This is a genomic window from Halalkalibacter sp. AB-rgal2, from assembly GCF_041821005.1.
GTDB lineage: Bacteria > Bacillota > Bacilli > Bacillales > Bacillaceae_D > Halalkalibacter.
On the sequence record NZ_JBGUAV010000028.1, the window covers coordinates 1 to 57,671 of the forward strand.

General features: G+C 38.8%; 41 protein-coding genes. 37 read left to right on the forward strand and 4 right to left on the reverse strand.

Annotation, left to right across the window (positions count from 1 at the left end; all coding sequences use genetic code 11):
* Nucleotides 1-245 precede the first annotated feature (245 nt).
* From ACERJO_RS17455 to ACERJO_RS17490, 8 genes are all read left to right on the forward strand, one after another.
* Nucleotides 246-1,676 (forward strand): ATP-grasp fold amidoligase family protein, encoded by a 1,431-nt coding sequence (locus ACERJO_RS17455; RefSeq protein WP_373648310.1) that lies wholly within the window; start codon nt 246-248, stop codon nt 1,674-1,676.
* A 19-nt stretch (nt 1,677-1,695) separates the two neighbouring features.
* Complete coding sequence (locus tag ACERJO_RS17460; RefSeq protein ID WP_373648311.1) at nt 1,696-3,330, forward strand: acylphosphatase; 1,635 nt, start codon at nt 1,696-1,698, stop codon at nt 3,328-3,330.
* Between the two features lie 19 nt (nt 3,331-3,349).
* Complete coding sequence (locus ACERJO_RS17465) at nt 3,350-5,011, forward strand: acylphosphatase (RefSeq protein ID WP_373648312.1); 1,662 nt, start codon at nt 3,350-3,352, stop codon at nt 5,009-5,011.
* Between the two features lie 8 nt (nt 5,012-5,019).
* Entirely contained in the window at nt 5,020-5,850 is an 831-nt protein-coding gene (racE, locus tag ACERJO_RS17470; RefSeq protein ID WP_373648313.1) for a glutamate racemase, read from the forward strand.
* A gap of 33 nt (nt 5,851-5,883) precedes the next feature.
* The gene (locus ACERJO_RS17475; protein WP_373648314.1) at nt 5,884-7,326 is read left to right on the forward strand and encodes an ATP-binding protein; all 1,443 of its coding nucleotides are present in this window, start codon (nt 5,884-5,886) and stop codon (nt 7,324-7,326) included.
* Between the two features lie 177 nt (nt 7,327-7,503).
* A complete protein-coding gene (locus ACERJO_RS17480; protein WP_373648315.1) occupies nt 7,504-10,722 on the forward strand; it encodes a peptidoglycan-binding protein in 3,219 nt (1,072 codons plus the stop codon).
* 396 nt (nt 10,723-11,118) lie between these two features.
* The gene (locus ACERJO_RS17485) at nt 11,119-12,507 is read left to right on the forward strand and encodes a sugar transferase (RefSeq protein WP_373648316.1); all 1,389 of its coding nucleotides are present in this window, start codon (nt 11,119-11,121) and stop codon (nt 12,505-12,507) included.
* Between the two features lie 142 nt (nt 12,508-12,649).
* Nucleotides 12,650-13,717, forward strand: coding sequence for a glycosyltransferase family 4 protein (locus ACERJO_RS17490; RefSeq protein WP_373648317.1), 1,068 nt, complete (start codon nt 12,650-12,652; stop codon nt 13,715-13,717).
* A gap of 37 nt (nt 13,718-13,754) precedes the next feature.
* Here ACERJO_RS17490 and ACERJO_RS17495 read toward each other — a convergent pair whose 3' ends face one another.
* Both ACERJO_RS17495 and ACERJO_RS17500 read right to left on the reverse strand, forming a co-directional pair.
* A complete protein-coding gene (locus ACERJO_RS17495; protein WP_373648318.1) occupies nt 13,755-14,795 on the reverse strand; it encodes an LCP family glycopolymer transferase in 1,041 nt (346 codons plus the stop codon).
* A gap of 459 nt (nt 14,796-15,254) precedes the next feature.
* Entirely contained in the window at nt 15,255-15,893 is a 639-nt protein-coding gene (locus tag ACERJO_RS17500) for a YigZ family protein (RefSeq protein WP_373648319.1), read from the reverse strand.
* A 232-nt stretch (nt 15,894-16,125) separates the two neighbouring features.
* On the opposite strand from ACERJO_RS17500, the gene ACERJO_RS17505 reads away from it, so the two are divergent.
* From ACERJO_RS17505 to ACERJO_RS17525, 5 genes are all read left to right on the forward strand, one after another.
* Nucleotides 16,126-17,295, forward strand: coding sequence for a sensor histidine kinase (locus tag ACERJO_RS17505; protein WP_247102874.1), 1,170 nt, complete (start codon nt 16,126-16,128; stop codon nt 17,293-17,295).
* A gap of 100 nt (nt 17,296-17,395) precedes the next feature.
* Nucleotides 17,396-18,091, forward strand: a complete 696-nt coding sequence (locus tag ACERJO_RS17510) for a response regulator (RefSeq protein WP_247102875.1) — start codon at nt 17,396-17,398, stop codon at nt 18,089-18,091.
* A gap of 94 nt (nt 18,092-18,185) precedes the next feature.
* Complete coding sequence (locus ACERJO_RS17515) at nt 18,186-19,040, forward strand: DegV family protein (protein WP_373648320.1); 855 nt, start codon at nt 18,186-18,188, stop codon at nt 19,038-19,040.
* A gap of 252 nt (nt 19,041-19,292) precedes the next feature.
* The gene (locus ACERJO_RS17520; RefSeq protein ID WP_373648321.1) at nt 19,293-20,621 is read left to right on the forward strand and encodes an ATP-dependent helicase ComFA; all 1,329 of its coding nucleotides are present in this window, start codon (nt 19,293-19,295) and stop codon (nt 20,619-20,621) included.
* Nucleotides 20,621-21,325 (forward strand): ComF family protein, encoded by a 705-nt coding sequence (locus ACERJO_RS17525; RefSeq protein ID WP_373648322.1) that lies wholly within the window; start codon nt 20,621-20,623, stop codon nt 21,323-21,325. Before ACERJO_RS17520 ends, ACERJO_RS17525 begins: the two co-directional genes overlap by 1 nt.
* Before the next feature lie 303 nt (nt 21,326-21,628).
* Here ACERJO_RS17525 and ACERJO_RS17530 read toward each other — a convergent pair whose 3' ends face one another.
* Nucleotides 21,629-23,377, reverse strand: a complete 1,749-nt coding sequence (locus ACERJO_RS17530) for a glycoside hydrolase family 13 protein (protein ID WP_373648323.1) — start codon at nt 23,375-23,377, stop codon at nt 21,629-21,631.
* 419 nt (nt 23,378-23,796) lie between these two features.
* Between ACERJO_RS17530 and ACERJO_RS17535 the strand changes: the two genes are divergently transcribed.
* From ACERJO_RS17535 to ACERJO_RS17590, 12 genes are all read left to right on the forward strand, one after another.
* Nucleotides 23,797-25,089, forward strand: coding sequence for an extracellular solute-binding protein (locus tag ACERJO_RS17535; protein ID WP_373648324.1), 1,293 nt, complete (start codon nt 23,797-23,799; stop codon nt 25,087-25,089).
* Nucleotides 25,090-25,177: 88 nt separating this feature from the next.
* Nucleotides 25,178-26,488 carry a carbohydrate ABC transporter permease gene (locus ACERJO_RS17540; protein ID WP_373648326.1) on the forward strand — a complete coding sequence of 437 codons (1,311 nt, stop codon included), beginning with the start codon at nt 25,178-25,180 and terminating at the stop codon, nt 26,486-26,488.
* Nucleotides 26,488-27,330, forward strand: coding sequence for a sugar ABC transporter permease (locus ACERJO_RS17545; protein WP_373648328.1), 843 nt, complete (start codon nt 26,488-26,490; stop codon nt 27,328-27,330). The genes ACERJO_RS17540 and ACERJO_RS17545 overlap by 1 nt, the downstream gene beginning before the upstream one ends.
* Before the next feature lie 843 nt (nt 27,331-28,173).
* Nucleotides 28,174-29,214 carry a LacI family DNA-binding transcriptional regulator gene (locus tag ACERJO_RS17550; RefSeq protein ID WP_373648329.1) on the forward strand — a complete coding sequence of 347 codons (1,041 nt, stop codon included), beginning with the start codon at nt 28,174-28,176 and terminating at the stop codon, nt 29,212-29,214.
* Nucleotides 29,215-29,527: 313 nt separating this feature from the next.
* The gene (locus ACERJO_RS17555) at nt 29,528-33,085 is read left to right on the forward strand and encodes an alpha-amylase family glycosyl hydrolase (protein ID WP_373648330.1); all 3,558 of its coding nucleotides are present in this window, start codon (nt 29,528-29,530) and stop codon (nt 33,083-33,085) included.
* A gap of 213 nt (nt 33,086-33,298) precedes the next feature.
* The gene (locus ACERJO_RS17560) at nt 33,299-34,960 is read left to right on the forward strand and encodes a glycoside hydrolase family 13 protein (RefSeq protein ID WP_373648332.1); all 1,662 of its coding nucleotides are present in this window, start codon (nt 33,299-33,301) and stop codon (nt 34,958-34,960) included.
* A 100-nt stretch (nt 34,961-35,060) separates the two neighbouring features.
* Nucleotides 35,061-36,791: a methyl-accepting chemotaxis protein gene (locus ACERJO_RS17565; protein WP_373648334.1), complete on the forward strand. Its 1,731-nt coding sequence runs from the start codon at nt 35,061-35,063 to the stop codon at nt 36,789-36,791.
* A gap of 372 nt (nt 36,792-37,163) precedes the next feature.
* Nucleotides 37,164-38,108, forward strand: a complete 945-nt coding sequence (locus tag ACERJO_RS17570) for a carbohydrate ABC transporter permease (RefSeq protein WP_247103110.1) — start codon at nt 37,164-37,166, stop codon at nt 38,106-38,108.
* Complete coding sequence (locus ACERJO_RS17575; RefSeq protein WP_373648336.1) at nt 38,108-38,932, forward strand: carbohydrate ABC transporter permease; 825 nt, start codon at nt 38,108-38,110, stop codon at nt 38,930-38,932. The genes ACERJO_RS17570 and ACERJO_RS17575 overlap by 1 nt, the downstream gene beginning before the upstream one ends.
* Nucleotides 38,933-39,009: 77 nt before the next feature.
* The gene (locus ACERJO_RS17580) at nt 39,010-40,326 is read left to right on the forward strand and encodes an ABC transporter substrate-binding protein (protein WP_373648337.1); all 1,317 of its coding nucleotides are present in this window, start codon (nt 39,010-39,012) and stop codon (nt 40,324-40,326) included.
* Between the two features lie 285 nt (nt 40,327-40,611).
* Nucleotides 40,612-42,384: a cache domain-containing sensor histidine kinase gene (locus ACERJO_RS17585; RefSeq protein ID WP_247102953.1), complete on the forward strand. Its 1,773-nt coding sequence runs from the start codon at nt 40,612-40,614 to the stop codon at nt 42,382-42,384.
* Entirely contained in the window at nt 42,362-43,105 is a 744-nt protein-coding gene (locus ACERJO_RS17590) for a response regulator transcription factor (RefSeq protein WP_247102958.1), read from the forward strand. The genes ACERJO_RS17585 and ACERJO_RS17590 overlap by 23 nt, the downstream gene beginning before the upstream one ends.
* A gap of 210 nt (nt 43,106-43,315) precedes the next feature.
* Here the strand turns inward: ACERJO_RS17590 and ACERJO_RS17595 are convergent, their stop codons facing one another.
* On the reverse strand, nt 43,316-45,790 hold the full coding sequence (locus ACERJO_RS17595; RefSeq protein WP_373648338.1) for a CotH kinase family protein: 2,475 nt from the start codon (nt 45,788-45,790) through the stop codon (nt 43,316-43,318).
* 150 nt (nt 45,791-45,940) lie between these two features.
* On the opposite strand from ACERJO_RS17595, the gene ACERJO_RS17600 reads away from it, so the two are divergent.
* The 12 genes from ACERJO_RS17600 to ACERJO_RS17655 all read left to right on the forward strand — a co-directional run bounded on the left by ACERJO_RS17600 (nt 45,941) and on the right by ACERJO_RS17655 (nt 57,233).
* On the forward strand, nt 45,941-46,708 hold the full coding sequence (locus tag ACERJO_RS17600; protein WP_373648339.1) for a polyphosphate polymerase domain-containing protein: 768 nt from the start codon (nt 45,941-45,943) through the stop codon (nt 46,706-46,708).
* A complete protein-coding gene (locus ACERJO_RS17605; protein ID WP_247102966.1) occupies nt 46,693-47,385 on the forward strand; it encodes a DUF4956 domain-containing protein in 693 nt (230 codons plus the stop codon). The genes ACERJO_RS17600 and ACERJO_RS17605 overlap by 16 nt, the downstream gene beginning before the upstream one ends.
* Before the next feature lie 262 nt (nt 47,386-47,647).
* Complete coding sequence (locus tag ACERJO_RS17610; RefSeq protein ID WP_247102968.1) at nt 47,648-48,649, forward strand: LacI family DNA-binding transcriptional regulator; 1,002 nt, start codon at nt 47,648-47,650, stop codon at nt 48,647-48,649.
* Between the two features lie 194 nt (nt 48,650-48,843).
* The gene (locus ACERJO_RS17615; protein ID WP_373648342.1) at nt 48,844-49,569 is read left to right on the forward strand and encodes a ThuA domain-containing protein; all 726 of its coding nucleotides are present in this window, start codon (nt 48,844-48,846) and stop codon (nt 49,567-49,569) included.
* Between the two features lie 30 nt (nt 49,570-49,599).
* The gene (locus ACERJO_RS17620; RefSeq protein WP_373648343.1) at nt 49,600-50,625 is read left to right on the forward strand and encodes a Gfo/Idh/MocA family protein; all 1,026 of its coding nucleotides are present in this window, start codon (nt 49,600-49,602) and stop codon (nt 50,623-50,625) included.
* Nucleotides 50,626-51,865: 1,240 nt separating this feature from the next.
* Nucleotides 51,866-52,006: a hypothetical protein gene (locus ACERJO_RS17625; RefSeq protein ID WP_373648344.1), complete on the forward strand. Its 141-nt coding sequence runs from the start codon at nt 51,866-51,868 to the stop codon at nt 52,004-52,006.
* Nucleotides 52,007-52,149: 143 nt separating this feature from the next.
* Nucleotides 52,150-52,584, forward strand: a complete 435-nt coding sequence (locus ACERJO_RS17630; protein ID WP_247102972.1) for a TIGR03826 family flagellar region protein — start codon at nt 52,150-52,152, stop codon at nt 52,582-52,584.
* 275 nt (nt 52,585-52,859) lie between these two features.
* A complete protein-coding gene (gene flgM, locus ACERJO_RS17635) occupies nt 52,860-53,117 on the forward strand; it encodes a flagellar biosynthesis anti-sigma factor FlgM (protein ID WP_247102983.1) in 258 nt (85 codons plus the stop codon).
* A gap of 21 nt (nt 53,118-53,138) precedes the next feature.
* Nucleotides 53,139-53,633: a flagellar protein FlgN gene (locus ACERJO_RS17640; protein ID WP_373648345.1), complete on the forward strand. Its 495-nt coding sequence runs from the start codon at nt 53,139-53,141 to the stop codon at nt 53,631-53,633.
* 21 nt (nt 53,634-53,654) lie between these two features.
* Nucleotides 53,655-55,355, forward strand: coding sequence for a flagellar hook-associated protein FlgK (gene flgK / locus ACERJO_RS17645; protein WP_373648347.1), 1,701 nt, complete (start codon nt 53,655-53,657; stop codon nt 55,353-55,355).
* A gap of 99 nt (nt 55,356-55,454) precedes the next feature.
* A complete protein-coding gene (flgL, locus tag ACERJO_RS17650; RefSeq protein ID WP_373648349.1) occupies nt 55,455-56,630 on the forward strand; it encodes a flagellar hook-associated protein FlgL in 1,176 nt (391 codons plus the stop codon).
* Nucleotides 56,631-56,651: 21 nt separating this feature from the next.
* A complete protein-coding gene (locus ACERJO_RS17655) occupies nt 56,652-57,233 on the forward strand; it encodes a DUF6470 family protein (protein WP_373648351.1) in 582 nt (193 codons plus the stop codon).
* Nucleotides 57,234-57,671: the final 438 nt, after the last annotated feature.

Here is a 57,671-nt window from a genome sequence, read left to right on the forward strand (position 1 = left end):
CGCAGTTCGGGTATGGGCAGCATAAACGGAGACTGAATATATAATTTGGTCACTGTTAACTGGAGTATAAAGGGGAAGTCTGTTAAACGTTTATTTTAAAGAACGTATAGAGATTTCCTCTTGGATTTTTTACCGCGCATTTCTAATGAGATTTATGGTTTTATAAGACTAAAATGTGAAAGTTGAAGTAAAAGCATTCTTACTAGAAATTCGCGGTTTTAATAACAAAGGAGGATGTTGGTTCTTTGAGTGTTCATAAAGGTAATACACACCCTGTATCATCTGTGTTAAATCGCCTTGTTTATGTTGAGGCAAAAGTAAATAAACTAAAGGATGAAATAAGAAATGAGAAGAAAAAAATAAAGTATATAAGGAGAAGTCGTATTTGGCGATACTCTTTTTTTATAAGGAAAGCTTTTGTATTGCTTGAAAGAATTAAATTTTTTTATCGGCTGTTATGGAATGGCAACCATTATATCCATCTAGAGGAAAGTTATGATCAACTTGTTCATCAGTATAAAAAATCTAAAGAAAAAGAAGGTATACTAACAAAAGAACTTCATCAATTAATGATAAACTCAAAATTCATACAAGATGAGGTGGAAAAAAGTACGTTTAAAGATTTAGCGAAGCAAGCGAAGGATAAAGGTGAAATCATTGAGTACATAGAGGATCTCACAAAGAATAAGCAATTTAATAACCTTCGATTTGACAGAGCTATAACCAGTGCTGCAAAAGAGTATAGAGAAGAAAAAAGCGAATTAAGAGGATATATTTATGCACGAGCACTAGAAGGATTTAGAATAACGGGCATACCAGAATTTCTTATTCGTGAGGTTGAGAATAGCGGAAATGTTGAACTTCATCAAGCTGCATCTTTTAGTGCCATGCTTAGCATGAGAGCACGAACAAAGCAAGTTTTTACTAATATTCCAGAATTGGTATTAGATGATAAGGAGACGGCTTATCATTTTGTAGATAAACTAAGTGTTAGAAGACCTTGGGTGCAATCTTTTTATAATAAAAATCGAATTCCTTTATTACAAAATAGTGTTATTAAACCGCAATATGGCGCTGGATCAAGAGGTGTTTATTTACACTTTCATGAGAACCAAATTTTTGATGTGAAAAGAGAACGAACACTGTCTAGCACTCAAGAACTAAAAAACGCTATGCAACAAGACCTTAATGAAAAATGGGTTCATAGAGATAGATGGCTAGTCGAAGAGTTAATCTTTGGCAATTTTGAAAGGAATGAACCTGCTAGAGATTTTAAATTTTATTGTTTTTATGGGAAGGTCGCACTTATACTAGAGATTAAACGTTATCCAACTGTTAAATATTGTTGGTGGAATAATAAAGGAGAGCGTATTAGTACAGGCAAATATGATGAAATGCTCTATAATGGGATGGGAATTAATGCTACAGATATAGATTTGGCAGAATACATTAGCAGTGAAATACCTGCCCCTTTTATAAGAGTTGATTTTTTAAAATCAGAAAATGAATTAATATTTGGAGAGTTCACTCCTAAACCTGGAAATTATGATCAATTTAATATACAAACGGATCAATGGCTTGGTGATTGTTATTTAGAAGCTGAACAAAGGTTAATAAATGATTTATTAGACAGGAAAAAATTTCAAGCGTATAAGGGTGTTATGCAAGAGTTGTAAGTAATTAGGAGGAAATACAATGAGTGAAGATAGAAAAGCAGAATGGCTACCACATTTGCCAGTGGAAGTAGTTGAAGATGCTAGAGGTCCAGAGTTTGATGCTTACCTTATTGCATTAGAAGGTTGGCGTCGTGGACTAACGTTGAAGTGGCATGTTAAGGATTCAGAAAAATTCAAAGAAATGAAGACATGGTTTGATGATAAGCCAGGGAAATTGTTTTCATTAAGTTCTGAAAAAAAAACTCATTACTTCTTTAGAACTAGAGGAGATAAAGTTTCAAATGAAGCTGTTGAAATTGGCGCAAATAAGGAAAGAACAAAAGAAGCATTACAAAGAAGAAATATTAACTTTCCAAAAGGTAAAGTGTTTTCTTCTGAAACATCAGAGGGAATTATTTTGGAATATATTGAAGTAATTAACTTTCCTGTTGTGGTTAAGCCTTTAGATGGAAGCTTTGGCCGTGGTGTTACAACGAATATTGAAACTATCGAAGAACTACGACATGCTATCTTATATGCTAAAAAGTTTAGTGACCAATTTATTATTGAACGATTTGTAAAAGGGGATGAATATCGTCTATATGTGGTAAATCAAAAAGTTGTAGGAGCTATTAAACGAATTCCAGCTAATGTAGTAGGTGATGGTTTTCATACAGTTAAGGAACTCATTGAAATAAAAAATGAACTAAGAAGTTCAAACCCTCGATTGATTAGTTGTTTAATTAAAGTTGATCAACAAATTAATTCATATATACAAAAGCAAGGGTTTAATTTAAATGATGTTTTAGATAAAGGTCAGCAACTGTATTTAACGAATAAAAGTAATATTTCTATTGGTGGAGATCCCATTAGTGTGTTTGAACAGTTAAATGGCTGTGTACATGAAGTAGCGGTAAAAGCTATTCAAGCCATTCCAGGATTAATTCATGGAGCTGTTGATTTAATATTTGAAGATAATGAACTACTAAAAGTCGAAGATATACATGTATTAGAAATTAATCCTACTGCACAAATTGGGTCTTTAGTATTTCCGATATACGGGAAAGCTAAAGATGTACCAGCTGCAATAATTGATTTTTATTTCCCAGAAACAATTGGATCTAATACTGATAAGGATAAGTTATACTTTGATTTATCTGATGTTCTGTATCCATTAATTTCAAATACAGCTAAAGTTTCAACTGTTTCCTCTATGCCTATAGGACGAATACACGTTAAGAAATTTAAAGTCCATGGAGAAGTACAACGAATTGACTACCATCGCGGGTTGAGAAAAGCAGCTTTTGAATATAAGCTAAATGGTATGGTTGTTAAAGGTGAAAATAATTCGATTGAAGTCATTGTTGCAGGAACTGATAAGGAAAGAGTGGAGCAATTTGAGTATGAAATTAGAAATGATCCAGAACGTTCTCATGTAGAATATGTATATGAAAGTAGCTATACACATCCAGTTAAAGTGGGTTTCGAAATAAAGAATGATATTAAGACGCAGTTAGAATTATACAAGCAATATAAGAATGAATATGACCAGGCAGAACTGAAGCTTAGAAATTTACAAAAGGAAAATAAAAAAATAAGTACAAGTACTTCATGGAAGTTGACATATCCTATACGGTTAATCGGAGATTTAATTAAAAAATATAAGAGAAGTTAAAAATGGAGGAGAAAAATAAATGAAAGATGGATTTCAAATATCACTCCCTCATCTCCCAAATGACATAGTTAATAGTGCACGAAAAACAAAATTGTGTGCTTATGCAGTTGCGTTAGAAGGATGGAGAAGGGGATTGAGATTAAAGTGGTATACTAAAGATCATGATTTCTTTGAAAATGATAATATGGTTGTCTTTGGAGTGAACCCACCTGGTCGACTGTTTTCATTAAGTTCAGAGAACCGTACTCATTATTTTTTTAGAACTAGAGGTGATAAAGTTACGAACGAAGCTGTTCGAATTGGGTCTGATAAAGAATTAACTAAGGTTTGGTTGAAAGAAGCGGATGTACCTGTTCCCTCAGGTAAAGGATTCGAAGCAGAGGCCTCCGATGATGAAATTCTTCAATACGGGAATGAGATTGGCTATCCATTAGTGTTAAAGCCAACTAACGGTAGTCTCGGAAATGGAGTTATAACGAATATAAAAAATGACTCACATCTTAAAAATGCAATTGATTATGTACGTAATGAATTGGGCTATAAAGATGTGATAGTAGAAAAATTTGTATTAGGAGAAGAGTACAGGATATACGTAATAGATGCTGAGGCAGTGGCTGCTTACAATCGCGTACCTGCTAATATTGTAGGTGATGGTATCCAAACGGTAGAACAGTTAATTGAAGATAAAAACCAACAAAGAAAGAAAAATCCAAGGCTATTTAGCTGCTTAATAAATATTGATAAAGAAATTATTGAATCTTTAGGAAATGATGGTTATACATTAGAAAGTGTTCCTGAAAAGGGAAAGTTGATTTATCTTAGAGAGAAAACAAATATTTCATCAGGAGGAGATCCGATTGATGTAACGGATACATTGGCAAATGAGATTAAAGAAATTGCTGTAAAAGCTATAAAGGCAATACCTGGTTTATATCATGGTGGTGTTGATATTATCGTCAATCACCAACAACCTATGGGACAAAATGCAGTAGTTATTGAATTAAACCCGACTGCTCAAATTGGAGGTATACTGTATCCTATAAAAGGAAAGGCAAGAGATATCCCTGCTGCTATAATTGATTATTATTTTCCTGAAACTAGAGGGATGAATACTCATGATTCAAGGGTCTATTTTGATTTTAATATCGCTCTTGAACCGCTCCAAAACCGTTCAGCTGTGGAAATTGAAATACCTCAAGCGCCATTAGGCACTTTCTATGCTAAAAAATATACAGTTTCTGGTCAAGTAAACAGATACAACTTTCATCGATGGCTGAAAAACAAAGCGATAGCATCGAATTTAAATGGTTATATAAAAAAGACAATTAACGGAGAAATTGAAGTTGTCGTTGGTGGTACAAATAAAAATGTAGTGAGTACATTCAAGGATGTTATTACCAGCAATAAAAAACTAGCAAAAGTTACTAATGTAAAAGAAGAAATTTTGAAGGAACATATTAAAATTGGCTTTGAAATAAGTGAGGAATTTAATGTAAATAAGCTTAAGTCAGTGGAATCAGCGTTAAAACGTTTAGAACGTGATTTAAAGGATATAAATAAAGAAATAGATCAATTAGAAAAAGAAAACAAAAAAATGAAAAGAAGTACATCGTGGAAGTTTGCAATGCCTTTTAGAAAATTCGGAAAAATAAAAAGAAAAGTAAAAGTAAAAGTATTTTAAGTAAAATAATGGAAGAAGAGGTAAATCGTTTGAATAAGGCTATTGGGGTAATTGATTCTGGTTTAGGAGGATTAACAGTAGCGAGTGAATTAATGAGACAACTACCTAAAGAGGGGATCATATATATAGGTGATTCCCTAAGGTGTCCATATGGTCCTCGTACATCTGAAGAAGTAAGAAAATTTACATGGGAAATGATTGATCAACTGTTAATAAAAGATGTAAAGTTGTTAGTGATAGCCTGTAATACTGCTGCAGCTGTTGTATTAGAGGAAGTTAAGAGAGAACTTACTATACCTGTAATAGGAGTAGTGCAACCAGGAGCTATTAGTGCATTAAAAGTGACAAATAATAAAAAAATTTCTGTAATAGGAACTGAAGGTACTATCAGTAGTGCAGCATATGAAAAAGCATTATTGGCAATAGATAGTGAAGTGGAAGTTGCAAGTTTAGCTTGCACGCCTTTTGTTCCTTTAGTAGAGCAGGGGATTTATGATACAGAAGTAGCGTATGAAGTTGTAAGAAGCACTTTACAAGAATTACAAAACTATTTGTTTGATACGATGATATTAGGCTGCACACATTATCCGTTATTAAAAGGTGCTATTCAAGAAGTTGTAGGGGATCAAGTAGTACTTATATCATCAGGAGATGAAACAGCTCGTGAAGTGAGTAGCATACTCTATCATAAAGGGCTTAGGGAAAAGAGTGACAACCCCGTATATGAATTCTATACAACTGGTGATGAAAAGCGATTTTCAAGGTTAGCAAGTGAATGGATGGGGTTAGATGTGAGGGCTCAACAAATTAAATTAGGATCAAGTTATAAGCTTGTTTAAAATAAAATGAATTTATCAATGAGGTGAACGATCATGCTTGAAATGAAAGTAAACAACGATAATTGGCTACCACATTTACAATATTCCTTACCACCTGATGTAACTTCTTATAAATTCGATATATATGCAATTGCTTTAGAGGGTTGGAGAAGAGGGCTTTCGCTAAAATTTATCAGCAGAAAACGAGGAGCAAATGCATTTAATCATTCGCTCTCGTTTTCATTGTCTAACGGAGAAAGAGAGCATCATTTTAAGGTTAGTCGAGGAGATCTAGTATCAAAACAGGCTATTGATGATTGTCAAGATAAAGGTAAAACGTATAATATCCTAAGGGAGAATCATATACCTGTACCAGAAGGGAATGTATTTGGAAAAGATCATACAAAGGATGAAATGAAAGATTACGCTAATAAGTTAGGTTTCCCAATTGTTGTAAAACCGACAAATCTTTCTAGTGGAAGAGGCGTCGCAACAAACCTACAATCAGTGGAAGAAGTCGAACAGGCCATTGATCATATTATAAACGAGTACCAAGTTTATGACATTGTGATAGAGAGATACATAACAGGGTTGGATCATCGTGTCTACGTTGTTGGTAATAAAGTATCAGGTGTTGTGAAATTTTTATCTGCCAATGTTATTGGGGATGGGAAAAGTACAATAACAGAATTAGTAGAAAGAAAAAATCAAATTAAGAAAAGTGATCCTCGTCATGTGAGTAATGCACGAAAAATTCAAATGAATGATGATATGATTGATTTCTTGAATAAGCAAGGTTTGACATTAAAAAGTAAAATTGAAAAAGGTAAACGGATTTTTTTAAGAGCACAAGGGTCATATGTAAAAGAAAGAGAACCGGTTGATGTGACAGATACTATTAATCCAACATTTAAACAATACGCAATCAATGCGGTAAGAAGTATTGAAGGATTAAAAGTAGGTTCTGTTGATATGATTGTTGATGATGAAAAGGGGACTTGTTTTATTAATGAGGTAAATTCTAGACCGCAAATTGCTATGCACTTATACCCACTTGAAGGGAAAGCAAGAGATTTACCTAAAGATATTATTGATTACTATTTTCCTGAAACAATAGATCAACGAAATGAGAAGTTTCATTTTGACTTTAAAAGTATTTATACGATGTTAGATAGTGGCTTTGTAAAAGAGGCTTTTGTACCGAATATACCTAATTATAATATCTTCACTAAAAAATATTATCTTAATGGTAAATATGTAAAAAGATTAAAAAATAAAATTAGAAGAAAAGCTATCCAAAATAATATTTGTGGATACGTCAAAGAGGGGAAAGAAAATGATATTGTTTTACTTGCTTCTGGTAGGAAATTTGAAATCTTGAAATTCGAAGAAGCTTTAGAGCAATTAATAAATAGCAGTAGTAGAAAAATAAAAATACAAAAAGGAAATTTATTAATTCCAAAAAAATCAAAAAAAATTGGTTTTGATATAGTATAATTTAAAGCAAGGTATATTTTACTACGAATATACCTTTTTACATTTTGTGATTCTATAGACCTTTCTATGTCTAAATTTACATATTAAGTTTTTAAATAGGTATTTACTTATTGCATTATTTGTGGTTATTTATACATAGGGCTTTGAAAGTTTTTTAGATTTGAAAGGAGTTTGTACATGTTAAAACGGACAAGACACTCTTTTTTATGTGGAGTAACTGCAACTATAGTCATATTCGTACCGATTACTACCAGTCTTGCTGAAGTGACCTCAATTGAGGAAAAAGAAGTTCTTTTTTTATTGGAGCTTGGAACTGAGAGTGAAAAAGTAGTTGATCTGAAAGAAGCGTTATCAGTTTTAGGCTATAGCTTTGAGAATATGGATGAGCAATTTGATAAAGAAACAGAAGAGACTATCAAAACCCACCAACAATTACTAGATTTAGATGTGACAGGTGATGTTGATGAGCAATTGTATTTCTTCATTCTTGATGAAGCAAATACAATTGAGTCAAAAGAAGAAGTGATTAGTGAGGAAGAAGAGGAGTTACAAATTACATCCTCTAGCATTTCAGCCAGCCAACAAAATGAAGTTTATTTTCAATCAGGTATGTCTGATCCGAAAGTAATTGATATTAAAATTCATTTGCAAATAATGGGTTTTAAAGTTTCAAATAATCCTAATGAAAATTACGGTCCATTAACAACTCAAAAAGTTAGAGAATTCCAAGAGGAATTTAATCTATCTATAACCGGGATTACAGATGATGAAACATTTAACTTGCTAGAGCAGTTGGCAACAGGCCCGTTAAGAAAAGGGATGTATCGAGAAGACGTTATTAAGTTGAAAGTTGACTTAGGTAATGCTGGATTTGTTGTTCCAGGAGATACAACGACGTATTATGGCCCATTAACTGAATCGCGAGTTAAAGCATTCCAACAATCAGTTGGAATAACTGCTGATGGAATTGCTGGTTCAGAAACCCTCAGAAAGCTAGCAGACTTTTTAGATGATAGTAATACGGATAGTTTATCGACTCAAGAAGTGATAAATTTAAAGAAAAATCTGCAAATAATGGGTTTTAAAGTGTCTGATAATCCAAATGGAGCATATGGACCTATTACTACTCAAAGAGTAAGAGAGTTTCAAGAAGCTTATGGATTGCCAGCAACAGGAATTGCAAATAGTACTACTATTCAATTATTAGAGGAAGTCGCAGCAGGTCCATTAAGGAAAGGGATGTATCGAGAAGACGTTGTTCAGTTGAAAATTGACTTGGGCAAGGTTGGCTATACTGTACCGGGAGATACGACCACATATTTTGGTCCGTTAACAGAATCACGAGTAAAATCTTTTCAAGAAGCGAACGGACTGACTGTTGATGGAATTGCAGGATCAGAGACGTTAAATAAATTAATAGAGTTAATCGAAAATGATCCAATTGCATCTATGACTCGAGAAGAAGTTATTAAACTTAAGGAAAATTTAGCTATTATGGGCTTCCGTGTTTCTGACAACCCGAATGGAAACTATGGCCCTATAACAACCCGCAAAGTAAGAGGGTTTCAAGATGCGTATGGACTTAATGTAACGGGAATAGCAAATAAAGAAACTGTAGAACTGTTAGATGAACTTGCTACCCGACCGTTACAAAATGGTATGTATCATGAAAATGTAAGAGAGATTAAGATTAATCTTGGTAAGCTAGGCTTTCCGGTTCCAGGAGATACAACGACGTATTATGGTCCACTTACAGAACGTAGTGTAAGAGAGTTTCAAGAAGCATATGGGTTATCAGTCAATGGAATTGCTAATAACACAACTATCAACAAAATCAATGAGGTAATAGCAGGTGCATTTTACAATGGGACTAGGCATCGTGATGTTATTACATTAAAAGAACATTTAGCTATTATGGGTTTCACAGTATCAAATAATCCCAATCAAAATTATGGTCCGGCTACTACAGAACAAGTAAGAGAATTTCAAGCAGCGAATGATTTGCCTAAAACAGGGGTTGCCGATAAAAGAACACAAGATTTACTAAAAGACCTTGCAACACGTCCTCTACAAAAAGGAATGTACCATGAGGATGTTCGAGAAATCAAAATCCAACTTGGAAGAGCAGGTTTTACAGTACCTGGAGATACGACGACGTATTTTGGCCCTTTAACTGAAGCGCGCTTGAAAGCTTTTCAAGAAGAATATGGTTTAGAGCCAACAGGGATAGCAAATAAAGCTACTCTTGATAAATTAGAAGAAGTGGCTGGTCAAGAAATTACAACTTACTACCAAGCTAACGTAACATTAAATCAAGCACTTAACACACAAATGAATCGCAGTCCTCAATCTGATTTATATCGGAATGATACAGCTTTTGTAAGTGCGAGCTATGTTAATGTAGCCGGTACGATTACCGGAGATGGAGTGAACTTACGTACAGGTCCTAATACAACATCAAGTGTGTCAGCCACTGTATCACGTAATACAAGTGTAGAAATTAGAGGAACTGTTAATGGATCTTCCGTATCTGGGAATACTCAATGGTATGAGATTAGGTACAATGGACAAACGCTATATGTACATAGTTCTTTAGCTGGTTATACGGCTAGGACTACTGCAAATGTAAATGTGAGGGAAAGAGCTACTGCTAATAGTCATAGTTATGGAGTAGCCTCTAATGGACGTACTTTGAATGTTGTGAATCTAGGCAATTCTTGGCATGAGGTTCGCTATGACACTTGGAGAAATGCGAAACGTGAGGATGTACGACGTTTCTTAGATCCGGATCAAAACGATAAATTTCAACACCTTCTGCTATCATCTAGTGTAGGTGTATCTGCATCACAAATTAATCGGTTGCTTAGTGGTAAGGGGATTCTTGACGGTCAAGGACAAGCGTTTATAGATGCAGGTAAAGAACATAAATTAAATGAAGTTTATTTAATTTCTCATGCATTACTTGAAACAGGTCACGGTGGTTCTCCACTTGCAAATGGAGTGGAAGTCGGTTTGAATTCTTCAGGAAATGCCGTAATGGTTACTAGTTCCAATCGTGGTAGTTTAAGGAATATTCGTAAAACGTATAATATGTTTGGAATTGGTGCATATGATGGGACTGCTGTGAAGTCTGGTTCGGAATATGCTTATAGAGCAGGCTGGTTTACTCCTGAAGCCGCTATTGTAGGTGGAGCGAAGTTCATAGGAGAACGTTATGTTCATAATGGAGATCAACAGAATACTCTTTACAAGATGAGATGGAATCCAGCTCGTCCTGGGAATCATCAATACGCTACAGATATTCAATGGGCAACAAAACAAGTGTCAACAATCAAAAATATGTACAATCAATTAGAGAACCCGCGGTTACATTTTGACGTTGTGCAATATCGTTAATCTATGAAGCTAAAAGTCTAGGATCATTTCCTAGGCTTTTTTGTTCGACATATTAAATGGATTTGAGAAGAATAAGAGGATACATCTATAGTATTCAATGGATTCGAGTGTAGTGTACTAAACGAATTTTATGCATCGTAAATGCTACGCTAACTGATGTGTTTGGTTTGGCTAATAAGTTGAACTTTTGTGAACAAGTTAGGTATACGGTATTTTAGTATTCGACATAAGTTATGGCGCTGTAATGGAATGTATGTTATGATGTTACAGGTAATTTCGTAATCATTCATCTCTTTTTGTGTAAAGTTAATGAATTCTATGCATATGCCCCCACTTGATTGGGTTACATGATAAAATGAAAAAGAAATCAATCATTATTAAAAAGGGGAGAGATCGATGTCGAATATGTTTCCGAAACGCACGTCGCGTTTATTTATTATCCTGATTGATCTATCCCTTCTAATGCTTGCGTATTTAGCTGCTTTTAAGCTGGCATCTTACCATACATTAATTGAACCACGGAATATTGAGGCGCTTGTTAGTATTATGCCTTGGATATTGTTAATGGCTGTGTTGTTTATTTATATATTTGAGCTTGACCGGCTCGTGAAGCGAGACTATACAGAGATTTTTCGTAAGCTGCTTGTCGTCTCGTTAGGAATTATGGTTTTGACAATTGCGGCATCCTTTTTGTTCCGTGAGTTTTCATTACCGAGATCGGTTATCTTCCTATCACATTCATTCATGTTTGTGATGTGGTTTTTCTGGAAGAGCATGTATGTGAGAATTGCCTGTAAGGTAATGAGTCAAAACGTTCTTTTTATAGGAGACGAAAGTGAGCTAGACCTTATTAGAGAGAATCTATTAGACTCAAAGGTGATTAAGAGAAAAGATGACGTTTCATGGTTGAATAAGGATTTACTGATGAAAGATATTAAAATGAAAATGAAGCCATATGAACTCGTCTTTATTGGATCGACGATGACTGAGCGTAAGAAAAATGATATCTTATATTATGCAATGAAACAAAAGCAGCTTGCTTATATGATCCCGAATACAAATGAATTGTTTATTATGAAAACGTCATTTACGACACTTGGTGATACGATGGTGCTTGAGGTTAAGCCGTTTACTCTTTCGAGTGGACAAATGCTTGCGAAACGTTTACTTGATGTTATCGTGTCAGCGTGTTTACTACTTCTTTCAGCGCCGATTATGGTTGCAACAGCGATTGCGATTAAATTAGAGGATCGTGGACCGGTCTTTTTTAAACAGGAGCGAGTTGGGAAGCATAATAAGCCATTTCAAATATTAAAGTTTCGTTCGATGATTGTTGATGCAGAAGCGAAGACGGGGCCGGTTTTGGCAAAATCTTCAGATAGCCGTATTACAAAAGTAGGAGCATTTATTCGTAAGACTCGAATCGATGAGCTGCCTCAGCTTCTAAATGTTTTAAAGGGGAGTATGTCTTTAGTAGGGCCAAGGCCTGAACGAGAATATTTTGCGAAGAAGTTTGAAAAAGAAAACAAATGGTTCTACTATCGTGGTGCTGTTAAGCCAGGGATTACTGGTTTTGCGCAAGTGTTTGGTTATTATACGACGAGTGCTGATAGTAAATTGAAGTTTGATTTATATTACATTCGTCATTACTCCATTTGGTTAGATATTGTCTTATTGTTTAGAACGATCTTAGTTGTTCTAAATAAATCACAGGCAGAGGGACAACAGGATAAGCAGAAAACAATTGAGAAGAAGATTTCAATGATGAAAAGTGGTATACGTTAATGAATTTCATTATGAGAACGGACCTTATGCGAATGATCGTGTAAGGTCTTTTTTATAGTGATACCTGTTTACCCTCACCTCTCTTTGTAAATACTACTCATAAAGCTGTAGCTCGATGGGAGTGTTGGGAGGTTTTTAATCGTTGCTCATTTATTTATTTGCATTTTTAGTTTCTTTGTCTGTTTCGGCCTGTGCCGTTCCGGCTGTTCGGGCTTTTTCGAGGCGCTATGGGTTTGTTGATAAGGTGGGTGCGAGGAAGGTGCATCAATATGAGATGCCGCGCTTAGGTGGGGTTGCGATTGTTCTCGGGGTCATGGCAGGTTTACTTATTATAAGGCCAGAGCACGAGCATTTTTTGAGTATTGCCATAGGAGCTAGTGTGATCGTTTTAATTGGAATTATGGATGATAGATATACACTTACAGCAAAAACAAAGCTTATATGGCAGTTAGTAGCTGCTGCGATCGTTGTTTTATCTGGTTTGAATATTCCTTATATGACGCTACCATTTTTAGGGGAGGTTAAATTAGGTGTTATCGGTTATGTCCTAGCAATCGTCTGGATTGTTGGTATAACGAACTCGATTAATTTTATCGATGGATTAGACGGATTGGCTGGTGGTGTTGTCGTAATTGCGTTTATGACGATTCTTGTCATGTCTTTATTCGATCTAGGTGCGTCGTCCTTATTTGTTTTATCAATAGCGATTGTATTTATCGGAAGTATTATTGGCTTTTTATTTTTTAATGTGTATCCCGCTTCTATTTTTATGGGGGATACAGGCTCTCTATTTTTAGGATATGCCATTTCAGTTATTTCATTAGTTGGTTTTTTTAAAAGTGTGACGGTTTTTAGTTTAGTGCTACCGATTGTCATTTTAGCTGTACCGATCTCTGATACACTATTTGCTATTGTCAGAAGGATATTAAATAAACAAAGCATGATGACACCAGATAAAGGCCATTTGCACCATTGTTTATTGGCTTTGGGGTATAGTCATCGTAAAACGGTACTGATTGTCTACCTTTTTAGTCTTTTGTTTGGAGTTGTCGCGATCGTCTTTACGACGACGACATTATGGGTTTCTTATTTATTATTGGCTATTCTTATTATGGTGATTGAATTGTACGCGGAATGTATTGGTTTAATGGGAGACCGGAAACCTCTTTTGCAATTTGTGAAAAGAATTGCAAATATGAAAGGGAATTAAAAAACAAGACAGTTACGCTGCCTTGTTTTAATTTTTCTTATTGTTGAGGTTCAGTAACTTCTGTAGTATCATGTTCAATGCTCTCTACCATGAATAGATGCTGTTGCTCCTCATTTGTTAAGTCAATGTCTAAATGCTGCTTCAGTTGAATTCTGATGTCTAAAAGTGATTCGTTATCAACTTCGTAATAATAAATACCATCTAACATAAGATCGGTTCCACCTAGCTGTAGTTGCTCGATGTTATTTAAGTTTCCTGCATAAGAATGAAGGGAGACGAGGTCACCAAACGATAGGTTTGTAATTAAATTTTCACCAATCGCATCGATAACGTTATCAAATCGTGCAATCGATGAAAAGGAAGTCCCTTTTTCAATGATCGCTTCTAGCACTTGCTGTTGTCTTTGGCCTCGTCCGATGTCGCCACCACCTTGAGGGTGCTTACGCATCCTTGTATAGGCGAGTGCTTCCTCTCCATTTAAATGCTGCATTCCTTCAGTGAATTGAATCCAATCGTTATTCATATCCTTCTCTTCGAAGTTGAAAGGCACCTCTATTTCAACTCCATCAATGGCATCAACAACATCAATAAAGGCTTGGAAATTGATTCGAGCAAAATAATCAATCGGAATATCAAGCAGCTGTTCGACGGTATCAATTGTCATATCAATGCCACCAAACGCATGAGCATGGTTGATTTTGTCTAGTGCTCCTCGACCAGCGATTTCAACACGTGAATCTCGCGGAATACTTGTTAAGATAATAGATTGCTCCTCTTGGTTCAATGTAGCAATTAATATTGCATCAGTGCGTCCGTTCGATTCACCTGGACGGGTATCAACACCGAGAAGTAAAATGGACATATTGTCGTCATGTGGGTTTACAGCGTCTTCTCGAAGCTCTGATTTTTCACCGCGGATTAATTCTTGTTGAGATCCGGCTGTTACATTGTTGATTTTATGAATAAAGTAACCAGTAGTAGCTCCTAATATAGCTAGACATGCAATGCTAAATATGATAAGAGACTTCACAATCCAAGACTTCTTCTTATTCTTTTGATTTAGACTTCTATTTTCCATGAAAAGCCTCACTTTTTATATAGATTAGTAGTTTTCTAAGACATACAACGATATCTTATCTAAAAATGACGAAAGAGTAAAGGATTAATCATATGATATTCACTAAAGAGTGCAGACAATTATGGTTATTCTTGATTGACTACGTAAAGAGTTAAATGAAAGAGTGGCTTTCTTACTATTTCTGTTGCTAGAATAATGATTATGTTAGATAATAAGATAGAGAGAGAAAAAGGCAAATCTTAGCAAAATTTGTTTTATTAAAAAGATAAAAAAGTATAATATTCTTAGAAGTACTGTGGGGGAATCAAGAAGACGAAAGCAGACTCAGTAATGTGCATCGGCTCCGTTCGTTACAAGTTATTCTGAAAGAATCCCACTTCAGAATCCTTCAACCTATTGTACGACTGAGCACGACGCAGCATTTTATAAAAAGACGCTGTCGCGTTTTTCTTAGGTGAACTATTTAGTAATAACCGATTCGAGATAGGCTTGCTTACCTACTTTCGTTGTTGCTTGTCCATTTGTTAAGTTAGTGACCCATTCTTGGAAATCTGTCGTTTGCTCGATGGGTACATAGGTTTGAATATCAACTTGCTCTAGGTAATCAGTCTTTTTAAGTTCATATGGTGATTCGCGTAAAGCATGCTCAACTTTACCGAGCCAATGGTAGTCGATTTCTGTATGGATAATGGACATTAACGTTCTCTTGACAATACCTATATTGTTTAGCCCTTCACTAACTGCGCTACCATAAGCGCGGATAAGACCGCCAGCACCTAGCTTAATACCACCGAAATAGCGTGTTACAACGACGACGGTGTCCTTTAGCTCACGTTTTTTTAATACTTCTAACATCGGCACACCTGCTGTACCGCTAGGTTCACCATCATCGTTTGCTTTTTGGACTTCATTGCGTTCGCCAATTACATATGCAGAGCAATTGTGGGTCGCATTCCAATGCTCTTTCTTGATTCGGTCAATAAACTGTTGAGCTTCAGACTCGTTTTCAGAACGACTTAAATGAGCGATAAAACGAGATTTTTGAATGATGATTTCATGAGAGTTGGTTTCTTTGACCGTTTTATATGTAGATAACACAGTAATTCTCCTCTCTTTTTGATAGTTTTACAAATCTCAGTTATGCGAATGTAATGTAGTTTTGTTAAAGTAGGGTTGTCGTTCATAAACTACCCTTTAAATATGAAGAAATTCGACTCTTTTGCCGAAATTTGTTGTACTATAAGAATAGCGAAATGCTTGGATAATCGCAAACATTTCAACTAACGCTATAGTAAGTGACTAGACAATAGAACAAATGTGGTGAAATACGATGTTTGGAAACAATGTGTATGAAGAAGGGTTGATTAATTTGGCGACAGATAAGTCCCTTGACTCGATATTAGACAAGACGTTAGAAACAGTGGATGAGAGTCGGGAAAAAATTTTTGAAATTAGTGAACAATCTCGACATGAATATACGGCTTTGAAGGAAGAACTGAAGGACGTAAGACTAAAGGTAGGTTCCGTTATCGATCAAGCAGATCAGATGAGCTTACACGCTCGCTTAGCTCGAAATCGCTTAATGGAGGTTAGTAAAAATTTCTCCAAGCACTCGAGTGATGAAATTCGCTCCGCATATGAACAAGCGAATGAGTATCAAATTAAATTGGCCGTTCTTGAGCAAGAGGAAAAGCAACTCCGTGATAGACGAGACCGAATTGAACGTCGACTTATTGATTTGGAATCTACTGTAGAACGGGCGGAACAGCTTACAAGTCAGATGTCTGTCGTGTATAACTTTCTTTCCAACGATTTAAAAAATATTAACGATGTCCTAGAAGATGCGAAGGAGAAGCAGCAATTTGGGCTAAAAATTATTGAAGCACAAGAGGCTGAGCGTAAGAAGTTATCGCGAGAAATTCATGATGGGCCGGCACAAATGATGGCAAACGTGCTTTTACGATCTGATCTAATAGACCGAATTTATCGAGAGCAAGGAATTGATCAAGCACTTAATGAGATAAAAGACCTAAGGATGATGGTAAAATCTTCCCTTGCGGAAGTGAGGAGAATTATCTATGATTTAAGGCCGATGGCGCTTGATGATCTTGGTTTAATTCCAACTTTAAAGAAATATCTTAAAACCTTTCAAGATCATCACCTTATAAACACTGACTTTTATCAAATGGGACATATCATTAGACTTCCTCAAAAAATGGAAATCGCAGCGTTTCGTCTTGTACAAGAAGCAGTCCAAAATGCCTATAAACATGCAGAGCCGACAAATATTGAGGTAAAAATTGAATATAAGCCGACTAAAGTTATAATAGTTATAAAGGACGATGGCAAAGGGTTTGATCCTTCAGAGAAAAAAGTGGGGTCATTCGGCTTAATGGGCATGAAAGAAAGAGTTAACATGTTATCGGGGCAATTAACAATCCATTCAAAGCCTAAGTATGGAACAGCGATTGTAATTGGGATTCCTTTAAGTAATGTTTGATAAGAAAGGATCAATTCCTTTTGATGAAAAGTATGAAACATTAACCGGTATTTTGAAAATGAAAGAGTTATAGACAAAGTAAAACGATGAGGTGAGAGGATTGAACGAAAAAATAAGATTAGTCATAATTGATGATCATCAGTTGTTTCGTGAAGGTGTAAAGAGAATACTAGCAATGGAGAACGACATCGAGATTGTTGCAGATGGACAAGATGGATCGCAAGCGGTTCATTTAGTTGAGACATTTGAGCCTGATGTGATCTTGATGGATATTAACATGCCAAATATGAATGGTGTTGAAGCGACAAAAGAGTTAATTGAACGCTTCCCTGATGTAAAAGTATTAATTCTATCGATTCATGACGATGAATCATATGTGAATCATGTATTGAAAACAGGAGCGACAGGCTATTTATTAAAAGAAATGGATTCGGATGCTTTGGTCGAAGCGGTAAAAGTCGTTGCTTCTGGTGGAGCTTATATTCATCCGAAGGTGACGCATAATCTAATTAATGAGTATCGCCGTCTTGCTAATGAGGATGAAGAACAATTAGGTGCGGTTGGCTTCCGTGAAGTGGAATATCAAAAGCCACTCCATCTCTTAACACGTCGTGAATGTGAAGTTCTTCAGTTAATGACAGATGGAAAGAGTAATCGCGCTATTGGTGAATCGCTTTACATTAGTGAGAAAACGGTTAAGAATCACGTAAGTAATATTCTACAAAAGATGAGTGTGAACGATCGTACGCAAGCTGTTGTGGAGGCTATTAAAAAGGGCTATGTTCTTGTAAGATAAATCGCTATCATTGATTGATTGAAAGGTTTCTTATTTCCTAGTAGTATGTACAGTAGGTTGGTTATATCAGATTAGAAAAGTGAGGAACATGTAAATGGAGAAAAAAGTTGCCATAGTCACGGATAGTACAGCTTACTTAAGCGCGGAAATAAGAAAGCAACTAGAAATTGAAATGGTTCCCCTTAGTGTAGTGTTTGGAGAGGAAGCCTTTCGTGAGGAATTGGATTTATCGACAGATGATTTTTATAAGAAGATTGCTACATCAGAACAGCTTCCAACGACGTCACAACCAGCTGTAGGTGATTTTGTTACCTTGTTTGAACGTTTAAAGAGTGAAGGCTATGAGCAAGTGATTTCGATTCATCTTTCTAGTAAAATTAGTGGTACGTATCAAACGTCTCAAACGGCGGCTACTATGGTAAATGGGATTGAAGTACTCGGTTTCGATTCAGAGATTAGCTGTGCTCCTCAAGCTTATTACGTCCTAGAGGCAGCGAAGCTAGCGAACGAAGGGACAGATGGTACGACCATTATTGATTATTTACAGTCGCTTAAGAAGACGTGTCGAGCGTACTTTATGGTCGATAACTTGAATCATCTTCATCGTGGCGGGCGTTTAAATGCCGCGCAGCTCGTTGTTGGTAATCTATTAAAGATTAAACCAATCCTTCATTTTGAAAATGGGCGTATCGTCCCATTTGAGAAGGTTCGTACAGAAAAGAAGGCGCTTGCCCGTATTTTGCAACTATTAGCTGAAGATGCATCGAAAGGCTCTCCTCTTGATGTGACCGTCATTCACGCGAATCGTGAAGATGGAGCAGAAGAGCTAGCAGAGACCATTCGAGAGACTCACCCGAGTGCGACGGTGTCCATCAGCTACTTCGGTCCAGTGATTGGGACTCACTTAGGGGCAGGGAGCTTAGGTGTGACTTGGAATAAATTTAATTAATCAGCAAAGAGGCTGTTCTATCATGGGGTAGGACAGCTTTTTTGAAAATAAAAATTGATAAGTATGGCAGAAGGACCCTCTTCTCTTAATGAGTTCAATATTTACTGAAAATAAGACGGATAGAATTCAAAGAAAATACTCTCGTATCCTAAATTTAAAATGATTCTTTGAGCAAACATAGCCTCCAATCATATGACCGAAACCTATTACCTACCTGATTCACTAATTATTATGAAAGCAGGTGAAACAAATTTGAAAAGTCTAATCGGAAGACGGCTATTACGCTCTGAAATTCGCTTGGAGGATGACGAGCTTGAAAGCTTAATAGAAAAAGGAGCGATCATTAAAGAGAAAGCGTTGCTGCATGACGTTGCGTTGACATGTCGGCGTTGTGGAAATCAAGAGTCGCATCTGTTTGCTCGGCATCATTGTGTGAAATGTGAAAGAAGCTGCACGTATTGTCGCCATTGTTTGCTTCTAGGGAAGATAAGTGAATGTGAATCGCTTTATCGTTGGAATGGATCAAGTCCTGTATATCCGAAGCTTGAGAAACCAATGGAATGGTCTGGGACGTTATCACCAGCACAGCAACGTGCTTCCGATGCGGTCGAACAAACCGTGATTGAGAAAAAAGAAATGCTCGTCTGGGCGGTGTGCGGATCAGGCAAGACTGAGGTCATCTTTAAAGGGATAGAACGTGCGCTTGTACTCGGAAAGCGAGTGCTTGTTGCGACACCGCGGACAGATGTCGTGAAGGAGCTCTTACCGCGTTTTCAAAAAAGTTTTCCGAACGTAACGATATCGGCCCTATATGGTGGAAGTCGAGATCGAAAGGATGGAGCGCAGTTTGTACTAGCGACGACTCATCAAGTGATGCGGTTTTACGATGCGTTTGATTGGATTGTTGTAGATGAGGTCGATGCCTTTCCATTTTCCTACGATCAGAGTCTTCGTTATGCAATCCAAGCAGCGAAAAGAGAAGACGCCTCCCTCGTTTATTTAAGTGCCACGCCGAGTCGAGAATGGACTCATTCCCCTCATATTGAACGAATCAACATTCCGAAACGATATCATGGTCATCCATTGCCCTTGCCACAATTTACATGGTGTGGGAATTGGCAAAAGAAAATCGAAAAAGGTCAGCTCCCACAATGTATAACGAAATGGCTTGAGAAAATGCAGAAAGAAAAGAAGCCCATTCTCCTGTTTGTCTCCTCTGTTCGAATGTTACACTCCCTCTCACGTGTTTTACAAAGCCATTCCTTTAAGCATGAAAACGTACATGCAAAAGAAACGAAACGCCACCCGCATATTCAAGCATTCCGTCAGCAGCAAATTCCGATTTTAGTAACAACGACTATTTTAGAACGGGGTGTGACTTTTACAGATGTTCAAGTTGGGATCGTCGGTGCAGAGCAGGATGTTTTTACAGAGGCAGCGCTTGTCCAGATTGCCGGAAGGGTTGGTCGTCATCATGATTACCCGGCTGGAGATGTGATGTTTTTTCATTATGGCATTTCAAAGGAAATGAGACTTGCTTATCAACATATTGAATTGATGAATAGAGAGGGAGGGTTTTAATGCGTTGTTTAAGCTGTCATGAGTGTTTTTTTTCGTTGCCGAGTTGGGAAAGTGTTTTGTTATTAAGGGAAGAAGAGCCCCTTTGTCCTATGTGTGCGGAGCAGTTAGTGACGCTTGGAGGGGAAGGGTGTTGTTCAACGTGTAGTAGACATATGAACATACAATATCAAAAGGATGGTGTCTGTCTTGACTGCTGGCGCTGGGAGCAGCAGGAATATACGAAGGGAATGCTCGCGATAAATCGCTCACTGTACGAATATAATGCATTTTTGAAGGAATGGCTAGCTGTGTATAAATTTCGCGGGGATGCGATTGTCGCTTCTTATTTTGCGAAGCAGCTTTCTGTTATGTATCGTCATTTCTTTCAAGGGGATTTAGTTATTCCTGTTCCGTTAAGCGAGAAACGGTTGAGAGCAAGAGGCTTCAATCAAGCTTCGTTGTTAATGGAAGGGTGGGCAGAGGATTACGATGTGTTAGCTCGTGTAGAAGGTGAAAAGCAGAGTAAGAAAAACCGTAAACAGCGAATTTCGCAAGTGGCTGATCAGCCTTTTCGCTTGAATGAGCATGGGATTGAGTTAGTGCGCGGGCGGTCGATTGTCCTCGTTGATGATATTTATACGACAGGTACGACGGTAAGGCAAGTAGCCCGACTGTTGAGGGAAGTTGGTGCTAGGAAGGTCTCATCGATGACTGTGGCGAGGTAGAGATTTGATTAGTCATTAAAATGATAGGGAATCCTCATTCCGCAAAAGAGGTGGAACGAGAAGAAAAAGGATTGTCCTGTAATCGAGGTTCTGCTATTCGCCTGAAAAGAGTCAAAACACCTGAGGGAAAGAGGGAATAGAGGAACAAGGATGCCACAAAGAGGCAGAGCATGGTGAAATCGAGCAAATAGAGGAATGAGAAACCTCGTGGTAAAAAAAAGGAATCCTCATTCCGCAAAAGCGACAGAACAAGGATACCATGCGCAAAAAAATGATTACAACAAGCAGTCGATCCTCACAGATTTAAGTAGTTAATTGGTAAATGGCACAACCTAATTTGTCTACCGTAACCGTTTCACCTAATAAAATCTGCTCATTTGTCCATAAATCGATTGCGTTTTGACTGTTGCAATGTGACGGGATCGGAATAGATATTGCTCGTTCCTGTCGATTTAAGATAAAAAGTAGATTCTGTTTCTCGTAAACAATGACATCTCGCTTCGCAGCCTCTGTATAAAAACGCAGACCTTCGTTGCTACGGAATGCTTCGTGTTCTTTACGAAATGAAATTAATGTTTTCATAAACGTAAGCATGTCTTGATCCTGTTCTGCTTCCGCCCACTGCATACATTTCCTACAGCCTGGGTCTTGATCGCCTGTCATTGCAATTTCATCACCATAATAAATGCATGGTGTACCCGCCATCGAAAAGAGGAGGATCATTTGTAGCTTGACGAGTGATTTATTTCCATTACTTACGGTTAAAATCCTTGGTGTATCATGGCTGCCAAGTAAATTGAATTGGACGTCATTGACAGTCTCTGGATACGAATTGCGGACAGCGTTGATCGAATGTATAAGCTGTTTTCCATCAATGGTTTGGTGAGCAAAATAGTCGATGATCGCTGATGTGAAACGGTAATTCATAACAGCATCAAATTGATCACCTTGGAGCCATGGCATCGAATCGTGCCAAATTTCACCTAGTATATAAAGATCAGGCTTGATGGCTCGAACCTCTTTGCGGAAGTCGCGCCAAAAGGCATGATCGACTTCGTTGGCCACATCAAGCCGCCACCCATCGATATCAAACTCCTCAACCCAGTAACGAGCGACCTTTAGTAAATAATCCTTTACATCTTTATTTTCAGTATTGAGCTTAGGCATAGATGGAACGTAGGCGAAAGTATCATAATTTGCAGGATCAGTAGCTTGGACTGGAAACTCGTGAATATGAAACCAATCTTTGTATTGTGAAGCTTCTCCTTTTTCAAGTACATCTTGAAACGGTGGGAAATAGAAGCCGCTATGGTTAAAAACGGCATCTAGCATGACGCGTATCCCGCGTTGATGGCATTCTTTGATTAACCGTTTAAAGGTGTCTTTATCACCAAATTGAGGGTCAATATCTAAATAATCAATTGTGTCATATTTATGATTCGAAAACGCTTTAAAGATCGGTGTGAAATAAATTCCTGTTATCCCGAGTTCGTGAAGATAATCGAGATGATCGATTACTCCTTGGAAATCACCACCAAAGAAATTCGTTGTTGATGGCTCCTCGCCTCCCCAGCTAAGTGTTTCTGGTGGGTTAATCGAAGCATCTCCGTTGGCAAATCTTTCAGGGAAGATTTGATACCATACTGTGTTTTTAACCCAATTTGGCGCTGAGAAAACGTCTACCAGATTTAAGAATGGAAAGCAAAAATAATAGCTTGAATCTGTAGGAGCTTCATGATAAAAACCTTTTTCTGTATAGACTAAAGCTTCTTGACTATTCACTAGCTTAAAGCCATAACGTAGTCGCCGATGCTCTGGTTCAATGGAAACGATCCAATAATCAAATAAATCATCATCTCCGTTATAAGTCATTTCCTTTTCTTTGTTAATCCAGCATTTCTCTTTTGCGTTATAATCGTAAGGATCTCCGTGGACGAGAATGACTTGTTGCACGTCATTTTTCTTCGTACGTATACGAATGTGGATCGTTCGTTCGTCAATTGCATAAGCAAATTCATTTTTAGGACGATGATAAATGGCTTCCTTTAACATGGAATCACGCTCCTGCTCATATAAGATTAATCAGTTTTCTTAAAATAGTACTCATGTTCATAGAGATTTTGGTTTGGTTCCTTTATTATTAAACATACTAATGATAAAAATGAGTGTCAAGCGTTTGCGCAAATTGCACGTTTTGTCGAAAAAAATAATTGAAGGTTGTTATAGGAAGTTTAAAAATTTTTAAAAAAGTGTTGATAATAATATAATATGCCTATATAATAAGTGTAACCAATTAAGTGCAATCGCTTTCACTAACAAGGAATGAACGGTTGTTCTTTTTTATTATTCGTTGTGCAAACGATTGCTCTTTATTGCGCTTGATTTCCTCGGTTCTCATGTTTGAATGAGGCTTATGAGAAGGGGAAAACAGCAAGTTTATGAAAAAATATTCATTTTGGGGGGATACGAACATGTTACGAAAAAACAAATGGTTGATGATGATTGCAGTAGTCGCGATGATCGCTTTACTGGCAGCTTGTGGTCCTGATCGTGATGAGGAACCAACTCCAGCACCAGAGGATAGTGGCGAGGAAACAACAGGTGATGGTGAAGAAGCGACAGCAGATAAACCTGAATTGTTAAAAATGTGGGTAAATGATGAGGAATCACAGTTAGATGCCTATGAAGAAATTACGACACGCTATGAAGAGGAAACAGGTATTGCAGTAGAAATCATTCCGTTTTCGATGTTAGAGCAAATTGATGCATTGTCGTTAGATGGTCCATCTGGTACAGGTCCTGACCTTTTCTTCCAGCCTCATGACCGTTTAGGGGAAGTGTATTTGCAAGGTCTTGCTGCTGAACTTGAATTAACGGCTGAACAGTTGGATGGCTATACTGAGGGTGCAATTGATGCTTTTTCGTATGAAGGAGGCCAATACGGAATTCCGGCTGTAACAGAGACGTATGGACTCTTTTATAATAAGGCTCTTGTACAAGATGTTCCAGAAACGATGGATGACTTAATGGTAATTGCTGAACAATTAACAAATGCCAGCAATGATGAGTATGGCTTCTTAATGGAAGCGGGAAATTTCTACTTTAACTATCCATTCCTAACAGCTACTGGTGGTTACGTATTTGGCGAGGATGCTGACGGTGCATTAAATGCTGATGATGTTGGTCTTGCAACGGATCCAGTTATTGAAGGTGCTGAAATGATTCAGTCTTGGTATGAAAATCAGTACATTCCTCAAGGAATTAATATGGATATCATTAATGGTTTATTTCAAGATGGCAAAGTAGGAGCTGTTGTAACAGGTCCGTGGGCGATTCCTGATTATAGCGGGGCACTTGGCGATGACCTTGGTGTAGCACCGCTTCCGACAATGGAAGGTCAAGCGCTTCATTCTTTCTCAGGTGTGAAAGGTTGGTTAGTATCTGAGTATAGTGAGCATAAGGAGTGGGCAACTGACTTAGCATTATTTATTACAAATGCAGAAAATTCATTTACGTATTATGATACAGCAGGTGAATTACCGGCTCGTACAGATGTTGAAATAGACGATGAGTTTCGTGCGCCGATTTTAGAGCAAGCTGAGCATGCCATTCCGATGCCGAACATTCCTGAAATGTCTCAAGTTTGGGATCCGATGGCTGATGCCTTTGAGTTTATTTCACAAGGTGAAGACGTAAGAGAAGTATTAGAAGAAGCAGTTGAAGATATCGAGTTACAAATTTCTTCAATGGGAGCCGGAGAATAAGGAATCGTTCTCGCATTCGGTTTGTTTTAAAGGGTTGATTTTGACCTTTTAAAACAAACCTTCAATTTTTAAGCAGGGGGAAGCTGAAATGGCTAATAAGCAAGATCAAACAACGACTGTTGAAAAAGAACAGCGACATCATAATTCGAAAGTAGCAACGCTCCTTTCGATTATTCCAGGTATCGGACAAATGTATAATCGAAGGTTTGTTAAAGGTTCTATCTTATTTATTCTCTTTGCTGCTTTTTTCATTGTATTTATGCGGTTTTTAGAAATGGGGTATTGGGGACTGCTTACTCTTGGGACTCACCCTGGACTTGATGATTCTCGTGTTCTACTGTCTCAAGGGATATTAGCTTTGATCTTAACAGGGTTTGCTGCGACGTTTTATGTGGCGAATTTAATGGACGCGTATAAGGACGCGAAGAGAATACAGGAAGGTTGGACTGTTACGACATTGAGAGAAGGATTTCGTAACGCATGGGATAAGGGATTCCCGTACTTAATTGTCGGACCGGGACTCTTACTGCTCATTTTTGTTGTTGTGTTTCCGTTGTTGTTTATGTTTTTCTTAGCATTTACAAACTATAACTTATATAATGCTCCACCACGAAATGTTCTTGATTGGGTCGGGTTTGAGAACTTTATTGCGCTCATTCAGGTGCCGATTTGGCGTGATACGTTTTTCTCTGTTTTAGCTTGGACGTTAATTTGGACGTTTTTCGCAACAACCTTGCAAATTGCGCTTGCTTTATTTTTAGCGTTAATTGTGAACGATCCACGTGTGAAGTTTAAACGTCTGATTCGTACCGTATTTATCTTGCCTTGGGCGGTTCCGGCCTTTGTAACGATCTTAATTTTTGCGGCGCTTTTTAATGATAACTTTGGAGCGATCAATCGAGATATTTTAATTCCGTTATTCGGCTCTGGTTTGCCATGGATGTCTGATCCCTTTTGGGCGAAAACAGCGCTTATTATGATCCAGACGTGGCTCGGTTTCCCATTTGTATTTGCCTTATTTACAGGAGTGTTGCAAAGTATATCTTCAGATTGGTATGAGGCGGCTGATATGGACGGAGCTTCTCGTTGGCAGAAATTCTTAAATATTACGTTCCCACACATGATGTTTGCAACAGCACCTCTATTAATCATGCAGTATGCGGGGAATTTTAATAACTTTAATATTATTTACTTATTCAATCAAGGAGGGCCGCCGGTGCGAGGGCAAAATGCTGGTGGAACCGACATCTTAATTTCATGGGTGTATGGCTTAACGTTTGAAACACAGAATTATAATATGGCAGCAGCGATTTCAATTATTATTGGGTTAATGGTTGCTACATTTGCTTTCTTCCAGTTCCGTCGTACGCGTTCCTTTAAAGAAGAGGGGGAAATCTAATGTCAAGCAAATTGAAAAATAGATTAGAGCTTACAGGAATTTACTTGATCATTATCGCGATGTTTGTCGTCATTGGCTATCCGTTGCTATGGACAATAGGTCTTTCATTAAATCCAGGTACAAGTTTATATGGCGCTAGTATGATTCCGGAAAATTGGTCACTTGATCATTATAAGTGGTTGTTCTTTGATCCACGAAGTAATTATTTGACATGGTACAAAAATACGCTAATTGTCGCAACAGCGACTTCGTTGTTATCGGTCGTGTTCGTTTCGTTAACGGCTTACGCGTTTTCACGCTATCGTTTTGTCGGAAGGAAAAACGGCTTATATGCCTTTTTACTTTTGCAAATGTTCCCGGTTTTAATGGCGATGGTTGCGTTGTATATTCTCCTTAATACGGTGAATCTATTAGATACCTTAACAGGTTTGATCATCATTTATGCCGGTGGGGCAATTCCGATGAATGCCTTTCTCGTAAAAGGCTACTTTGATACGATTCCTCGTGAACTAGATGAATCAGCTAAAATTGATGGTGCTGGACATTTTCGGATTTTATTTACGATTATGCTACCATTAGCAAAGCCTATTCTAGCTGTTGTTGCTTTATTTAATTTTATGGCACCTTTTATGGATTTCATCTTACCGCGAATTATTTTGCGCAGTCCGGAGAATTTCACGTTAGCGCTAGGTTTGTTCAATTTTGTGAATGACCAATTTGCGAACAACTTTACGCGTTTTGCAGCAGGGGCGATCTTGATCGCGATTCCAATTGCAGCCGTATTCTTATTCTTGCAACGTTATCTCATTTCAGGACTAACAGCTGGAGCGACTAAAGGATAGAGAGGACAAACCAACTTTTTTAGTCTTCGAATAGTAAGGGGGTGGAGGCTGGGACACAAAAGTATTTAGAATTAGAATCCGTATATCAAGAGAACATAGTATTCTCATTAATTCAAACACGTTTGTCCCAGTCTTTTAGCCTTTGTCATAACTCATGGTGGAGTCGCCTTCGTGCGATACACGTTATTCGCTAAGAACAGTTCTAACCTTTGTTCGAAGAAAAGACGCTAGCGCGTTTTTCTTATGCCAAACAGAACGTCATTCCGTTAAATGGACGAAATAAGCCTATTTGCGTTTGAAGTGGAACGTCATTCCGCTAATACGTCAAAAAAAGCGTGAAGAGAGGCGTAAATGGTCAAATAGCGGAATGAGGTTCCGAACAGATCGTAAAAAAGCCAATAATGGGGGGATAGCGGAATGAGGTTCCATCAAAGAGAATGAAAGTGAATTCTCATAGAGGAGTGTGCTACCCTCCAGGGTCATGCAATTTAATGAAGAAAAGACCGATACCGCGGAAGCGACGGACTGTAAAAAGTAAGAAAATGTGAGAAGGACCGAAGCAGCTAGCGGGATCATTCAAAGAAGAGCGTTGGCTTCGCATGTTACACGTTATACTGAAAGAACCCCACTTTCAGTATAACTGAAACCATTGTAACGCCCCCGCACAACGCTAGTAAGAAAAGCCGTTATCGCTATTTATTTATTGTAGGAATTTATAAGCTGATATCGTTAGGATACGTCAAAAGCAATACAAAGAACCGCAAAGCGATTTGTTCTTGTGTTTATAAGGGGACATCGTTAAAATAAATGACAAATGGTTGAATGTGAAGGAGGTTGATACCGATGGCGGTAACCATAAAGGAAGTCGCTAAACGGGCTAATGTTGCACCGTCCACGGTATCTCGAGTTATCGCAAATAGCTCAAGAATTAGTGAGAAGACGAAGGAACGTGTCCGTGAAGCAATGAAGGAGTTAGGCTACCACCCTAACTACAATGCAAGGAGCTTAGCGAACAAAAGCACGAAAACAATAGGGATTGTCATGCCGAATTCAGCTAAAGTTTCATTTCAGAATCCCTTTTTCCCTGAAGTTATTCGTGGCATCAGTATGAAAGCGTATCAATCGGGATACGGTTTATATTTATCTACGGGTCACACGGAGGAAGAAATTTTAGAAGAAGTGAAGCAGATGGTATTCGGAGGTCGTGTTGATGGGATTGTCCTCCTATACTCTCGTGTAAATGATAAAGTGATGCCCTTTTTGATTGAGCAAAAGTTTCCATTTGTCTTAATTGGTCGTCCGTATCAAGTGGATGAAAGTCTTGTGACGTATGTAAACAATGACAATTTCAAAGCGGCCAAGCTTGTGACGGAATATTTACTTCTTTTAGGTCATGAAAAAATTGGCTTCATCGGCGGTAACTTAGATTTTGTCGTGACGATCGATCATATGAATGGCTATGAACAAGCATTGAAGAATGCGAATATTTCAATCAATGAGAGCTACAAGGTGTATCATAATGAATTGAAGGAAGGTGGGCAGGATGCAGTCATTGAGTTAATGTCGAATGATCAACCGCCAACCGCTTTAATTGTAGCCGATGATATTATGACATTTGGAGTTATTCGGATGCTAGAGGATATGAATATGAAAGTTCCTCATGATATGTCGATTGTTAGCTTTAATAATGTGATGATTTCTGAGCTATCTTCACCTCCTATGACAACGGTTGATATTCATATTTATGATCTTGGCTTTAAGGCGACTGAATTGCTGATGCATCAGTTGGAAGATCCAACAGTTGGTGTTGAGCATGTTATTATTCCTCATAAATTAGTGAAACGACAAACGTGTAGGCTAGATCATGGTGCTTCAAGAGTATAGTTGAGCATTCCTCTCGTATGAAAGCTTATGTGGATTGTTTCTATCGATAAGAGGGGTATTGAAAAAGTTGATTTTCCTTTAGCTTTTTCAATACTCTTAATGCTGTATGGTAATGGAAGATTACGATGAAAGTAACATAAAATAGTAAAAGTAGTTGAAATTTGGCTAGTTTCGTAGTATGTTTTAAACGAAGGAAAGCGTTTGCATTAAAAAATAATTAATGAATAAAAGCCATACGCAACAGCTATTATTTTTTTATCAAGTTGCGCAAACGTTTTCACACTAATGGCGAAAGAAAGGATGATTTGAAGTGATGAGAAGCAAACAGTTGCAAAAAGCAATGTCCGTCATGTTAGCCGCTTTACTAGTCGTAAGTCTATTCATCGGCTACATACCGCAAATGGTCGCTCATAGTGTTCAGGTAAGTCCGGTAGTTTATGAGGATCGATCGGTAGAGTTTAGCTTGGACGCCGGGGAGGCGGAACGTGTTCAGGTCGCTGGTAGTTTCACAGAATGGCAGGACCATGCGATTGAGATGGAGCGATATGATGGGCAGAAGTGGCATACGAGAACGGAACCACTCATACCAGATATTTATGAATATAAGTTTATTATTGATGATGAGTGGGTTGTAGACCCATTGAACGAAAAAGAGCGCAATGGAAATAGTGTTCTAATCGTGCCAGGTTTAAACCTCCAAGCAAATGCGTCTTTCATGTCTGTAGGCAGTGACTATGAATTAAGTGCTACTTATATTTCTCCAAATGGAGAGATGAATAAAGTAGACGAAGTGACATGGTCATTAGTTGAATCGAATGAAGGAGTAGAGCTTCGTGGTGCAAACTTACACATTGAAGAAGATGCAAAAGTCGGTTCAACGGTCATCGTTGCTGCAGAATATGACGATCAAGTAGCGACGAAAGAAATTGAGTTAACGGATTTAATGTATACGTATACGATTCATTATCATAGAGTGAACAATGATTTAACAGGTTGGGAGGATATGTGGATTTACAACAGTGGTTTCGATCCAGCGGCATATCCATTTCACTCGACTTATGGTGATGAATATCAGTTTGCTACAGCTACACATATGTTTCCAGAAGAAGAAATTGAGATCATTCCACGAAAAGGAAATTGGGAGGCGCAGGATCTTAATAGAGTGATCTCCATTCCAAATGGTGAACTAGAAGTGGAGGCTTGGCTCATAGAAGGTGATCCGTCCGTTTATACAAGTGAAGAAGAGGCGATCGCTTCTTTAACAGAAACAGTCCCAGTAGAACGATATATTCGATTCTTGTACGATCGCCCAGAGCGTGATTATGATGGTTGGAACCTATGGGTATGGGGGACGGGCAAGCAGGATGATCAGATTGATTTTACCGGTTGGTTAGGAGAGTTAGCTGTTGCTACGATTGAGGTAAGTGCTGCTGCCCAACATGTTGGCTTTGTTTTGAGAGATTCAGACGATTGGGATACAGCAGAAAAAGATGGTGATGTTGACCGCTTTATTCAAGTGAATCGTCATGATCCCGTTACAAAGGTAGTTGTGAAAAGTGGTGAAGTCGAATTCCATACTGTACCAGAAGTTACAGGGCCTGTCGTAGCAAATGGAGATGTCACCTTCTACTATCGAGATCCTGAGTTATATGTAGCAGATCAGATGGACACGATTGACCATGTTGAGCTTGCGATTTTCGATGAGCGATATCCGATGGTCTCTGAAGAGAAGAATGAACGGTTTGTCTTTATGTATGATCAAATTGAACACGGGACACATGAGTATACGTTCTTCGTTACGATAGATGGTCAAGAGTATGAGGTGACCGATCCATATCATACTGTAGATGGGAAGTCGGTCGTGTCTTATATGATTTCAGATGTGAAACTGTCTGGGGCTGCCTATCCGCAAGCTGTTGATTACAACGAAAATGCTGTACTAACAATTGATATCGAAAAGGATGAGGAGCTGTCGCTTCGTGGGCTCTATGTTGATTTACGTGAGGTTGGTGGCCCAGAGAGAATGGAGGTTGATCTAGAGTTAGAGGAAGTGACGATTGCTATCGATGATTCAACAACAGCAGGAATGAAAGCGTTACCTATTATTGCGGTAGATCAATTTGGTCATACTCATTATGGAGAAATAGAGCTAGAAGTAAAGACTAGACAGTATGTAGGTGAAGCGGATTTTGACTGGGATGAAGCGAGAATTTACTTCTTGTTAACGGATCGCTTCTTTGATGGTGATCCAACAAACAATGATCCGTACGGTATAGGTTACAATACTGAAAAACGTGGATCCTATCAAGGTGGGGACTTCCAAGGGATTACAGCTAAGCTCGATTATTTGGATGAGCTCGGTATTAATACGATTTGGATCAATCCAATAGTTGAGAATATTCGCTATGATGTTCGTCATGACCATCCAGATACACCTTATTATGGTTATCATGGCTATTGGGCGAGTAACTTTGAACAATTAAATCCTCATTTTGGAACGATGGAGGACTTCCATGAATTAATTGATGAAGCAGACGAGCGTGGGATGAAAATTATGATCGATGTCGTTCTTAATCATACGGGCTATGGCCTTAAATCCGAAGATGCTCAGCTAGATGGAACGATCCCACATTTCCCAACGAATGCAGAACGTGATCGTTTTGCTGGCATGCTACGAGATGGTGGGACAGACACGATCCAAGGGGAACTAGCAGGTTTGCCAGACTTTTTAACAGAGGTTCTCGAAGTTCGTGAACAGATTATCCAATGGCAAGTAGATTGGATTGAGAAATCACGTACGGAAAAAGGTAACACGATTGATTATTTCCGAGTGGATACAGTAAAACATGTTGAAGATACGACGTGGATGGCATTTAAAAATGAATTAACGAAAGTGATGCCTGAATTCAAAATGATTGGCGAGTCATGGGGGGCAGGCCCGCATGATGACCATGGTTATTTGCAGTCAGGAATGATGGATTCCTTGCTTGATTTTGATTTCAAATATCAAGCGCATGATTTCGTCGAAGGGCATATCGAACGAGTTCAAACACAATTGGAACAGCGTAATGCTCAGCTGTCAAATCAAGCAACATTGGGGCAGTTTCTAGGTAGTCATGATGAGGAAGGTTTCTTATATTCAGTCGGAGGAGATGAAGGCAAGCTGAAGCTAGCTGCTGCATTGCAAATAACAGCTAAAGGTCAGCCTGTTATTTATTATGGTGAGGAGCTTGGACTGTCTGGAGCGGACAATTACCCTTATTATGATAACCGTTATGAAATGGACTGGGATGTAGTGGAGGGAAATGATATTCTTGCACATTACCAAACACTGATGAACATTCGTGCGGATTATTCACAGATTTTTTCAAAAGGAGATCGTTCTAAGCTGGCTGGTCATGATGATGACGGCTACCTTATATTTGAACGGTCGTATGAGGGAAAATCGGTTGTCGTTGGGTTGAATACAAATGAGGAGATTAAATCAGCGACGATTCCTGTCCCATTCACAGGTGAGGCTGTCGATCTATACTCAGGTACAATAGTTCCCGTAAAGAGCGGTCAAGTAACCATTGACCTTCCAAGTATGGCTGATGGCGGGACGGTTATATTAGCTGAGATGTCAGAGAGGTCGACTGATGAACAAACGCCAACTCAACCTAAAGAGAAACAAAAGGATAAGCCTATACCGGAAACGAGCAAAAATGGTCAAACCGAAGAAGGCTCAGGTGTGGGAGTCAAAGAAGAAGATTCAACAGGTGAAGGATTGCCTAATACAGCAACGGAGATTTATCGCTGGTTATTAGTCGGTATGATTCTTTTCGCTGTTGGACTCATTATGATTGAAGTGAGGAGGCGACAGGTTGGTTAAATGAAAGAAACGAAAGAGGATTTTGCAGAATCAACATGTATAAGTGCATCCTGTTGTACGTTCTGTAGCCAGTAGCATCCCCCTTAATGATCGCATATCTTAGTCGGTAGGTCATTATAATATCAATTACCGAAAAGGTTAATGCAAATTAGTGCAATCGATTGCATAAAGCGATAAAATATGCTATTTTATAAAGTAAGAGGGGGATGCTTTATGAATAAAACATGGTGGAAAGAAGCAGTTGCGTATCAAATTTACCCTAGGAGCTTTAAGGATTCCAATGGTGATGGAATTGGTGATTTACAAGGGGTAATAGAGAAATTAGATTATTTAAAAGAACTAGGGATCGATGTCATTTGGATTTGTCCAATGTATCGTTCTCCTAATGATGATAACGGTTACGATATTAGTGATTATCAAGATATTATGGAAGATTTCGGGACGATGGCTGATTTTGATCAGCTTTTGGAAGCGGTGCATGCACGAGGGATGAAGCTCATATTAGATTTAGTGATAAATCACACGTCAGATGAACATCAGTGGTTTGTTGAATCACGCTCATCAAAGAATAATCCTTATCGCGACTATTATATTTGGCACCCTGGTAAGGATGGGGGAGTGCCGAATAATTGGGAGTCGATCTTCGGGGGCTCAGCATGGGAATATGATGCGGAAACAAAAGAGTATTTTATGCACGTATTCTCACGTAAGCAACCAGATTTAAATTGGGAAAACAAAGAAGTGCGACATGCCTTATATGAAATGGTTAATTGGTGGCTTGATAAAGGTATTGATGGTTTCCGAGTTGATGCCATTTCTCATATTAAAAAGGTGGCTGGTTATCCCGATTTACCAAACCCTGAGCAGAAGAAGTATGTTCCATCGTTTGAAGGACATATGAACCGTGAAGGCATTCAAGAATTTCTTGAGGAACTGAAACGAGAAACATTTGCTAAGTACGACATTATGACAGTCGGAGAAGCAAATGGTGTAAGTATCGATGAAGCTGAGCAATGGGTTGGAGAAGAAGACGGCTGTTTTAATATGATCTTTCAGTTTGAACATTTAAGTCTATGGGGGAAGAGTGCAACTGGTGGGCTTGATTTACCTTCATTAAAGGAAACATTGACAAGATGGCAAGAAGGCTTAGATGGCATTGGCTGGAATGCTTTATTTCTTGAAAATCATGATCAGCCTCGTTCTGTTTCGACGTGGGGCAATGATGGGAAATACCGGATTCAATCAGCGAAAGCATTAGCGGCACTTTATTTCTTTATGAAGGGAACTCCTTTTATTTATCAAGGTCAGGAAATTGGCATGACGAACGTCCAATTTGAATCGATTGATGATTACAATGATGTCGCCATTAAGAATTTATATCGAAATGAACGTGAGGAAGGAAAGACTCACGAAGAGATTATGAAGGTCATTTGGAAAAATGGTCGTGATAATTCGCGAACACCGATGCAATGGAATGACGAAGAGAACGGTGGATTCACAACAGGAACTCCATGGCTGAAGGTGAACCCGAATTACAAAGAAGTTAACGTTGAGAAGGAAATCTCTGCTCCAAATTCGATCTACCAGTTTTATAAGAAGATGATCGAGCTACGCAAGCAATCAGAAGCGTTGACGTATGGGACATATACGTTAATTGAGAAAGATCATTCAGCTGTCTATGCGTACACTCGGACAACGGAGGAGGAAGAGATTCTTGTCATCTGTCATTTATTTGCGACGGAGACGGAATTTGAGTTACCCCAATCGTGGAAAGAAAGAGAACGCGAATTGCTGCTTCATAATTATGATATTGCAGAAATCGGTTCGAGCATGAAGCTACGTCCTTATGAAACGAGAGTCTATCGTTTGAAATAAAATAAGGTGTAACCTCCCATTGTATGGGAGGTTGGCTGATTATGAAGGTCGCTGAAAATGGTTTGCATTTTCGGTGGTCCTCTCATATACGGGGGACAAAATGAAAAAAATAGTAAACTATTACGCAAGTATAAAAAAGAAGCTACTTGGAACGATGATGCGGAAAATGACAGCGTTAATTGCTATCCTATTTATCGTCGCTACGCTATCCTGCTTATTTTTAATCACAACGAATTCGTCCATTGATCAATCAATCGAACATGCAGATTATTACCTTGAAGTAGAACAAGAATATCGTATTATGATGCGTGATTTAAATCGAGTTATGTCGATTCAATACGATATGATGGCGACAGGGTACTCACGACAGAAAAGTACAACGGTCGATCGTATGTTTGAAACTGTATCCGACTGGGAACGAGCAAGGCGATTTTTAATAGATGAAGGTCTACATACATATGTACAACAGCTAGAAGACACTCGTGATGAATTAGCTATGCTACAGGAAGAATACTTTCAATCGTATCAATCGAATTGGGAGCAAATCGTGCGTAGTGAGGTTGAACCGATTATAACACCGATTGAATCTCACCTTACTCGAATTGATGACAATGTTAGTCAATACATTCGTGAAGTGAACGAGCAAAATCATTTGCAAGTCTCTGAAACGATTGAAATCGGTACAACTCGAATGATTTTCTTAATCGTTCTATTATTTATTGTGCCAGCTTTGTCGCTATTTTTGTTTGCACGTGATTTGAAACAAGGGGTCTCGCAGTTAAAAAGACGAATGTCTCTTTATGAACAAGGTGATTTCTCTAGTTCAACTGTTACGAAGCGTGTTGATGAACTAGGAGAGCTGGAGCAGGCGCTTGAGAAAATGAGAGAGCGAATTGCCGATAATTTAAAAGAAAGTCAGTTGATAAGTCAAGGGGTCGTGCATACATCAAAGGATATAGAAGGTGAACGAGAGCAGCTAGCTGATCAACATCGAGAAATGGATGAAGTCGTTGCGAGGCAGAAATCGCTTATTGATATTCAACAGCAAAAAGCGATGGCTATTTCGGCTGTAACGGAGGAATCGGCAGCTAATGTGGCGAGTATTCACCAAGCATTGGAACGATTAACGAACGGAATGAGTTCGATGACTTCATCGGCAGCTACAGGTGCACAATCTATTTCGGAGACTGATGATCAAATGAACACAGTTGCTGATATGCTCCACTTTTTTGCGCAGCAGCTACACGATGTGAATGAACGTACGAACGACATTCAAGAAGGAATGCAGCATATTTTTTCGATTTCGAATCAAACCAATTTATTGGCGATCAATGCTTCGATTGAAGCAGCGCGTGCAGGAGAACATGGAAAGGGGTTTAAAGTCGTTGCGGAAGAGGTACAGAAGCTTTCGCAGCAAACCAATTCTTTTTCAGAAAATATTAACAACCAATTATTAAAAATTGATCATAGCGTAAGCGATTCAATTGACCGATTTCAACAGCTTGAACAGTCGATTAAGCAGACAAAACAACGAGCTAAAGACACATCCACACAATTTCATCACGTCTCAAACCAGAGTCAGCAAATGCAGCAGCAAGTACTCGAAGTGACGCAAACGATGGAGGAAATTTCTAAGGGGACGAACGAAATCGTTCATGAAATCAATGAATTAGCAGAGCAAGCGTCGATTAATGAAGAAAGTATTGCAGCCATTTCAGAAGTGGCTGTTACTCAAGGTCAAACGACACATACGTTAAAAAACTCTGTCGACCAGCTTGTTGAATTAGCGCAAAAGCTGCAAAAGCAGGAAGAAAGATTCCAGAAACGTTGATATTTCGAGAGGACGCTTGAAAAAGGTGAGTAATGAGACTTTTTTCAGCGTCTTTATTGTTGGAGATTGTACGTCTTTTGCCTATGTTTGTCATGTGAGCGCCTTCAATCATTTATAGAGCGTTTCTACTCGTTTTAAACTCATTCCCGAAGAATAAGAGGGTGCTTCGCATATAAATAAAGCGTTTTACCGAAAGGAAGCCGCTCCGCATTCATACAATCACTACATAAATCCCTTGTCCTGTCTCGTGTTCACTGTCCAATGTCAATATAGTGCACTTTTTTCGTCAATAGAGTGAGTGTTCAGAGAACGGAGCTGCCATCTATAATAATAACTATGAAAGCGATTACAAAAATGAAGGCGGTGATTCATATGAGCACAGTTGCGAAAACAAATCAGACAGATACAAATGTTCAAGCTGAACGCCGGCGTGCAAAAGCGAAATTAAAGTGGAAAAAAATATTGGCGTACTTAGCATTTGTCGGTCCAGCCCTTCTCTTTTTCGTCGTGATTCAAATTATCCCATTTTTTATGGGCGTTTATTATTCCTTTACATCTTGGAATGGCATAAGCTCTGCGAGTGAATGGGTCGGGTTTGATAACTATATACGAATCTTTACAAATGATGAGCGTTTCTTTGATTCCTTCTTATTTACGACGAAATTTATGTTTGCGGCAGTGGTCATCAGTAATATCATCGGGTTTTCGTTAGCCCTATTATTAAATTCAGCAATTAAGTCAAGAAATATTTTACGAACGGCCTTTTTCTTACCGAATGTAATTGGTGGTCTTTTACTAGGTTTTATCTGGCAGTTCATCTTCGTTAGAGGCTTTGCAGCTGTTGGAGAAATGACGGGAATTCCGGTGTTTCAGCTGGCTTGGCTTGGGGATTCGACGACAGCATTTTGGGGGATTGTGATCGTCTTTGCTTGGCAAATTAGTGGCTATATGATGGTCATTTACATTGCTGCATTGCAAGGAGTCGACACATCCTTATTAGAAGCAGCAAAAATTGATGGGGCCAATGCACTAACAGTGTTACGACGTATTATTATTCCACTTATTTTACCGGCGTTTACAATTTGCTTCTTCTTGACGATTTCGATGGCGTTTAAAATCTTTGACTTAAATCTATCCTTAACTGGTGGTGGGCCGTTTAACTCGACCCAATCTGTTGCGATTAATATTTATCAAGAAGCATTTACGAACAACAACTACGGAGTTGGTTCAGCGAAGGCGAACATTTTCTTCATAGTTGTGATGATCTTTACGGTCGTTCAAGTATCGTTGACAAAAAAGAAGGAGGTTGAAGCGTAATGAACAAATATACGAAACGCACATTTACACTTGAGATATTTGCGATTTTGCTCGCCATCTTCTTTCTCATTCCGTTTTACTTTGTGATTGTCAACTCGTTAAAAAGCTTTTCAGAGATTTTAATTGATGCGGCAGCGTTACCGACGGAAATCATGTTTTCTAACTATGCGGAAGTATGGCGTATACTCGATTTCCCGAAAGCGTTCTGGAACTCTTTTCTCATTACGGTATTTAGTAATATCGGCATTGTTATTATAAGCTCGATGGCCGCGTGGAAGCTTGTGCGAACTCCTTCGAAGCTAAGTAAATTTCTTTTTTTATTCTTTGTTGCTGCGATGGTCATTCCGTTCCAAACGGTGATGATTCCACTCGTGAAAATTGGTGGAATGTTAGGGCTCATTAATAGTATTCCTGGCATCATCATTATGTATTTTGGCTTTGGTGTTCCGCTTTCGTTGTTCCTTTATCATGGATTCGTGAAAACGGTACCAATTGAAGTCGAGGAATCAGCGCAGATTGATGGATGTTCACAATTCGGATTGTTTTGGCGTATCGTCTTTCCACTGTTGAAGCCAATTACGATCACAGTGATTATTTTAAACACATTATGGATTTGGAATGATTACTTACTTCCATTACTTGTCTTGCAGGATGCATCCTTACGAACAATCCCACTTGCAACAAGCTCATTCTTTGCACAATATACGAAGCAATGGGATATGGGGCTTGCCGCACTTGTTCTTGGAATTACGCCTATTATTATTTTCTTCTTATTTTTACAAAAGCATATTATTAAAGGCATTGCCTCAGGTTCGATCAAATAACGTTATCCACTTTGCAGACTAGTGCTGCAATTAAAAGATATACTAAAAAAAAGGGGAATAAAAGGAGGAGCAAGTTCATGAAAAAAGCATGGATTCTTTGTTTATCATTACTACTATTTATTGGGATTTTAGCAGCTTGTGGATCAGACGATTCGGGTAATGAGCCAGCAGAAAGCGATGAGTTGAGTGAAGAAACGAATGACGATGCAGCAGTAGGTGGCGATGATCCTGAGGAAGTCACATTGAACTTCTTCCAATTCAAAGTCGAAATTGCCGATGAACTACAAGCGATGCTAGATGAATTTGAAGCAGAGCATCCCCATATTACAGTCAATCTTGAAACAGTAGGTGGGGGTGCCGACTATGGTGCGGCATTACGAGCGAAATTTGCTTCAGGGGAAACACCAGACATTTTCAACAATGGTGGCTTTAATGAATTAGAGCTTTGGAAAGAGCATTTAGCTGATTTATCTGATGAGCCTTGGGTCGAGAATCTACTTGACATTGGTCGTGTACCGATGACAGATGAAGACGGTACATTATACGGTATGCCGGTTAACCTAGAAGGCTATGGTTTCATTTATAATATTGATTTATTTGAAGAGGCTGGTATTACGGATCCACCAACGACGTGGTCTGAGCTAGAGGAAGCGGTTCAAGCGTTAGAGGCAGCAGGAATTACAACCTTCTCAGCTGGCTACGGGGAATGGTGGGTGATCGGTCAGCACTTGTTAAACATCCCGTTTGCACAACAGGATGATCCTGTGGCATTCATTGAGAAGTTAAATGCCGGAGAAGGTTCGTTCACTGGAAATACGCAATTTGAACAATTTCAACAAGTGATTGATTTAGAAATCGAATATGGCAACCCGAATCCGCTAACGACAGATTATAATACACAAGTGACGTTATTCGCATCTGGTGAAACAGCCATGCTCCAACAAGGAAACTGGACAGAGAATATGATCTATGAAATTAACCCGGATATGAACATGGCTTTCTTACCGATCCCATTAAATGATGATGCTAATGCAGGGCGCATTCCGGTTGGAGTACCGAACAACTGGGCTGTTAACAAAAATTCGGAGCACTTAGAAGAAGCAAAATATTTGCTTGATTGGATGGTTTCTTCTGAAACAGGTCAGCGTTATATGACAGAGGAATTTGCGTTCATTCCAGCGTTTGATAACATAGAACCAGCAGGACTTGGGGCATTAGGTGAATCAATTCTCGAATACTCAGTAGCAGAGCAAACGATTCCGTGGACATGGTTTAGATGGCCAGATGGTGCCAACCAAGATTTTGCAGCAGCCATTCAAGAGTACGTAGCTGGGCAAATTAGCTATGAAGAAATGCTTGAAAAAATGGAGCAAACGTGGGAAAGTTTAAAGTAAACAAATAGAGTGAAGAAGCCCAAAAGAACTGTTATGCATTCTTTTGGGTTCTCCTGTTTGACAGACGAGAATGGTGTATCGGATTCTCATTCTGCTAAATTGAATCATAACAAGCGATAGGAGAAGGAAGGGAGCTGTCATCCGTGAATCCGCTTAAACGAAAAGCTAACGGATCCAGATATAGTGAACTAGAAGAACGAGGAACCGAAAAATGAGCAAAGTAACTTTATTAAAGCAAATAGCGGAATTTGGAACCGCATAATAGTCAAAAAAGGAGGTTATCAAATGAGAATGAGCATCCGCAATAAATTAATTATTCTTTTATTACTCATTACGGTCATTCCATTTGGAAGCTCCCTTGTTGTGACGTTTATGTATACGAAGGAATCATTGAAGGATCAGGCGATTCAAGAAAACAAGCACCTACTCTACCAAGGGAAGGTGAACATGGAAACCTATTTGCGCGATCTAAGCTTTGGGATGATTGCCCTTTATAATAATAGTGACTTCATGAACTATTTACGCAAAAGTGAGGCCAATGATTATATCTCGCGTGGGGTTGTACACAATGTCATTAATACACTTTTGTATAGTGATGAAAGTGTTTTTCAAATTTCGATGTTTCTTGTAAATACTGGAGAACGCCTAACAGCATCAAGAAGATCTACTGTTGTATATACGTATGATATGGATGACATCGCCTTTTATGAAGAACAATTGATGAAAAGTAAATCGAACCTCTTTATTGAACCTCCTAATGAGGCGGGGCGTTTGACGATTCACCGCGCGTTTAAAGATATACCCTCTGATGACGATTTAGCGTTTATTACAATGGAAGTATTCATGGATAAAATCGATGAGCTTAGTCAATATTTGTATCATGAAGGGCAGGAGGAGCTTTATCTTTTTACAAAGGAAGGTGATCTGATCTTTCGGTCGACACCTGTGCATCCTGGAGAGGATTCAATAGTATGGATGGATGATTTACTGAATCGAGAAGAATTTAGTGGCACGATGGTATGGGAGGACGATTCCTTTGATGGGGTGATCGTCTATGACACATTAGCGGAGTCAGCAGGTGGCTGGGTGCTTGCGAAAAGAATTCCTTCACCGACGTTATATGAAAGTGCGTATGGTGTGGCGATGATCAATATTTTCTTCGGATTAATCGGCTTATCGCTTGTCATCATGGCGACGCTCTTTGTCTCCTTCAAAATTACATCGCCGATTCGTGTACTCGTCCAAAATATTAAGCAAATTGAAGCTGGAAATATGAAGGCACAATTCGGTTCTCTCGGAAATGATGAAATTGGTGTACTTGGGGAACGGTTCAAATCAATGATTGCAAAAATTAACACGCTCATCAATCGTGAATATAAGCTCGAATTAGAAAATAAAACGAACCAATTAAAAGTGCTTCATTCGCAGGTGAATCCGCATTTCCTCTATAATACGTTACAATCGATTGGGACGACCGCGTTGAAGAAGCAAGTGCCTGAAGTGTATACATCGTTGACAGAGTTATCACATATTATGCGTTATAGCATGAATATGGAGGAAGATGTTGTTAGCCTTGAGCAGGAATTAAATTATACGAAAGCTTATTTGCTTTTGCAGAAGCAACGCTTTGATGATAGCTTTCATTATCAGGTTGATGTTGCAGGTGAGGTCATGTCGTGGCGTGTGCCGAAAATGATTTTGCAACCGATTATTGAAAATTACTTTAAGCACGGCTTTGATACGAGAGATCGAGTCGGTGCACTTATGATCGAAGGGTTTGAGGAAGAAGATAAGCTGACATTGAAGGTGTCTGATAATGGAGCGGGCATCTCAGAGGAGCGATTGACAGAAATTTGTTCCTATATTTATTCGAACCAAAAGCCTGAGGATGATGGTTCAAACATCGGCTTGAAAAACATTTATGCACGATTGCAGTTATATTATGGAGGAAGAGCAGAGTTGATGTTGGAAAATCTCGCTGAAGGTGGTTTTGTTGTGAAGATACGACTTCCAAAGGAAATAGAGGGGTGGCAATATGAAAGCGATGATCGTCGATGATGAGAAGCATGTTCGCGAAGGCTTACGCTTACTGGCGGAATGGGAACGTTTTGGCATAAAGACGGTGCTTGAGGCTGAAGATGGAGAAGAAGCGATGCAGCTTATCGCGAAGGAGCGCCCGCAAATCATCTTTACGGATATGCGTATGCCGAAAAAGGATGGTGTTGCTTTAATGAAATGGTTGTACACCTCCAATTGGAAGGCGAAAACGATTGTCGTGAGTGGATACGATGACTTTCGGTATTTAAAGGAAACGATTACGTACCAAGGGTTCGATTATCTTCTTAAACCGATTAACCCGCCTGAATTGAATGAAACGTTGCAGCGAGCGGTTTCGGCTTGGAATGAGCAATATGGTGATGATTTGAAAACATTCATTGACGAATCAAATTATCAAAAGGAGCCTAGCACAGTTCACACGATTGCTGACTACCTTCGTAAGCATTATAAGGAAGAGTTGAAGCTTCAGGATATCGCTGATCGTTTTTATTTAAGCCGCGAGTATATATCACGCCGTTTTAAGCAAGAATATCAGCAAACAATTACCGACTTTATCATTGAGATTCGGATGAAAAAAGCGAAGGAGCTGCTACGTAACCCCGATTTGAAAATTTACGAAATTGCTGATGCTGTCGGGTATCCTAACGATAAATATTTTGCTAAACTCTTTAAAAAGCAGGAAGGAATGAGCCCGAAGGAGTATAGGCAGCAGAATAGATAGATGTGCGAGTGGTGATGTAAGAGGGAGGAGAGGTGGCAGGTTGGCAAATTGTGTCGGTAAATGTCAGGTGAGCGTTTTCATAAAAAAATGAAGCGCTTTCAATGATGTAACGCTCACTCCAGAGATGAAAGTGAGCGTTTTCACCAATAAATAGAGCGCTTTAAATAAGGTTCTTAAAAAGACTCCCTTACTTGAAGGAGTCTCTTTATTTCATTCAAATATAGCTTCGATTAATAGATCCTCAGTTAATCTAGTTGTTATTTCTGGTGATTCCTCAGCGTCATAGCCACTCCAATTTATAAATTCATAACCGGGCTTGGCTTCAGCTTTGATTACGATCGGAACATCATTAAAATATTGTCCATCCCATTGACTATTAGGTTCATCACCTTGTGTTTCTTCAGGAACAGGTAATGTATTAACGGTAATGGTTCCCTTTTCATGCTCGAATGAGATCGTTAATGTCGATGTGCTACCTAACTCAAAGTGATTAACGAGCTGTTGGCGGAGAATATCAGGCCGTGCATGAGCAAATTCTCTCATTACATCGACATTGTCTTCCCACTCACTAGTTGAACGAGGAATTCCCCAACGATTAATATGATTTGCTATTTCAGGTTCAATCGTGGATTGAAGCTCGTCAATCGTTTTGATAACATGCTCTGGCAAAAAGGCTGAATTTAGTAAATCAGCTACTTGATTGATAAATCGATGTTTGATGTCTTCATTTTCCATTAAAGCTCTAAATAAAACATTGGGCCACTCTTCATCATGTCGAGGGTTTAAATGTGATGTCACCATTTCAATTGTATTGTGATGAACACTTTCGTAACCAAGTGAACGGTCAACATCATACAAAAACCAGCGCCAACGTCCATCTAGCTTATCATTCGTTTCATTAAAAGGATTTTCATAACGCCAAAAGCTAATGTTATTATGTGGCCAATCTGAGTTCGCATTATACACTTGAATAGCGTAATAAAGTAAATAGTTGTCAATGTCCATTTGACTTTCGACAAAGCCTATATGTTCGGCTTCACTAAGGTCATTCTCTTGCACATAGTCGATCAATTTCTCATACTCTTTCTGACCATCTGCAGACCCATCTGAGAGAGTGCCTCTTCCGTCTAGAATCGTGAAGCCTTCTCGATTTTCCCCATAATGAGTTTCCAAATAATGAGCATCATGACGATCGCGAATATTATGAATGCCCCAATACTCACCATTTAAAAAAAGCACAGTAGGTTGAAAGCTTTGATAATCAATATCTAAATGAGAGACTAATGATTGCATCGCACCATCACGAAACATCGTGATACCCCAATCATTCCCGGAGTTTCGAAGCAATAAACGATTAAAGTCATCAAGCTCTTTATCAGCGAAAAAAGAATACGAAAAACGGCTTGTCCCATAATCACTACGAGAATAAAGACGAAGAGACTTTTGCGCAAAACGTCGTGTGTAACCACCGTGAATACGAACGCCGGCGTCTTGTGACAGAACGTTCTCACCATGAACATCAAAATATTCGACATGAACGGGGCGCTCCCAGTCAACGCCCCTTTGATAATAATTTCCACGGTTATGCATTCCCTCTTCAAAGTGACCTCCTGGCACATAAATTCCTGTATCATGACTGAAAAAGTGATCAGCATTCGTCGAAAGTGAGAAAACAGGCAGTGAATAGTCTAGTCCAACAAAGTAGGTTTGTGTGGAAATACCACTCATATTTCCATTCTCATCAACTAACATAGCTCGCACTACGGTACCTTTATCAACATTTGATTGAGGTTCGATCCACAACCGTAGCCGAGGGTCCGTTTCAAAGTCAGAAAAATTCATGAAATTAGTAGGTATTGTAGAAATCGAGTTCTCTTCACCTGTACGATTAGTTAATTGGATTGGTTCAATATATTCAAACGTTTGCTCATTATTCATTGGATCAGGTTCTGAACCATCTAACGTGTAATAAATCGTTAACTCTTCTACAGGGCTAAGTAACTCTAAAGAAAGTTCCTCGTCATAAAAACCGTTCGGGTGTGAGAAAATGACCTGTTCCTCATTTTCAGCTATGCTACCGTCTAAAGAGAAATCTGTATCTTCAATTAAATGGAAATAATGATCAATAACTGAAAAATCTTGAATTGGATTTCCTTGTAAATAGAGTCGCTCTGTTAAATGCGATAACTCAGAAAGCGGAGTTAAATCGGAAATATGATTATTTCGTGCGTTTAAATCGGTCAAGTGCTCTAAGCTAGAAAGTGGCGAAATATCATAGATGCTATTATCACGAATGTTTAACTCAATTAAATGAGGCAAATGACTCAAGCTTTCTATGTCTTTAATCTTATTACCTCGTACATTTAATTCTTCAAGTTGAGGAAGTTGTTCTAATGGTGATAAATCAACAATCTCGTTATCTCTTAAATCAAGATGCTTTAATGATGTGAAATATTCTATCCCTTCAATCGATGAAATACCAGCGTTTCGAAGTTCTAACGCTTCAATCGTTTCCAATTGATTAGGACGTATTTCACCTTGTGGCAGTTGAAGCTCTTCTCGAATCGCTTCTTCAAAGCTAGATGGTTGAAGAATAGATCCAGGAGCTATCTGAAATGCTCCGAGCCAGATCGCAGCAATGATCAGCATTGCTAAAATAAGTGAAAAGGTCTTTCTTTGATTCATTTCTTTCTCCTTTAATGTAGTAGTTTACATAATTAATTGTTTAAAATACACATAAATTCCTTTATAATGTTCTTTTGGGGATGAGTTAGTATTATGATAACATATTTTTCTATTATTTTATGACTGTGTCTTGTAACTGGGGGGGTTATTTTGGCAGGAGAAATTTTTAGTCGTTATGAGTTGAAATATTTAATTCCATATTCAATGTACGAAGAAATAGCTATTAAGTTAACGGAATATATGAATTATGATCAATATGGAGATGAACAAGGGCGCTATACGATTATTAGTTTATATTTTGATTCAAGAGATAAAAAAATTTACTATGAAACGCGTAATAAAGCGCGCTTCAGGCAGAAGCTTAGGTTAAGAATTTATAACGGTGCATCGATTGATGATCAAGCTTACTTTGAGGTGAAGAAAAAGTATAAACAGAGAGTTAACAAACGAAGAACGAGTATTCAATTACGAAGTGCCTATGAATACATTGCTGGAGAAGCAAATGCTGATCATTTAAAAGGTGTTTCAAATCAACAAATTTTCCGGGAAATAGATGATTTCCGACAGTTATATCACTTACAGCCAGAAAATATAGTGAGCTATGATCGTCAAGCATTTACAGGTATAAAAGATAAGGATTTAAGAGTGACCTTCGACTATAATTTGCGTTGTCGTAATGACGACTTACATATTGAAAAAGGGCCACATGGACATCTGTTTGTCGATAAAGATTTAGTTATTATGGAAGTGAAAGTCGATCATAGTGTACCTTTATGGCTATCACGCCTGTTAAGTGAGTTTGAATGTCCAAAGAAGAGCGTCTCGAAGTTTTGTACAAGTGCGGACATTTTAGAAGAAGTTCAAGAGAAAGTTGAGATTCCAAATTTAAAAAGGAGTTTGAAATGGAAACATTTTTAGATTTATTGACACAACAAGAAATGACAACTCAATCGACATTAATAGATGGGTTGTTAGCAGTCTTGTTAAGCTTTATACTCGCGTTAATCATTACACAAGTATATAAAAGAACGTACAATGGCCGTCAATATTCACAATCATTTGTGCACACTGTTATTATTATGGGTGTCGTTGTTTCTGTCATCATGATTGTCATTGGTAATAATATAGCAGTAGCATTTGGATTAGTAGGGGCTTTTTCAATTATACGATTTCGAAGTGCCATGAGCGACCCGAAGGATATTGCTTTTATCTTCTTCGCAATGGCAGCGGGGATAGCATGTGGCTTAGGCTTTTATTTATTAGCGATTGCTTTTACATTAACTTTAAGTGCATTAATTGTGTTGCTTTTTGTATTTGATTATGGAAAAGATGAAAAAGGTCAGCATCGCACTTTGAAGGTGACCATTCCAGAGAATTTACAATATGAGGGCGTATTTGATGATATTTTTGAACAATTCACGGATGAAAATCAATTGAAACGTGTGCAAACGACTAATTTAGGGACTATGATTGAATTAGAATATGATATTATCGTTAAAACTGGATTAAAAGACAAAGATTTAATGGACTCTATTCGAGAGAGGAATGCTAATTTGAAAATATCGATTAATTATGCCCCTCAAACAAATGATTAGAGTGAAAACGACAGGCGTGATGCTTGTCGTTTTTGACCGCCTATGTCATATGACGTTTCCAATTAAAATTGAAGCGTTTATACTGGAATAACACACACACTCGCGACTGAAGTGAGCTCTTACATCGATATTTGGAGCGCTTTCACGAGTATCTCCCCTCTATCAAAAATCTTCTCACTTTCACTATTGTCATCTTACGTATTATCCAGTAAAATAAAAGACATAGGTAATGAGAAAGCGTTACCACATGAGAGGAGGGGCTATGGCGACAATTGAGGATGTAGCGAAACTAGCTGGGTTGTCTCGGTCGACGGTTTCTCGTGTGATTAACAACCATCCATATGTCACCGAAAAAAAGCGGCAGCTCGTATATGATGCGATGCGGCAGCTAGAGTATCATCCGAACTCTTCGGCACAACGGTTACGCACTCAGAAAACGAATACGATTGCTGTATTAGTACCACGTCTTACGAATCCGTTCTTTCCATTATTAGTGGAAGGTCTTGAAGAGGTTGCAGTCGAAAATGGCTTTCAATTACTCATTTGCCAGACGCAAGCGAACGAAGAGAAGGAATTAAGCTTCTTGCATATGTTAACGACAAAGCAAGTAGATGGGCTAATCTTTACCTCGATTGAAAATGAATGGTCTACGGTTGAGCCTTATATGCAAAGTGGTCCAATGGTGCTTTGTAATGAGTATAAGTCAGAAGCGAACGTGTCGATTGTTCGTCTTGACCAAGTGAAGGGAAGCTATTTGGGGACACAATACCTAATTGACAAAGGACATAAGGCGATTGCGTATTGTGGTGCAACAAATAGTGAGCTTGGTCGTGATCGCGAAAAAGGGTTTATTCAAGCGTTAGCAGAAGCTGGATTATCCCTGAAGAAGGAATGGTATTTTGACAATCTTTACAGCATTGATTGTGGGAAGCGAGTGCTACGTACCATTTTGGCAATGGATTCGAATGAACGACCAACTGCGGTTTTTACCGGTAGTGATGAGGTTGCTGCTGGTATCATGAAGGAAGCACGGCAAAAAGGACTATCGATACCAAAGGATATAGCAGTTATTGGTTTTGATGATCAACCGATTGCCGAATTACTTGAGCCGTCATTAACGACGATCCGCCAACCGACGAAGGATATGGGGAGACGGACGATGGAAGTGATGCTGTCGATGCTTGCGAATGAGCAGATGAAACACCCATATGAACGAAAGATTGTTGAATTACCTATTGAATTGATTAAGAGGGAATCAGTATAGTGGTTGTGAGAACGATCTCATATCTTGTGAAATGCACTTATCTTGATAGGACATGATTGGATGAAAGAGTTACTGCTTTCATCCAACCTTAAAGCCGTAGGATCATGTAAGGAAAGCGTTTCAAGGACTCTTTATGGGATCGATTTCATCTCGCTATTTTGATAGAGTTGACTATCAAGAAGGAGGAATAAGTAATGACAACAAGAGTAACGGTATGGAATGAAAACCGCCATGAAAACAAGAACCCAGTCGTTCGTGATATTTACCCAGAAGGAATTCACGGGGCAATCGCGAATGCATTAAAAGGTGCAGGCTATGATACGAAAACGGCAACGTTAGATGAGCCTGAGCATGGTTTGACAGATGATGTTCTAAACGAGACAGACGTTCTAATTTGGTGGGGACACCTTGCTCATGATGAAGTCGCTGACGAGGTAGTTGAAAATGTGAAAAAGCGGGTTCTAGAGGGGATGGGGTTAATTGTTCTCCATTCAGGCCATTTTTCAAAAATTTTCAAAAGTTTAATGGGGACATCATGTGATTTAAAATGGCGTGAAGCAGATGATAAGGAGCGACTATGGGTTGTTGATCCGAGTCACCCGATTGTTAAAGGAGTGGGTGAATACATCGAGCTTGAAAAAGAAGAAATGTACGGGGAACATTTTGATATCCCAGCACCAGACCAGCTCGTATTCGTTAGTTGGTTTGAAGGCGGAGAGGTATTCCGTAGTGGCTGCACATATCAGCGAGGTAACGGGAAGATCTTTTATTTCCGTCCAGGGCATGAAACGTATCCAACGTATCACAATGAACAAATTCAACGTGTTATTAGTAATGCTGTTGAATGGGCAGCGCCAGTTGGGCGTGAGTATCCTCAATACGGTAATGCAAAGCCGTTAGAGGCGATCAAGAAAAAATAATTTCTTTAAAAATTGGGAGGAGAATGTCAAATGAGTAAAGTAAAAGTTGGAGTCATTGGTTGTGGGAGCATTGCAAAATATCGTCACATTCCAGAGTATGCGAACAATAAGCAAGTAGAAATTGTTGCGGTTTGTGATGTAATCGAAGAGCGTGTGAAAGAATTTGCTGAACAGTATGAAGCAAAAGCATACACGAGTTATGAAGAATTACTTGCGAATGATGAAATTGATGCAGTAAGCGTCTGCTTACCGAATGCTCTACATGCACCAGTGTCGATTGCTGCATTAGAGGCTGGAAAGCACGTGCTATGTGAAAAGCCAATGGCAACATCAAAGGAAGAAGGAGAAGCGATGATTGCCGCGGCGCAGAAAAGCGGGAAGAAATTGATGATTGGACATAACCAACGCTTTGTTCCTTCACACCAGAAGGCGCGTGAGATGATTGCCAACGGTGAACTAGGAAAAATTTATAGCTTCCGTACGGCATTCGGTCACGGTGGACCAGAAGGCTGGAGTGTGGACGGTAAGGACAGCTGGTTCTTCCGCAAAGAAGATGCCTTCATTGGTGCAATGGGAGACTTAGGTGTTCACAAAACAGATGTGATTCGTTATGTTCTTGGTGAAGAAATGACAGAAGTTGGAGCCTTTGTTGAAACGGGCGCAAAGGATAACTCGGATGTAGATGATAATGCAGTATGTGTGTTAAAAACAGAAAGTGGGATCATTGGTACTCTTGCAGCGAGCTGGTCTTACGTACCGAAAGAAGACAATTCAACGATTATTTATGGTGAAAAAGGAATCGTTCGTTTAGAGGATGATCCAGTGAACTCGATGGTTGTTCAATATAAGACAGGTGAAGTGGTGAAATATGAGCTTGGTGGCATTCAAACGAATGAATCAGGCGGTCAAACGAGCTCACAAGTGATTGATCACTTCATTGATGCAATCACAAATGATACAGAGCCTTTAATTACGGGTGAAGAAGGATTGAAATCATTAGAGGTCGTTCTTGCTGCACTTGAATCAAGTGAAACGAAGAAAATTACATCACTATAAGATGTAGGCATTGAATAAGGGCACTGAAAAAGTTTGGTTTTCAACTTTTTCGGTGCCTTTGATTTAGAAGATAAGTATTGCAGGAGAGGGATGCAAAGGTCACGTGCTCTCTCCGGTTCATCATTCCGCTATTTAAGTTAAATAAGTCCAAAAGGAGCCATTAAAGCCAAAATAGCGGAATGAGGACTACATTTGTTGGTTGGCACTGTGCAAGTAGGTTCGCAAAAGCTGTCGTCTGTCGTCCACGCTTGATTCACGCACTTAAGAAAAAGACGCTAAGGCGGTTTTCATAAAAACTAAGAAAGTATAGATTCAAGGAAGACATGTGAGGAGACCGAAGAAGCAAGTGAGATCATTCAATGAAGAGCGTCGGCTTCGCTCATTACACCATATTCTGAAAAAAGTCCACTTTCAGAATAACTTAAACCCGTTGTGATGGCTCCGCACAACGCAATTAAGAAAAGACGCTGTCGCGTTTTTCTTATACCAAACGAAACGGAACCTCATTCCATTAAAAGAAAGAATTACTTCGTTTAAGCATATGAAGGGGAACGTCATTCCGTTAATGAGCCAAAAAAAGAGAAAAGTGAAGCGAAAATGGTCAAATAGCGGAATGAGGTTCCGAAAAGATAGTCTGAAACGGTCTGATAAAGGAAATAACGGAATGAGGTTCCATCAAGGAGGTTTTCAGTGATCGCATAAAAAAACTCCACGTTATTTCCTTGTAGCCATTTGTGTAGTACATCTTTTAAAAAGTCTTGTGGGGAGTGATTTTTTCTCCACAAGACACGTGCGAACGGAGTCATGGCCATACTTCTTGAGATAATTTTTTGAACACGCTCTTATAGAATCAGAATGAATAGCTATCGCTGAAGTAATGCTAGGGAAGGATCGAGGATGGCGTCGGCTTCGCTCGTTACACCATATTCTGAAAAAAGTCCACTTTCAGAATAACTTAAACCCGTTGTGATGGCTCCGCACAACGCATTAAGAAAAGAATGTCCTGCATAGAAGGCGAGTTTTAACGACTATGCAGATCAATTTCATCAAAAAGGTGGGATGAAATATGAATCAGTTACGCATTGGCGTAATCGGGGCTGGTGGGATTGCTCAGGATCGACATATTCCAGCATTAGCAACATGAAGCGACTGCACAATCCGTGCAGCGAAGCACGGACTTCTCCTTAATAGTCAATCATACTATACCCCTGGTTAAACAAATACAGGAGTGGCTCAGCGAATGAATTTTCTCAGAGCATGTCAAGGGAAAGAGGAGTTAGTTGTGAAACCAGAACAAGCCGCACAGGTGACGCAAATTATTGATGCCATTTATCGAAGTAGTGAAATTGGAAAGAGTGTAGAGCTGTTACAAAGTGATTGAGATTAGGAAGTAGGCCCTAGTCTTAGTCGCTTTTTTCTTGGTTGGAATCTTTTAGTTGTTCAAAAAAAGACAAAATACTCAAAAATTCGATATTTTCAGCCGATATTTCATGTATACTAGTCCTTAAGAGAGAGGTGAGGCTAATGAAGGACGTCATGAATTGTCCGAAGTGTGGAGCTATTTTTGTTAAGGCATTTCGCCCTATTTGCTCGAATTGCTATCGAGAACAGGAAGCAAACTTTGAAAAGGTATCAAAGTTTTTACGAAAAAAACAAAATCGAACGGCATCGGTCCAAGAAGTGCATGCCAAGACAGATGTGCCTCTTGAATTAATTCACCAATTCGTCCGTGAAGGTCGTATATTACGAAGTCATTTTCCTAACTTAGGTTATCCATGCGAGTCATGTGGAAATGAAATTCAACAAGGGCGCATTTGTGATCATTGTCGGGATAATATTACTGACGGTCTTGATTCCGTGAAGAAAACGGAACAACTTAAAGAGCAAATAGCAGATCATGAACGAGAACGGGTTCACACGTACACCACATTACAAGATCGAATTGAGAAAAAATATTAACAAATCATATAAACGTGCCGATATATACAATGATATAGTCGGTACGTTTTTTTTGTTATAGAATAAGAATTTATACGATTCGAGGAAGACATGTGGGAAAGCATAGAGGGTGCTTGCAAATTCAAAGGGGAGCGTCGGCTTCGCACGCCACTTTAAAGAAAAGAAGCTGTCGCATTTTTCTTATATGATAAAGTACATGTCGTCTAAAATAGCAACTAAGTTATAATTGAAATAGAACGTACAAAAGTAGTTTGAACTAAAAAAGAGGTGTAACGATGAAGGTCAACCCGTACCAATCCATTCAACAGAATGTATATAAAAAACAAGTTGATAAGGTCGGAAAAGAGGCAAATTCAAATAAGAAGCAAGATGAAGTACAAATTTCTCGAGAGGCGTTGCAAATGCAACAAGAGACACAAGATCCAGAACGTTTGAAGAAAGTAGAAGCGTTAAAGGAACAGATCGAATCAGGTGAATATAAGGTAGATCCGAAGGCCGTTGCTGCGACCTTTTATGATTATTGGAATCAATAAATATAGAGGAGAGATTAAGCTATGTCGTTAAAGGCTCTCATTCAACTAATGGAACGTTTAGAAGAAATCCAACAACAATTATTGATGATTGCAATACAAAAGGTGGAGCCGTTAAAAAAGGGAGATATGAAGGTAGTTGAAACGCTCGTACGAGAAGAGTCTAAATGGATACATCAGCTTGAAATGGTAGAAACATTAAGAACAAAAAAAATAAGTGATTATGTACAAGAACAAGGAATCGAAAGTAATGGTGCACGAATGGTTGATTTGTTACCTTATGCGAGTGAAGATGAGCAACTAAGAATGATTGAAATTCAGCAATCTTTAACTGACGTAACGGCACAACTAAAGCAGCAAAATGAATTTAATCAACAGTTAATAGAAGAATCGCTTAAATTAGTAAGGGTTTCACTTGACTTAATGATTCCGATGAAGGAAGACATCAGTTATAGTCCGGACGAAAAGCAAGAATCTCCGCTTGGTTCAGGACATTCAATATTTGATTCTAAAGCATAAGGTTAGGGAGGAAGAAAAACAATGACATCAACCTTTCATGGGCTTGAAACTGCTCGCCGAGCGATGATGACACAGCAATACGCACTTCAAACAGTAGGTCACAACATAGCAAATGCGAATACGGTAGGATATACGAGACAAAGAGTGAACCTCACTCCTACAGAGCCTTATCCGAATGCAGGAATGAATGCGCCGCGTATTCCTGGACATATCGGAACTGGGGTGAAGGCAGGCTCCATCCAACGAGTTCGCGATCAATTTATCGATGTACAATTTCGTAATGAATATAATAAATTTGGTTATTGGGATACTCGCTATAAATCGTTAGAGAAAGTAGAAGATATTTTAAATGAGCCTTCTAATGAAGGGTTAAACAACCAAATTGATGAATTTTGGAAAGCGTTGCAAGAGTTATCACTTGATCCTAGTGATTCAGGTGCTCGTCGAGTTGTCCAACAGCAAGCGGTTGCGGTTGCAGAAACGTTCAATCATGTTCATGATTCCCTGACGAAAATCCAAAATGATTATAAAAATGAAATTGAAGTGACTGAAAAGAATATCAATACATTATTAAATGAACTAGACAATATTAATCAGCAAATTCGTGAAACAGAGCCACATGGCTATGTGACGAATGATTTATATGACCAACAGGACAATATTTTGGACCAGCTCTCTCAAATGATGAACATTAAAGTAACTCGTGAGAAAAGTGGGGGGAATGCCAATTCTGTAGCGGAAGGTGCCGTGACGGTCACACTTATTAATGATTCTGGACAGCCTATGACCGATGCAAATGGAGACCCTATTGTTCTTGTTGATGGTACGGGAGAATCAGCACATAAGTCATTAGCGGTTGAGTTCGATGAGGATAACCCTTTTGTAAGTGGCTTTACATTCCTAGACGAAGACGGGGAAGTAGCCGTTGATATTGACCTTGACTCGATGCCAAGAGGTGTGATGAAAGGCTTGATTCAAGCTTATGGCTATGGAGATGATGCCGATAGTGTTCAAGGTGTTCTTCCTGATATGATTAGTGAAATCAATGAAATGGCATTGGTCTTTGCGACTGAAATTAATAACGTTCATCAAATTGGATTTACTAAGCCTGACATCAATGGAAATGTTGAATTAGGTGGTTTGTTCTTTGATTTATCTGCGATGGACGGTGGAGCAGGTGCTGCTAGTGCAATTACAATTCATGATAATATCAAAAATTTAGATAATATTGCTGCTTCAGGCGTAAGTCTTGATCATATTGTTGATGGGCAGAAAGAAGTATATCAAGACCTTTTAAATGCCGATCGAGATGAAGATTATTATGATAATATTCGTAGCTTCTTAGAGGATGGCTCGAACTTTGTTAATGGACAGCCTGTTGCTTATGAAGGCGATGCTACAAATGCGAGCCGTCTTGCAGATATTAAAGATGCGGCACTTGCATTTGGCGATAGTTCGACAACGATCGGAAGCTTCTATCAATCAGTGATTGGTGATATGGCTGTTAATACGTCAGAAGCGAAGAGTATGCGCGATAACTCAGAAGGATTGATGCACAGCGTCGGCTATCATCGAGATGCGATTAGTAGTGTGTCTTTAGATGAGGAAATGACCCTATTAATTCAATTCCAGCATGCATATAATGCGGCAGCGCGGAACATAACGACGATCGATGAAATGTTAGACCGAATCATTAATGGCATGGGTATTGTTGGGAGATAAGATAAGGTAGGATAAGGCCTCTCAGGTAGAAAGATGGCACCAAAAAAGTTAGAAACTAAACTTTTTCAGGACCCTTATAAGAAGGGAAGGAGTTTTCGTATGCGAGTCACACAATCAATGTTAACGAATAATACATTACGATATATTAATCAAGGCTATAACCAAATGGCGCGGTTACAGGATCAGCTCGTCACAGGTAAAAAGATTACTCGTCCTTCACAAGACCCCGTTGTGGCAATGAAAGGGATGCGCTATCGTACAGAGGTGACAGAAATTGAGCAGTTCAAACGAAACATGGGTGATGCTCATAACTGGTTAGAAACAGCAGATTCAGCACTTGATCAAGCGAACCAAGTGATGCAACGAATTCGTGAGCTAGGAACGCAAGCTTCAAACGACTCTTATGATGCATCAGAGCGAGCTAACATTGCTAAGGAGATCACGCAGCTGAGAGAACACCTCCAATCAATTGCGAATACGAAGAATAGTAATAAATATATTTTCAATGGGACAAATACAATGAATCCACCTGTGATTGATATGGAAGAGATGATGTATTTGCCTGATGATTTGTTAAATGGAACGATTGATCCAGAAGAAGCGGATCTTGTCTATAATGGCCAAGTTTATCGTTACGTCGGTGAAGAAGATGGCGAACAAATATATCAAGATGTCAGACAAACAGAGCCGGCATTTGGTGACCCAGAATTTGAGGACGGGGCGTTTCGATTAACAGTAGATGGTGATGGAACGGTGAGACACATTAGACCGAATCCTGCCGATGGTGGTGACCCGACTATTAGCAAAACGTTAAGAACGAACGATGTTGTTGTCGCTAATCGCCAAGCTGTGTCATTTAATACACAAAATATTGATATTGAATTAACAAAAGGTGTGAAAATACCGGTTAATGTCAACCCTGGTGAAGTGTTTAATAACGCTATCTTTGGAGATATTATTCGATTAGAACGTGCTCTACAAGATGAGTCTGTTACGGGTGATGAACTGACTTCTTATATTGATAATATGTTTGGACATGTTGACACAATTGTGTCGGTACAAGCAGAAGTGGGTGCTCGGGTAAATCGACTTGAAATGATGGAAAATCGTATGCTAGATCAGGAAATTACGGCAAAGAGGATTATGTCGGATAATGAAGATGCAGATATTGAAATGGTCATTATGGAGCTGATGATGCAAGAGAATGTCCATATGGCTGCCCTTGCTTCTGGATCTAGAATTATTCAGCGATCACTAGTCGATTTCCTACGTTAATGGTGTAAGGAGAGGGTATAGATGCAGCTTGCTCAATTAAATATCTATCAAACCTTCGCACAAACAGGTCTGCAAACGAGACAGCCAACGATGAGTATTAGGCAGCATCATGCAGACTTACGAATTCAACAAGAGCATGTGAACCTTGTTGAAATTAGTACAACAGGACAACGGCTATTTATTGATCAAACAGAGGCATTTGCCGATGCTAATTTAAAAAGTCCTCTTCGTCACAGTCTAGAATTTTACAGTTCAACTAAGCAAAAAACGATGCAATATATTGCCAAAATGGCACGAGAAGGCGAGCAATTAAAACGAATTGATCGAAATGTCGATGCCATTAGTTCAATTGCGAAACAAAACTATGGACCATCACATCCTAGAGTCAACATTGCTTATATGCCTTCTTCAATGTCAAAAGTAGCGATCGATTACAAGCCAAGCGAAGTACATTATCATGTTAGGAAAAGTGAACCGACGATTCAAGTCACACGTAGAGAACCCGATATTGATATTCCGCGTTGGGAAGCAAACGTCTACTTACAACAGAAGAACGCGATTGCATTTGAAGCGACCGGTGCAGCTATTGACCGGAATTTATAGAGAGTGCTTCAAAGGTTACAACACCTTTGAAACATTCTCTTTTTTTACAGGATAAGAATGTATTAAATTAGATGAAGCGAATGTGAGACAAGCATAGTTGATGTCGGCACACTTTAAGAAAGTATAAAAATCGAGGGGGACATGTGAGAAGAACCGAAGAAGTGAGCGGGATCATTCAACTAAGAGTGTTGGATTCGCTCGTTCCACGTTCTACTTTCAGAACAACTAAAAACCGTTGTAACTCGCACAACGCTATTAAGAAAAGTCGCAAACGCTTTTTATCTTATGTGAACCGGAACGGAACCTCATTCCGTTAAAAGGAAGAAATACGTCGTTTAAGCGTATGAATGGGAACGTCATTCCGCTATTGAGCAAAAAAAGAGAAAAGTGAAGCACAAATGGTCAAATAGCGGAATGAGGTTCCGAAAAGGTAGTCTG

Excerpts from the sequence above, each read along its gene's own strand:
- ACERJO_RS17560 (WP_373648332.1), top strand. The coding sequence starts at position 33,299 with ATGAATAAAACATGGTGGAAAGAAGCAGTTGCGTATCAAATTTACCCT.
- ACERJO_RS17475 (WP_373648314.1), top strand. The coding sequence starts at position 5,884 with ATGCTTGAAATGAAAGTAAACAACGATAATTGGCTACCACATTTACAA.
- ACERJO_RS17630 (WP_247102972.1), top strand. The coding sequence starts at position 52,150 with ATGAAGGACGTCATGAATTGTCCGAAGTGTGGAGCTATTTTTGTTAAG.
- ACERJO_RS17615 (WP_373648342.1), top strand. The coding sequence starts at position 48,844 with ATGACAACAAGAGTAACGGTATGGAATGAAAACCGCCATGAAAACAAG.
- ACERJO_RS17550 (WP_373648329.1), top strand. The coding sequence starts at position 28,174 with ATGGCGGTAACCATAAAGGAAGTCGCTAAACGGGCTAATGTTGCACCG.
- flgL (WP_373648349.1), top strand. The coding sequence starts at position 55,455 with ATGCGAGTCACACAATCAATGTTAACGAATAATACATTACGATATATT.
- ACERJO_RS17465 (WP_373648312.1), top strand. The coding sequence starts at position 3,350 with ATGAAAGATGGATTTCAAATATCACTCCCTCATCTCCCAAATGACATA.
- ACERJO_RS17530 (WP_373648323.1), bottom strand. The coding sequence starts at position 23,377 with ATGTTAAAGGAAGCCATTTATCATCGTCCTAAAAATGAATTTGCTTAT.
- ACERJO_RS17595 (WP_373648338.1), bottom strand. The coding sequence starts at position 45,790 with ATGAATCAAAGAAAGACCTTTTCACTTATTTTAGCAATGCTGATCATT.
- ACERJO_RS17590 (WP_247102958.1), top strand. The coding sequence starts at position 42,362 with ATGAAAGCGATGATCGTCGATGATGAGAAGCATGTTCGCGAAGGCTTA.
- ACERJO_RS17515 (WP_373648320.1), top strand. The coding sequence starts at position 18,186 with ATGGAGAAAAAAGTTGCCATAGTCACGGATAGTACAGCTTACTTAAGC.
- ACERJO_RS17625 (WP_373648344.1), top strand. The coding sequence starts at position 51,866 with ATGAATTTTCTCAGAGCATGTCAAGGGAAAGAGGAGTTAGTTGTGAAA.
- ACERJO_RS17460 (WP_373648311.1), top strand. The coding sequence starts at position 1,696 with ATGAGTGAAGATAGAAAAGCAGAATGGCTACCACATTTGCCAGTGGAA.
- ACERJO_RS17585 (WP_247102953.1), top strand. The coding sequence starts at position 40,612 with ATGAGAATGAGCATCCGCAATAAATTAATTATTCTTTTATTACTCATT.
- ACERJO_RS17570 (WP_247103110.1), top strand. The coding sequence starts at position 37,164 with ATGAGCACAGTTGCGAAAACAAATCAGACAGATACAAATGTTCAAGCT.
- ACERJO_RS17610 (WP_247102968.1), top strand. The coding sequence starts at position 47,648 with ATGGCGACAATTGAGGATGTAGCGAAACTAGCTGGGTTGTCTCGGTCG.
- ACERJO_RS17555 (WP_373648330.1), top strand. The coding sequence starts at position 29,528 with ATGAGAAGCAAACAGTTGCAAAAAGCAATGTCCGTCATGTTAGCCGCT.
- racE (WP_373648313.1), top strand. The coding sequence starts at position 5,020 with ATGGAAGAAGAGGTAAATCGTTTGAATAAGGCTATTGGGGTAATTGAT.
- ACERJO_RS17540 (WP_373648326.1), top strand. The coding sequence starts at position 25,178 with ATGGCTAATAAGCAAGATCAAACAACGACTGTTGAAAAAGAACAGCGA.
- ACERJO_RS17575 (WP_373648336.1), top strand. The coding sequence starts at position 38,108 with ATGAACAAATATACGAAACGCACATTTACACTTGAGATATTTGCGATT.
- ACERJO_RS17505 (WP_247102874.1), top strand. The coding sequence starts at position 16,126 with ATGTTTGGAAACAATGTGTATGAAGAAGGGTTGATTAATTTGGCGACA.
- ACERJO_RS17525 (WP_373648322.1), top strand. The coding sequence starts at position 20,621 with ATGCGTTGTTTAAGCTGTCATGAGTGTTTTTTTTCGTTGCCGAGTTGG.
- ACERJO_RS17580 (WP_373648337.1), top strand. The coding sequence starts at position 39,010 with ATGAAAAAAGCATGGATTCTTTGTTTATCATTACTACTATTTATTGGG.
- ACERJO_RS17605 (WP_247102966.1), top strand. The coding sequence starts at position 46,693 with ATGGAAACATTTTTAGATTTATTGACACAACAAGAAATGACAACTCAA.
- ACERJO_RS17535 (WP_373648324.1), top strand. The coding sequence starts at position 23,797 with ATGTTACGAAAAAACAAATGGTTGATGATGATTGCAGTAGTCGCGATG.
- ACERJO_RS17495 (WP_373648318.1), bottom strand. The coding sequence starts at position 14,795 with ATGGAAAATAGAAGTCTAAATCAAAAGAATAAGAAGAAGTCTTGGATT.
- flgK (WP_373648347.1), top strand. The coding sequence starts at position 53,655 with ATGACATCAACCTTTCATGGGCTTGAAACTGCTCGCCGAGCGATGATG.
- ACERJO_RS17640 (WP_373648345.1), top strand. The coding sequence starts at position 53,139 with ATGTCGTTAAAGGCTCTCATTCAACTAATGGAACGTTTAGAAGAAATC.
- ACERJO_RS17655 (WP_373648351.1), top strand. The coding sequence starts at position 56,652 with ATGCAGCTTGCTCAATTAAATATCTATCAAACCTTCGCACAAACAGGT.
- ACERJO_RS17620 (WP_373648343.1), top strand. The coding sequence starts at position 49,600 with ATGAGTAAAGTAAAAGTTGGAGTCATTGGTTGTGGGAGCATTGCAAAA.
- ACERJO_RS17565 (WP_373648334.1), top strand. The coding sequence starts at position 35,061 with ATGAAAAAAATAGTAAACTATTACGCAAGTATAAAAAAGAAGCTACTT.
- ACERJO_RS17485 (WP_373648316.1), top strand. The coding sequence starts at position 11,119 with ATGTCGAATATGTTTCCGAAACGCACGTCGCGTTTATTTATTATCCTG.
- ACERJO_RS17545 (WP_373648328.1), top strand. The coding sequence starts at position 26,488 with ATGTCAAGCAAATTGAAAAATAGATTAGAGCTTACAGGAATTTACTTG.
- flgM (WP_247102983.1), top strand. The coding sequence starts at position 52,860 with ATGAAGGTCAACCCGTACCAATCCATTCAACAGAATGTATATAAAAAA.
- ACERJO_RS17480 (WP_373648315.1), top strand. The coding sequence starts at position 7,504 with ATGTTAAAACGGACAAGACACTCTTTTTTATGTGGAGTAACTGCAACT.